Origin of the sequence: Sinorhizobium sp. RAC02 (genome assembly GCF_001713395.1) — a bacterium.
GTDB lineage: Bacteria > Pseudomonadota > Alphaproteobacteria > Rhizobiales > Rhizobiaceae > Shinella.
In genome coordinates this window covers 1,652,165-1,708,835 of sequence record NZ_CP016452.1, presented here as the reverse complement: position 1 = coordinate 1,708,835, position 56,671 = coordinate 1,652,165, and the positions used below count along the sequence as shown (strand labels likewise).

Genomic DNA, 56,671 nt, shown 5'->3' with positions numbered 1-56,671 from the left:
CGAGCGCAACACTGGCGGCTCCGTCGGCGTCATCATCGTCGGCATCCTGCTCATCGGCGCGCTCAACCTTCTCACCGACGCTGCGATCGGCCTGGCGATCAAACGCTGGATAGGGCGATGGCACGGCGCCTGACCGACAACAACCGAAATCACAAAGAGGGAGAACAAGCATGCGCATGTTTCTGAAATCGCTGATGCCCGCAGTCATGGCCGGCCTCTTCATGACGGCCAGCCCTTCACAAGCCCAGCAGGTGGAAACCGACACGCTGTCGATCAGCATCGGCCCCGATTTGCCGTTCCTCGTCCATATCGTCGCGAAGGAGAAGGGCTGGTTTGAGGAAGCCGGCTTCAAGACCGTCGAGTTCAAGACCTTCACGTCAGGCAATCTCGCCGGCGAGGCGTTGCTAGCCGACGAAATCCAGCTCTGGACGCCCGGCAACCTGCCGCCAGTGTCTATGGCGCACAACGGCATGCCCGTGGTGATCCTCGGCACGAATGCCGTCAGCCATGGGCTGGAAAAGATCGTGGTCCGGCAGGATGCCGGTGTCGAGACCCCGGAAGACCTCACTAAGGTGAAGCTCGGCCTGCTCGTCAGCTCGACCTCGGGCGCCTTGCTGGCCAATGTCGCCAAACACTATGGCCTCGATGCCACGAAGATCCAGACGGTGAACCTCGCGCCGCCGGAGGCGATGGCCGCAATGGCCAACAACGAAATCCAGGGCATCGTGTTCTGGGAGCCGTTCCCCTATCGCGCGGTGCATGAGCAGGGCGCCAGGATCGTGCATTCGGGCACCAAGAGCTTTTTTGCCAACAACAGCGGTGAGGACGTGGACGTTTCCAATAACCGCACCGTCTGGGTCGCCTCGCAGGACTGGGTGCGCGCCAACCCGTATGCCACGGCGGCGCTGGTGAAGGTGTTGACCAAGGCGCAGGCCTATGTCGCCGATCCGGCGAACAAGGATGAGGTTTTGAAGATTTTCTCCGATTTCCAGAAGCAACCGGTCGACATGAACGCGGCGTTGCTTTCGGACTACACGTTCACGCCGAATGTCGACAAATCCTACGTCGAGGACATGCTGGCCATCGCCGGCTACCTGAAGGCGACAAACCGCATCCAGGGCGATCCCAAGGACGTGCTCAGCTATACCTTTTCCGGCCCGCTGAAGGCGGCGAATGCCGCTGCCGTCGAGGTCGAGGGCCAGTGGGCGCCCTAACGTCATGAAAGCACCGGGCGCCTGTCACGGCAGGCGTTCGGCATATGTCACGCAAGCGGATTGATCATCATGTCTCCCTCGGCTGCCGATAGGATTGCCATCGCCGTCATCGGCGCGGGCTTCATCGTCGACTACCATATCAACGGTCTGCGCGCCGCAGGCGGGGCGAATGTCGCCGCACTCGTGGGCCGGCGGCCGAATGCCACAAGTGCAAGAGCGAAAATGCTCGGCATCGGCAGGGCGGAAACCGACTACCGCCGCGTGCTGGAGGACAGCGCGATTAACGCGGTGGTGATTGCCACCCCGGACGATACCCACGAGCGCATCGCGATCGACGCGCTCGATGCCGGCAAGCATGTCTTGCTGCAAAAGCCGATGGCGCTGAACAGCGCTCAGTGCCGCAGCATCCTTCAGGCGGATCAACAGGCCGGACGGCGCCTCACCGTCAGCTTTATGCACCGCTATTTCCCGGAAGTACGCTGGCTTCGCGAGCAGCTGCAATCCGGCGTACTCGGCACCGTCCATTCCGTGCGCATTCGAAACGCCACGCCGGGCGCGGACTGGAACGACTGGTTCTTTACGCCCGGCAATGTCTCGGGCGGCGTCGTCATGCAACTCGGCGTGCATGGTATTGATCTCGTTCAGCATCTACTCGGTCCGATCAGAACCGTTGCCGCCGATATGACGACCGCGCGGCCGGAACGGCAGCTTGCCGACGGGCGCACGGTTCGCACGGAACTCGAGGACAATGTGTTTGCCGCCTATCGCCTCGAGGGCGATGTGCGGGTGAGCCATGAGATGAGCTACACCGAGCTTGCCGGTTGCGATCGCTTCCGGCTGGAACTCTATGCGGAACGCGGCACGGTCTGGCTTCGGACGGAGCGCGGCACCGCGGCAATCCACGCCCCAGCAAGCGTCGGGAAGGCGGGTTGGGTGAATCCGGAGTTGCCGGAGGAAGCGCTTGGCGAGGCCCATCATCGCCATTGGCTTTCCATCATCCGGGGCGAGATGCCGTCGGATGATACGGCCGCAGCCGGTCTCAGTTCGGTCCGTGTGGCCGAAACCATTTATACAGCAGCGCTTTCCGGCATGAGAACGCCGGTCGGTGAGGAAGGGGAGAAGGCCGGATGCGCCTGAAGATCGCGATACTGGGCGTCGAACATTACCACGCCAATTTCTGGGCCGGCGCCTTTCTGCAGCGGCCGGAGGTCGAGATCGTCGGCGTCTGGGATCAGGCCGCGGACAAGGCGGCCGAATTTGCCGGTCGCCACGGCATCGAGGTACAGGACGACCTCCACCGCCTTATCCGCAAGAGCCACGCGGTTGCGATCTGCTCGACTACAAACGGGCACCTGATGCTGGTCGAAGCCGCCGCGGCTCTCGGCCGGCCGGTGCTCTGCGAAAAGCCGCTCGGGATCGACCGTGCCCAATGCGACGCCATCGCCGCAGTGGTGGCGCGCACGGGCATTCGCTTCATGCAGAGCTTTCCGAAGCGCTTCGACCCCGCCAATCATGAGATCGCGCGGCTTTTGCAGGAGAAGGCCCTTGGCCGGGTGACGCTCTGCCGGGTCCGACACGGCCATAGCCACGGCCTTACGGAGGCTTTCCGGTCCGCCTGGTTCGTCGATCCGGCGCGCTCCGGCGGCGGTACGCTGCTTGACGAGGGCGTGCATGCCGCCGATTTCCTGCGTTGGATGTTTGGCGAACCCGAGTCGGTTTTCGCCACGCTGTCCTCGGCGGCCCTGGGTCTCTCGGTCGAAGACACGGCCGTCGCCACCTTCCGCTATGCGGATGGCCTGATTGCCGAGGTGACGACGAGTTGGTGTTTTGCCGCAGCGGACACGTCGGTCGAAATCTACGGAACGGAAGGCTCGATCCTGCTCTCCGGCGTGGATATCGCCTCGCGCGCGACGCGCGAAGCGGATTTTCTGCGCGTGTTCCGACGCGGGGAGGGCGAGGGCTGGTCCGCTTCGGATGTCGTCCCATCCTTCAAGACGGGCGTTTTCCACGAGCACGTCGCCTGGGCTTTTGTCGACGCCCTGAAGAATGGCGGCACCATGCCGGTTACCATCGACGACGGCCGAAAAGCCTTCGCGATGATCGAAGCGGCCTATCGTTCGGCCGCCACGGGTCGCGTGCAGATGATCGGGGCATAAAATCCAGCGAAGGCGACCTCGATGCGAGGGCAGCACAGGCTGGCGCGCCCATGGACTGGGTGCGCATTTTTTCGTGTCAGGTTGTTGCCGGGGGGCGGACAGACTGCTCCTTTCCGGCATGGGATTCGAGTCCTGTGGCGGTATTCCGCCTCTCGCGGGCGATGGCCATACGGCGCACCAAGACGTAGAACACCGGCGTCAGCACGAGACCGAACAGGGTGACGCCGAGCATGCCGGCGAACACGGCAATACCCATGACATGCCGCATCTCGGCACCAGCCCCCGTTGCGATCATCAGCGGGACGACGCCGGCGATGAAAGCGAGGGAGGTCATGAGGATTGGCCGCAGGCGAAGCCGGGCTGCTTCGAGAACGGCGTTCAAAGGATCGACGCCTTCGTCTTCCTTCGCTCTGGCGAACTCCACGATGAGGATCGCGTTCTTGGCAGCCAAGCCGACGAGAACGACGAACCCGATCTGCGTGAAAATGTTGTTGTCGCCTCCAGTGAGCCACACGCCCGCGATAGACGAGAGCAGCGCCATCGGAGCGATCAGCAACACAGCGAACGGGAGTGACCAGCTGTTGTATTGCGCTGCGAGAATCAGAAAGGCGAGCAGCACAGACAGGGGGAAGACATACATGGCGGTGTTGCCGGCTTGCTTCTCCTGATAGGCGAGGTCCGTCCACTCGAAGGCCATGCCGGGTGGCAGCGTCTCCGATGCGATCCGTTCCATTGCTGCGGTCGCTTGCCCGAACGAATATCCGGGCGCGGGGCTGCCGCTGATATCGGCCGATGGAAAACCATTGTAGTGCATGACACGGTCCGGCCCCGAACCGTGCTTGATGGTCAGCAAGGCCGACAACGGGATCATTTCGCCCGCCGCGTTACGTACCTTCAGTCGGCCGATGTCCTCCGGCTGCATACGGAATGGCGCATCGGCCTGAACCATCACGCGGTAGGTGCGGCCGAACAGATTGAAGTCGTTTGCGTAGAGCGAGCCAAGGTTGACCTGCAGGGTTTCAAAAATCGTGTCCAGCGACACCCCTTGCGACTTGGCCTTCACCCGATCGATGTCCACCTGCACCTGCGGCGCATTCACCTGGAAGCTCGCGAGCATGCCAGCCAATTCCGGTGTTTGCATCGCCTTGCCCATGATCGCGCCCTGCGCCTGCGCGAGGGCCTCGAAGCCAAGCCCTGCCCGATCCTCGATCTGAATCTTAAAGCCGCCAGTCGAGCCAAGGCCCGGAACAGGAGGTGGTGGGAAGATGCCGGCAAAACCATCGGGTATCTGGCTGAATTTTCCCATCAGGCGGCTTGCAATCGCGAAAGCCGACAAGGAGGGGTCCTTGCGCTCGTCAAACGGCTTGAGCATCGTGAACATGACGGCGGCATTCGGAATATTGACCATGCCGTTTACCGAAAGCCCCGGAAACGCGACGACGCTTTCCACCCCAGGTTCGGCAAGCGCGATTTCCGACATTTTCTTGACAACCGCCTCGGTGCGGTCAAGCGAGGCGCCGGTCGGAAGCTGCGCGATGCCGACGAGGTAATACTTGTCCTGGGCCGGTACGAACCCGGTGGGCACCGTCTGGAAACCCATCCACGTCATGCCGACCAGGCCGGCATAGATCAACAAGACGAGCGTGCTGGACCTCACGGCACGGCGCACCGACCAGACATAGGCATTCGAAGCGCTGTCGAAGGCGCGATTGAACAGCCGGAAGAACCATCCGAACACGGTGTCGATGACGATCGTCAACCGGTCACGCTTTGCATCGGCATGATGTGGTTTCAGGAGCACGCCCGCGAGTGCTGGGGAAAGCGTCAGAGAGTTGATCGCCGACAGGATGGTCGAGATTGCGATCGTGAGGGCGAATTGCCTGTAGAACTCCCCTTGCAAGCCGGACAGGAAGGCGGAGGGAATGAACACCGCCGACAGCACCGACGTAATGGCAAGGATAGGCCCGGTCACTTCGTCCATGGCCTTGCGGGCGGCCTCTTTCGGCGTTTCGCCGAGCGCGATGTGACGTTCCGCGTTCTCGACGACCACGATGGCATCATCGACCACGATGCCGATCGAGAGCACGAGCCCGAAAAGCGACAGCGTGTTCAGTGAGAAGCCGAACAGGTACATGAGGGCGAATGTGCCGACCAACGATACAGGCACGGCAACGAGCGGAATGATCGAAGCACGCCAGGTCTGAAGGAAGAGCACGACCACCAGTACGACCAGCGCGATGGCTTCAAGCAGTGTCATGACCACGGCTTCGAGAGAGGCCTTGACGAAGACGGTAGGGTCGTAGGCGATGCGATGCTCTACTCCATCGGGAAAACCTTTCTGCAGGTCTTCCATGGTGTTGCGAATGGCGCTCGAAACATCGAGCGCGTTGGCACCGGGGCTCTGGATGATCTGGATCGCCACCGCCGGTTTGCCGTCAAGAAGGCTGCGCAGCGCGTAGGAATCCGCACCAAGTTCGATGCGGGCAACATCCCGCAGACGGGTGACCTGGCCCTCGGCACCCGTCTTGACGACGATGTCGCCGAACTGCTCCTCGTTCGAAAGCCGGCCGAGGGTGTTGACCGTGATTTGGAACGCCGCCGAAGCATCCGGCTGCTGGCCGACCGAGCCGGCGGCCACCTGCACGTTCTGCTCCCGGATTGTCGCCACCACGTCGGAGGCGGTCAGGCCGCGCGCCGCCACCTTGGCCGGGTCGAGCCAGATGCGCATCGAGTATTCGCCGGCACCCCAGACCAACACGTCACCCACACCCGGTAGGCGCGCAAGCTGGTCACGCAACTGCAAAGTGGCGAAATTCGAGAGGTAGAGAGGGTCGTAGCGATCGTCAGGTGAGACGAGATGCACGACCATCAGAATGTCGGGCGATGTCTTCTGCGTCACGACGCCGATGCGCTGCACGTCCTGTGGCAGGCGGGGGAGCGCGCGCGCGACGCGGTTCTGCACCTGGATCTGCGCCATGTCAGGATCGGTGCCCTGCTGAAAGGCCACCGTCAGCGTCATGCGCCCGTCGGTCGCGGCCTGAGAACTCATGTAGAGCATGTTCTCGACGCCGTTGATCGCCTGTTCAAGCGGTGCCGCGACCGTTTCGGCAATAACCTCGGGATTGGCGCCCGGATAACTTGCGGTGACCTGCACCGTTGGCGGGGTGACCTGGGGATATTCGCTCAACGGCAGCTTTAGGAGTGTCAGGCCACCGGCGATCAGCATCAGGACGGACAGAACGACCGCAAAGATCGGGCGGTCGACAAAAAAGCGCGGAATATTCATCGATGCGCCTCCTGCGTTTCAGCTGCGGGCCGGTCTCCATCGGCGGATTGGCCTGCCAGCATGGAAACCATCTGCGGCACGACCTGCATGCCGGGGCGGACGAGCCCCTTTACGATGATCCTCTCACCTGGATCGAGGCCGGCTGAGACCACGCGCAGACCATCGATCATCGGGCCGAGTTCGACCGGGCGGTATTCGGCCTTGTCCTCGGCTCCCAGAACCAGCACATAACGGCGTCCTTGATCGATACCGATCGCCTGATCGTCGATGAGCACGGTTTGAGCTGGATGGCCCGTAACGAGGTTCACGCGCGCAAAAAGGCCGGGCGCCAGTCGACCATCAGGGTTTTTGACAACGGCCCGCGCGGGGATCGTTCCCGTGCTTCGGTCAACGCGATTGCCGAGAAAATCGAATTCGCCAGTGTACGGGAAGCCGGCATCGGTCATCAGCCCCACCTGCACCGGCAACTTGTCGGCAGCCTTTCCACGTTCTATCGCGCGCACATCCGCGGCGAACGCGAGATAGGTGGCTTCGTCTATATCGAAATAGACATAGAGGGGATCGGTCGAGACGATCGTTGTGAGAAGTGTCGCGGCTCCGGCATTGCCCCCGGCGACAAGGTTGCCCTCGGAGACAAGAATCCGGTCGATGCGCCCACCAATCGGGGCTGTGACGCGTGTGAAGGAAAGATCGAGTTCGGCGGCCGCCACGGCCGTCTTCGCGATCTCAGCCTGTGCCTGCCGCTGACGGCGAGCAGTTTGCGCGTCGTCAAAGGTCTTGCGCGATACACTGCCATTGCGCGCCAGCATTTCGGCGCGGTTGAAATCGATCTCGGCCTGATCAAGCAGTGCCTTCGCCTGCTGCAACTGCGCCTTGGCGGCATCCAGGGCGACCTGGAAGGGCCTGGGGTCGATTTGGAACAGGAGCTTGCCTGGTTCTACGAGCCCTCCTTCGGGAACACTGACCGCGTCGATTGCACCTCCGACACGTGGGCGCAGTTCGACAAACCTGGTTGCTTCGAGATAACCTGTAAACTCCACCGGCAGCGCCACCTTGCGCGTGACGACCTCGGCGACGGGCACCTGTGGTCCGGGTGCTTCTTCCGGCTGGGCAGCGGCTTCTGACACGGCGGTCGACGATACCAGCGCGATAAGGCGGCTCGCATAGGGTTCCACTTCGTTGCGATAGACAAAAGTGCCACTGGCAACGGTGACGCCAGCCAACAGCAGGGCGGCGACTTTCTTGTTCATTCTCTTTCACCTTCATACGGGCCGTTCCAGGCTTTCAGGAGACGGCGGCGGTCAATTTTGATGAAGGTGAGGTTTCCAACGACGGGAAGGTCAAGGCCCTTATTTTCCGAAATGGCGCTCGGCACATCTGGCTCATCATTCGCAATTTTTAGTTGAGTAAATCCTCCAGTGTTGCACGTTTGGCTCATTGCTCCGGGCAGCAAGGCCGCAGGCTTCCATGTTCGAAAAGTACATTTCTGTCCAACAACCGCCTTGACCTTGCAACGGCTGGAAGCCGCACGCTGACGACAATGCTTCTCTACCCGGCCGCTCTCTGGGCGCCCGGCCGTGAGCAAAACCATTTCGGATTCAGAGAAAGTCGAGACCATGACGGAAACCAGCGCCCCGCACATTCTTATCTACACGACCCCGACCTGTCCGGACTGTCATGCGCTCAAGCGCTGGCTCTCCGAGCGGGGGCTAGCTTACGAGGAACGCGATCTCACCGATCCTCTGATCGCGGAGGAAGCAAAGGCGCGATCGGGTGTGCGAGTGGCGCCGATCACCATCGTCGGTTCGGAAATCTTCTACGGCACATTCCAGAGCCAGAAGCCGGGCCTGTCGAAGGCGCTCGGACAGACGCAAGGCATGTGAGGGATCGGACGTGACAGTCAAACGCATTGATATCCGGCAGGTTCGAGCCCGCCTTGAAGTCCAGAATGGGCAGACCATACTCGATACGGCACTCGCCGCCGGCATTCCCTACCCCCATGGCTGCAAGTCCGGGCGCTGCGGCTCCTGCAAGTCCCGGTTGATCGAGGGGGAGGTGGACCTGCTTCAGCATTCGCGCTTCGCCCTGACCGATGAAGAGAAAGCCGACGGTCTTATCCTGGCATGCCGGGCGTTGCCCCGGACGGATGCAGCCGTGGCCTGGCTAGGCAGCGAAGACGACACCATTCATCCGCTACAACGTATGGAAGGCGTCGTGACCTTCCTTGATGACCTCACCCACGACATCAAACTGCTTCGGATTGCACCGCAGGACGGAATTCCTTTGCAGTACACTGCAGGGCAGTATGCGCAGGTCGAGTTCAATGGCGTTCCGGCCCGCAGCTATTCAATGGCCAACATGTACGGCGACGGCGGTCTTGAATTCCATATTCGTCGTGTTCCGGGAGGGATTACCTCGGAGCATGTGCATGGCACATTGAAGGTCGGTGACAGGGCAAGACTCACGCTCCCTTTGGGCTCTTCCGGCCTGCGCCAGCGGCATTCCGGCCCGATCCTGTGCATTGCCGGCGGCTCCGGGCTGGCGCCGATCAAGTCCATCGTGGAAACTGCTCTCGCTTACGGGATGAAGCAGCAGATCCATGTCTACTTCGGCGTCCGCGCCGAGCGTGATCTCTATCTTGTTGAGCATTTCCAGGCTCTTACCAAGCGGCATTTCAATCTCACCTTCGTGCCCGTGCTGTCGCAGGCGCAGCCCACACAATATCGGAGCGGTGTCGTGACGCAGGCTGTGGCGGAGGATCTTTCCAGCCTTGCCGACTGGAAAGCCTATGTTGCCGGCCCACCGCCGATGGTGGAGGCGGCCATGGAAATGGCATTTGCGCGCGGATTGCGCAGGCAAGACATGCACGCCGACGTATTCTTTACCCCGGAGGATTTGCCGGCGCCGGCTGTCGAATGATGCTGCCGCCGGCGATGAGACCCCCTCGCTCGTCCGCTAATGACAAAGGCCCGCCGCGAACATCCTCGCGGCGGGCCTTTGTTTGGTGCGCTGATCCAGACTAGGCCTGGATGTCGATCGTGCCCATCATGCCGAGCTGTTCGTGCTCGAGGATGTGGCAGTGATACATGCGCGGTCCCGGCAGATCCTGGCGCAGCAATATTCGCACCGTCTCACCGGCCGTGATGTTCACGGTATCCTTCCACGCTCGATAGGATGGCATGGAGACCTTCCCATCCTTCTCATGCTCCGTGATCTGAAACTGCGTCCCGTGCACATGGAACGGATGGTCCATATCCGCCTCGTTGACGATTTCCCAAAGCTCGACTTGTCCGACTTTCGAGACTTCGTCTATCCGGTTCATGTCGAAGCTGGCACCGTTGATCAGGAACTTCATGTCCATGCTTTCGGACGACATGGGCATGCTGGAATGATCCATGCCGCTCATTGTCATGCTGCCATGGTCCATTCCGCCCATTGATTCCGTCAGCACGAACCGGCGCGTGACAGCCGGGTTCCCGAGATGTTCGATGGAGCGTAGCTTTGCGGGCAGGGGCGGCATTGCGGCCGTCGCCTCTTCTGATACGTTTGCCGTCAGCAGGATCATGCCGGCCTCGTTCGGTTTGCCCGGCCCCATCCATCCACGCTCGTAGTCGAGCGTCGTGAGCTTGGCTTCGCCCGGCTTGTCGAAGAAAACGATCAACTCAACGCGTTCGGCCGGCGTGAGCAACAGTTCGTTGACGGAGACGGGTGCCTCGATCAGGCCGCCGTCCGTTCCGATGACGGTCATGCTCGCATTCTCGAACGCGAGGCGCAGGAACCGCGCATTCGTCGCGTTGTAGAGGCGTAAGCGGCGTTTTTCGCCACGCGCAACAGTCATCGCCGGGTTCTTCTGCCCATTGACGAGCACGTGATCACCAACGCGACCGTTCATCAGATCGGCCATCGTGCTTTCCGGCATCGTCCCGTCGGCGGCGATCCTGAGGTCGGTGAGCATGAGGACCGTGTCGCCATAGTCCGGTGGGATGGGGTCGTCCTTCGGTTTGACCAGAAAGATACCGGCGAGCCCGCGATAGACCTGCTCGGCGGTCAGTCCATGGGGGTGGGGATGAAACCAGTAGGACGCTGCACTGCCTTCCGGCAGCTCGAACGCATAGATGCGCTCGTCGCCCGAGGCTACGGGGTCCGTTGGATTGCCATCCTGATCGGCCGGAACCGGCATGCCATGCCAATGGATCGTCGTGGGTTCGCCTGGAATCCTGTTCTCAAAGCTGATCTCGACCGTGTCGCCCTCATTTGCCTCGATCACGGGATTGGTGCCGTTGTAGAGAAGCACAGGCGTGTCGAGCCCTTCGGCGAACCTTACGAAACCTGGTTCTGCGGCCAGCTTTGCCTTGAATACGCCGGGCACGGCCGACTGGTTCGACAGGCGTGGCAACGCCCTGAGAGGCTGCCCTTCCGGCAAAACCGGGTTGGTGCCCGCCATGGGCATGTTGTGACCGCCGTGGCCGCTCGTGCCGCCCATATCGTGCTTCATCTGGGCTGTAGCAGGCCCGGCAGCGACGAGACCCGCAAGGCTCGCCAGAAAAGTCCGTCGATGCATTGATCGTCTTCCTCTCGGTCGCGTGAATTTCCTTGCCAAAGGCGGCCCTGAGAGCCGCCCTCCGATTGTTAGCGGCCGCGATCGGCGAGCCAGGTTTTCATCATGGCGATCTCGCTTTCCTGCGCCTTGATCACCTCTTCGGCGAGTTTGCGCACCTGCGGATCCTTGCCGTGCTCAAGCACGACTTTCGCCATGTCGATCGCACCCTGATGGTGCGGGATCATGCCGCGCATGAAGTCGATGTCGGCATCACCGGTGAACTCGACCATCATGTCCTTGTGCATGCGGTCATTGGCGCTGGCGAACGCCGCCGTCGAGGGAGTGTCAGGAACCGGCATCGTGTGGCCCGACATACTATGACCTTGCATCGGATTGTCCTTGTTCATCTGGCTCTGGGCGATTGCGAGGCCACCGCTAGTGGCGAGCGCACCTGCGATGAAGATCGGGGTGAGCTTGTGCATGATATCGCTCCAGCTCAGCCCGCGGTTGCCGGATAACCGGCCTCTTCGAGAACCTGTTGAACTGCGGCCAGGGTGGCGGTCGTCTCGATCTCGACGCTGCGTATGGCGGGGCTGGTCTCGATCTTCGCGTTGGGATCGACCGACTGGATTGCCTTGGTGACGGATTTGGCGCAGCCGCCGCAGGTCATGTTTTCGATTGTGAGCTTCATAAGAATTCTCCTTGGTTGGGTCTCAGGTACTCAAGCTGGAGCTTCCAACCATGGGAAGGTCAAGTGGTGCCGAAAGGAAAAGTTTGCTATTGACCTTCCCATGGTTGGAAGCCCCATCTTCTGTCCGAACCTGAATTTCGGAACGAGAAAAGGAGGCGGCTATGAATGCCCCCGTTCGCGCAACAGACTTAACCGGAACGATATCGCTCCCCATCGAGGGCATGACGTGCGCGTCCTGCGTCGGGCGTGTCGAAAGAGCCCTGAAGACCGTCCCGGGGGTCGAGACCGCATCGGTCAACCTGGCGACGGAGCGTGCGAGCATCACGACCAGATCGACGGTCGACCGCGCCAAGCTCATCGAGGCCATCGAAAATGCCGGCTATTCCGTGCCTGTGAAATCGGCAGGTTCGGCCGGCCCCACGGAGCTGTCGATTGACGGCATGACGTGCGCATCCTGCGTCGGCCGTGTCGAGCGTGCCCTGAAGGCGGTTCCCGGCGTAACGGGGGCGGTCGTCAATCTGGCGACGGAGCGCGCGACAGTCCACGGAGAGGCCGCGGTCGCGACCCTGATCGCGGTGATCGAGGACGCTGGTTATGAGGCAAAGCTGATCGGTGCGGCCGCCGCCGCCCATAGCGATGAAGACGAGAACGCCGAGCGAGCGGAGAAGAAGGACGCCGAGCGCCGTGAACTGGCCCGCGATTTCACCATCGCGGCGGTGCTCACCGCGCCTGTCTTTCTTCTGGAGATGGGATCGCACCTCATTCCGGGCGTGCATGGCCTCATCGAATCCACGATCGGCATGCAGTGGAACTGGTACATCCAGTTCGCACTGACAACGCTCGTCCTCTTCGTTCCGGGCATTCGCTTCTATGACAAGGGGCTGCCGGCGCTCTGGCGTCTTGCTCCCGACATGAACTCGCTTGTGGCCGTCGGTACGCTCGCAGCTTACGGCTATTCGCTGGTCGCGACCTTCGCCCCCGGTTTCCTGCCGCCCGGCACGATCAACGTTTACTATGAGGCCGCCGCAGTCATCGTCGCGCTCATTCTGCTCGGCCGCCTGCTCGAGGCCCGCGCCAAGGGTCGGACGTCCGAAGCGATCAAGCGCCTGGCAGGTCTTCAAGCCAAGACGGCGCGCGTGCGCAGGAACGGCAAGGCGGTCGACCTGCCGATCGGCTCGGTCGTTTCCGGCGATATCGTCGAAGTTCGTCCCGGTGAACGCCTGCCCGTTGATGGCGAGGTGGTGGAAGGCACAAGCTATGTCGACGAGTCGATGATTACCGGCGAGCCGATCCCGGTTTCCAAGGTGCTGGGTAGCGCGGTCGTCGGTGGTACGGTCAACCAGAAGGGCGCGTTCGCGTTCCGCGCTACGGCGGTCGGCGGCAATACGGTGCTTTCGCAGATCATCCGCATGGTCGAAGAGGCGCAGGGCTCCAAGCTGCCGATCCAGGCGCTGGTCGACAAGGTCACGATGTGGTTCGTACCGGCCGTCTTCGCCGTCGCGGCGCTGACCTTTGCGGCCTGGCTCACCTTCGGCCCGTCACCCGCGCTTACCTTTGCGCTGGTCAATGCCGTCGCTGTCCTGATCATCGCCTGCCCGTGCGCCATGGGTCTGGCGACGCCGACCTCCATCATGGTGGGCACCGGCCGCGGTGCGGAACTCGGCGTACTCTTCCGCAAGGGGGAAGCACTCCAGTTGCTGAAGGACGCCAAGGTCGTGGCGCTCGATAAGACGGGCACCCTGACCGAGGGCAAGCCGACCCTGACCGACCTGGAACTGGCCGCCGGCTTCAGCAGATCAGCAGTCCTTAGTCTTGTCGCCGCTGTCGAGGCCAAGTCGGAGCACCCGATTGCCAGTGCGATCGTGGAGGCGGCCGCCGGTGAAGGCATCGCGCTGCCGGTTGTGTCGGACTTTGAATCGGTGACGGGTTTCGGCGTCAAGGCCATGGTTGAAGGCAAGCGCGTTGAAATCGGCGCAGACCGCTACATGAACGAGCTCGGCCATGATGTCGCAACGTTCTCCAAGGTTGCCGCCCGTCTCGGTGACGAAGGCAAGTCGCCCCTCTATGCCGCGATCGACGGAAAGCTCGCGGCGATCATCGCGGTCGCCGATCCGATCAAGGCCGCCACGCCTGCGGCAATCAAGGCCCTGCACGATCTCGGCCTCAAGGTCGCAATGATTACCGGCGACAATGCCCGCACTGCCAAGGCCATAGCAGCCCGGCTGGGGATTGACGAAGTGGTGGGGGAAGTGTTGCCGGACGGCAAGGTCGATGCGGTTCGCCGCCTCAGGGCCAAGTACGGCAAGGTCGCCTTCGTCGGTGACGGCATCAACGACGCCCCGGCACTTGCGGAGGCGGATGTCGGTCTTGCCATCGGCACGGGTACGGATATCGCAATCGAGGCGGCGGACGTGGTCCTGATGTCGGGCAGCCTGCAGGGCGTGCCGAACGCGATCGCTCTGTCAAAGGCGACCATCGGCAATATCCGGCAGAACCTGTTCTGGGCGTTTGCCTACAACACGGCCCTCATCCCGGTCGCGACCGGCCTTCTCTATCCGGCCTACGGCATCTTGCTCTCGCCGGTCTTTGCCGCGGGCGCCATGGCTCTGTCCAGCGTCTTCGTGCTCGGCAATGCGCTGCGGTTGCGGACGATCAAGCTGGCGAACTGACAAATCGCTCAGCCGACCCGATATCCGGGTCGGCTGAGCGCCATTTTACGGAGAATATTGATGAACATTGGACAGGCATCAAAAGCCTCGGGCGTATCGGCCAAGATGATCCGCTACTACGAGCAGACCGGCCTCATTCCCGCCGCTGACCGAACGTCGTCCGGCTATCGCGACTATTCGAACACCGACGTCCACATGCTGCGCTTCATCCGCCGTGCGCGCGATCTCGGTTTTTCTGTGGCCGAGATCAGCGATCTTCTTGGCCTGTGGCGTGACGAGACCCGGCAGAGCGTCGAGGTCAAGCGTCTGGCGCAGGGCCACATCGATGAACTGCAAAAGAAGATCAAGGGCCTGCAGGACATGGCCCACACGCTGACGACGCTCGTCAACGCCTGCCACGGCGACCACCGCCCGCACTGCCCGATCCTGCAAAGCCTCGAAAGCGATCTCGAGAACGAGGACCTGGTTATCCAGCCCCGCTCCGGCGCGGTCGCACGACCGGTGCAATGACGCACCCGTCCGGGCGTCTCCGCGCGACAACAATCGCCATCTTGGTCGGCGCGCGCACCCCGGCGAACACCGGCGTCACGGCGCCTTCAGGGGACCCAGAGCACGCAGGTGCTTTCTCATCTCCTCGGCCGCGGCCGCGTTTTTTCCGTCGAACAGAAGTTCCAGAATGCGGACATGCTCGATGCAGCGGGCGCGGGCGAGTTCGCGGTCGACCTTCTGCTGATATTCGATGAGCCGGCGAAGCCGATCGACGCGGCGCAGGCTCTCGATGAAGAAGGCGTTGCGGCTGCATTCGGCAATGGCCTCGTGCATTTCGCTGTTGATCTCGAAAAGCCGGACGGCGGAGATTTCCAGGATCCCGCCGGCCACCAGATGGCGCTGCTGCTCAAGGTGCCGCTCGAGGACAGGCCTGTCCAGCATGAAGCCCGGCTCCAGGATAGCGGCGGGCTCGATCGCCTGGCGGAAGCTGTAGCTCTGCCGATAGGTCTCCATCGAGGTCAGGACCGGCAGGAACCGCCAGCCATGCCCGGGCAGGCGCTCGGCCCAGCCTTCTTCCGACATGCGCCGGAGCAGGGCCTGCAAGCGAGGGCGCGTGACGCCGTAGCGGCGCAGCAGTTCATTTTCGCTGATCCTGTCGGGGATCGCTCCGGCCAATCGGTCGCGGGCGATCGCCAGATATGTCTCCTCGCTGCCGTCGGAGCCCGACTCGCTTGCGGCAAAAGCCTCTGCCGCTCCGGGATCAGCGACCTCGAAACCGCCTCTTTCAGCCGGCGACAGCACGCCCGCGCGCTGCAACTCGCGGAGCGCCGTGCGGATCGGCGAGCGCGAGACGAGGAAGCGTTCGGCAAGGCTACGCTCTGTCAGTGCGTCGCCGGGTGCCAGCCGCTCTGCATGCACAAGCCTGGCGATCTGCTGGGCTAGGGTGCTGGCGATCTGGGTCATGTCCGCTCCTTCGTGGCTGCGGGTCTTCTCGCATTTTTTGCGTGGTTCGCCAAGCTGTGGTTTTTTGTGCTTGCATAGTGCCAGGATTCGGATTAGTGGGATTTTGTACTTTCAAAACACCATGTGTGTTGGCTCGATCGAGGAGGGTTACAAGTGCGCATATTGGCCCTGCCAGGTGACGGGATCGGCCCTGAAATCACCGCAGCGACCATTGAGGTTCTTGAGGCTGCCGACCGGCGGTATGGTCTTGGGCTGCGGATCGAAAGCGCAGATATCGGCCTGAAGGCGCTGGCGGAGCATGGCACGACCTTGCCGGACCCGATCATGCGGCGCATTCCGCAGGTCGAGGGTGTCATCCTCGGCCCGGTTTCGCATTACGAATATCCGCCGATTGAAAAGGGCGGAATCAATCCGTCCGGCGAACTGCGGACGAAGTTCAATCTCTATGCCAATGTCCGCCCCTGTCGTTCGCGCCCGGATCTGTCGATCCTGAAGAAGCCGATGGATCTCGTGATCGTGCGGGAAAACACCGAAGGGTTTTATTCCGACCGGAACATGTTTGCGGGCAGCGGCGAGTTCATGCCGGACCCGGACCTTGCTTTGTCCATGCGCAAGATTTCTGCGGCGGCCTGCCGACGGATAGCCGAGGCGGCGTTCCGGTTGGCGGCGACGCGGCGGCGCAAGGTGACGGCGGTCCACAAAGCCAATGTGCTAAAACTCTCGGATGGGCTTTTCCTGCGCGAAGTGCGCAAGGTGGCAACGGCCTTCCCGGATGTGGTTCTGGAGGAATTGATCGTCGATGCCGCGGCGGCGCTTCTGATACGCCAGCCCGACCGATTCGATGTCCTCGTCACAACCAACATGTTCGGCGATATCCTGTCGGACGAGGCGTCCGAACTGTCCGGCAGTCTTGGCCTCGGTGGTTCGCTCAACCAGGGCGACGACATCTGCGTGGCGCAGGCCCAGCATGGCTCCGCACCGGATATCGCCGGTTTGGACAAAGCGAATCCGACTTCGCTTATCCTCTCGGCGGCTATGCTGCTGGACTGGTTGGCCGAGCGTCACGCCGCTCCGCAATTCGCCAGTGCCGCCCGGGGGATCGAAGTCGCGGTGGAAGCTGCGCTGGCTGACCCGGCCAGCCGTACCGCAGACCTCGCCGGCCCGCTCGGAACCGCCGCGTTCGCAACCCGCATCGCGGGCGCGGTCGCACTCGGCGAGGGAGGCCCGCAATAATTGATTGAAACCGGATTGTCGTATATACGCGCTTAATACCATTCCGGGGTTGAAAATGAACGAACTTCATCGCTCGCTGGCGGACAAGATTGTCCGCCATATCAGGACATCGGCCATGGAACAGGGACAGCATCTGACGGAAGCCAGCCTCCAGACCCTGTTCGGCACCTCGCGTCCGCCGATCCGCTCGGCGCTCGGCCTGCTGGCCGATCAAGGCATCGTCGAGCGGGTTCCCAACAAGGGGTTCTATCTGCTCGATCCCCACCGCATCGCCGCCGATCCTTTGCCGGCCGCCGATGACACGTCGGATGAGGCGACCTACCTACGCATCGCCGACGACCGCCTGTCGCGCCGCTTGCCGGACAGGGTCAGCGAGACGGACCTGATGCGGCGCTACGGCGCGTCGCGGCTGGCCCTGCGACGCATCCTGACCCGCATTTCCGGCGAGGGCTGGATCGAGCGCAACGAGGGCAGGGGCTGGACATTCGCCGTGCTGATCGATTCCGTCGAGGCCTATCGCGAATGTTATGATCTACGCCAGGTGATCGAGGTGCACGGCATACGCTCGCCGGAATTCCGATCCGACCCGGTCGTGCTGGCAGACCTGCGCCGGCGGCAGGAAATCATTGCCGACGGGGGGTGGGAGCGCCTCAGCCAGATGGAACTGTTCGAGGCGAATTCGGCCTTTCACGAGGGGCTGGCGACGTTGTCCGGCAACAGGTTCCTGCTGACCACAGTGCAGAAACTCAACCAGCTTCGGCGTCTGATCGAATACCGGCAGACGCTGAACGCGGCGCAGGTGCGGGGCCAGAATGCCGAGCACCTTGCCATCCTGGATGCGCTGGATGCCAGCGATTTCGACAGGGCGGCCAGCTTGATGCAGGACCATCTTGGCAAGGCCAAGCTGCGCAAGGCCCGCGCTGAAATGTTTTCCGGTGGCTCCGCGAGCGAGCCAAACCAAGGAGGTGACACATGACACGCGTTCTCGTACCCGCAGGGGCGCTGGGATTGGGCTATGACCGCGAGGCGCTGGAGCGCGGCGTGGCCAACCGTCCCGATATCATCGCCATCGACGGCGGCTCGACGGATAGCGGCCCGTCCTATCTCGGGCGGGGCGTCTCGAAATATTCCCGCGCCTCGACCAAGGTGGAATGGCGCGAGTTGATGCAGGCGCGTGCGAAAGCCGGGGTGCCGCTGGTCATCGGCACGGCCGGCACCTGCGGCGCCGATGCGGCGGTGGACTGGCTGTTCGACATCACCCGCGAGATCGCCCTCGAAGAGGGCATGAAGGTCAAGGTCGCGACGCTGAAATCCGGCCAGCCGAAGGATCGGGTGAAGGCTGCGCTCGGCGGCGGTCGCCTGCACGCCTTGCCGGCAGCACCCGACATCTGCGAGGCCATCGTCGACGACTGCACCAACATCGTCGCGCTCGCGGGCATCGAGCAGGTCGCGGCCGCGCTTGCCACCGGGGCGGACATCGTGATCGCCGGGCGCACCACCGATACGGCGATCATCGCCGCCCTTCCGGTTGTGCGCGGCGATCATGCCGGGGCCGCCTGGCATGGCGCCAAGGTCGGCGAATGCGGTGCGCTGGCCACCACGCAGCCGAATTCCGGCGTGATCCAGATCGACTTCGACGCCACGGGCTTTACCATCGAGCCGATGGCCGCGGATGCCGCCGCCACGCCCTATACCGTTTCGGCTCATATGCTCTACGAAAACTCCGACCCGTTCATCCTGCACGAACCGGGCGGTCATCTCGACGTGACGCGGTCCGACTATGAAGCGCTCGATGGCCGCCGGGTGCGTGTCGAGGGCTCGAAATGGGTTCCGGGCCGCTACACGGTGAAGCTTGAGGGCGCGCGCGTCGTCGGCTACCAGACCGTCGGCCTCGCCGTCGTGCGCGAGCGTCGCTATGTCCAGCATGTCCGCGAATGGGCGGCGGATATGGAGGCGAAGGTGCGCGACAAGATCGTCGCCCGCATGAGCCTTTCTGCCGATACCTTCAACGTCGAGATCCGGCTGATCGGCATGGATGCGACGCTCGGCGCGCTGGAAAACCGCCGCGACGTGCCGGTCGAGGTGGGCATCCTGGGCATCCTGACCTGCCCGACCGCCGAACAGGCGGCCGAGGCCGGAAAAATCCTCAATCCCTATCTCCTGCACCATCCCCTGACCGAGGACGAGCCGATGCCGACCTTCGCCTTTCCCTTCTCGCCCGCTGAAATGCAGCGTGGCGCGCTCTACGAGTTCTGCCTTAACCATGTGATGGAGCTGGACGATCCGCTGTCGGCTTTCGTGCTCGAAACCCATGAGGTGGGACATGCCTGAACTGGGAAGCCTCGTCAGCAAGGTACGCTCCAAGAATGCCGGGCCGTTCTGGCTGACGGTCGACGTCTTCTGCGACGATCCGACGACCTATACGCGGGTGCGCGAGGGGTTGAAGGACGCCACCGTGGCACGGCTCTTCGGCGTCGAGCAGCAATTGCTCAAGCGCTTCGACATTCCCGCACTGAACGTAGTGAAATTCTCCGTGCCGCGCCCCGTCGTGCAGGGCACGCGGGCCGACCGCGACATGCACGGAGCCGGCTGGGCCTGCCTTCTGGAGGAGTTGCAGATCGATTGATTGTTCTGCCGCAAGCCTTGGTTTTGCGCTGCCCTCTGTCTGGTGCAGGGGGCGGTTTTTTTGTGGTTTCCTCATCGTCCAAGCCGACAACAAGGGTGTTGCGCAAAGGGCTGTATTGTCGTAAGTATCTCATTAAGACAACGGCAAGGAGGCCGGTGTCTGTGTTGCCGGATAGGCAGCATCAGGGCTTTCGGCCCGGACTTTTTGGGAGGAAATTATGATAAAAGCAGTTTTTGCCGCAGCATTGGCGTTTTCGCTTTCGGCCGCAGCGCCGGCCCTTGCCGACCCGGCAGTGGTCATGGCGCCGGGTGGCGCTGGCGGCGGTTATGACGCCATGGCGCGCCTGCCGTTCGAAGCCATGTCGAAGGAAGGCATCTTCGCCGACGGCGCGACCTACACCAACAAGGGCGGTGCTGGCGGCACGATCGGCCTTGCAGAATTCGTCGGTGCCAACCGCGGCAACGACAATGCCGTCATGTCGATGGGCGTCATCATGGTGGGGGGCATCCTGCTCAATTCCTCGCCTGTCACGCTGGACGACGTGACGCCGCTGGTGCGCCTCACCAACGATACGGGCGTTGTCGCAGTGGCGACAGACTCGCCGATCAAGACCGTGGACGATCTCGTCAAGGCGATGAAGGCGGACATCGGCGCGGTGTCGATCGGCGGCGGCTCGGCCGGCGGCGTGGACCATATCGTGATGGCGCTGATCGCCAAGGAAAGCGGCCTGGAACCGGCCAAGCTGAACTACATTCCCTATGACAGCGGCGCGGAAGTCGTCACTGCCCTCGGCGGCGGTGCCGTGACGGTTGCCGTGTCGGGCGTCTCGGAATTCAAGCCGATGGCCGATGCCGGCCGCATCCGCATCATTGCGGTCACGTCCGAGGGCCGTTTCGAAGGCATCGATGCGCCGAGCCTCAAGGAATCCGGCCTCAACGTCGTTGTCGGCAACTGGCGCGGCCTCGTCGGTGCACCGGACATGTCGGCAGACGGCCGCAAGGTGTGGCTGGACCGCTTCGCCAAGATGCATGACAGCGCTGCCTGGAAAGACATTCTTGCCAAGCAGGGCTGGGAAGATGCCTACCTTGCGGGCGACGATTTCGTCACGTTCCTCAATGACGAAAAGGTCCGTATCGGTGCAATCCTGAAAGAATCCGGCCTCGTCAAGTAACGCGCCGCGTGTCTGGAAAGGATGACTGACATGACGGAACGCCCCTATTGGATTGCGGCGGCAACGGTCGGCTGGGGAGCCGTCGTTCTCTGGAAGGCCGCGGAATTGCCCCAGTTCGACCAGTACGCCCATGTCGGCCCGGGCTTCATGCCCTCGGCCGTCGGGTTCGGTCTGGTCCTGCTGGGCTTGATGCTGGCGCTGCAGATCCGCCGGGGCGTTTCGTTCGAGGAGCAGAGCGCCGAGGATGTGAGCGAGGACCACCACGTCTCCTACAAGGCGCTTGGTCTCGTCGCTTTGGCCTGTGCCTTGCCGATGCTGACGATGAAGCCGCTTGGCTTCGTCGTCACCTGCACCGGCTGTTTCGTGCTGATCGCGGCGGCGTTCAAATCGCGCCGCTGGCACCTGGATATCGTTATCGGCCTCGGCTTTGCGCTGTTGTGCTGGTGGCTCTTCCGCAAGCTGGGTGTCCAGCTCGGCGGTCTTCTTCCGATGATGGGGGTGTAGAATGGACGCGATTACCGGCTTGATGAACGGTTTTTCCGTCGCGCTGCAGCCGCAGAACCTCCTATGGTGCTTCGTCGGCACGTTCCTCGGAACTGCCATCGGCGTGCTGCCCGGCATCGGACCGGCGCTAACCATCGCGCTGCTCCTGCCCGTCACCGTCTATATCGAACCGACGGCGGCCTTCATCATGTTCGCTGGCATTTTCTACGGCGCCATGTATGGCGGCTCAACCACCTCGATCCTGCTCAACACGCCGGGCGAGAGCGGATCGATGATGACCGCGCTCGAGGGCAACAAGATGGCCCGCAACGGCCGTGGCGCAGCTGCGCTCTGCACGGCGGCCATCGGCTCCTTCGTCGCCGGTACGATCGGCACGCTGGGCATTACCTTCCTCGCGCCGCCGATCGCCGAACTTGCCTTCATCTTCAAGCCGCAGGACTATTTCGCCCTGATGCTGCTCGCCTTCCTGTCGGTTTCGGTGGTGATGGGAACGTCCAAGGTGCGCGGCTTCATTGCGCTGTTCCTCGGCCTGTCGCTCGGCGTGGTCGGTATCGACAAGCAGACCGGCCTGCAGCGGTTGACCTTCGGCGTGCCGGACCTGATGGACGGCGTCGAGATGACGGTCGTGCTCGTCTCGCTGTTCGCCATTGGCGAGACGCTCTATGTCGCCAGCCGCTTCGGCATGCACAAGCCGAACCTCAATCCGCTGGCCGGCGGCATCTGGATGACCAAGGACGACTGGAAGCGCTCCTGGAAGCCATGGCTGCGCGGCACGCTTTTCGGCTTTCCGATCGGCGCGCTGCCGGCGGGCGGCGCGGAAATCCCGACCTTCCTGTCCTATACGGTCGAGCGCAACCTGACCAAGCACCCCGAAGAATTCGGCCATGGCGCCATCGAGGGTGTGGCCGGCCCGGAGGCTGCGAACAACGCCGCCGCCGCCGGGGTGCTGGTGCCGTTGCTGACGCTCGGCCTGCCGACCTCTGCCACCGCCGCCATCCTGCTCGCCGCCTTCCAGAACTACGGCCTACAGCCGGGGCCGATGCTGTTCATCAATTCGGCCGACCTCGTCTGGGGCCTCATCGCCTCGCTCTATGTCGGCAATCTGATGCTGCTCATCCTCAACCTGCCACTGGCGGGGCTGTGGGTGCGCCTCCTGTTCATCCCGCGCCCCTACCTTTATGCCGGCATCCTGATCTTCTCGCTGGTCGGCATCTGGGGTGTGTCGAATTCCTGGGTGGATCTTGCCATGATGTTCGGCGTCGGCCTGCTCGGCTACACGATGCGCGTCTACGATTTTCCGATCGCGCCCGTGCTGATCGGCCTCATCCTTGGGCCGATGGCGGAAGTGCAGATGCGCCGGGCGCTTGCCGTAGGGCAGGGGGATCCGATGGTCTTCGTCTCCACCCCGCTCTCGGCCGTGCTGGTCGCCGTCTCGGCGCTGATCCTGATCGTGCCGGCGATGCTGCACTGGCGGCGCACGCGTAAGATCAACATGCCCGACGAAACTGCCGGCGTCTGACGGCGCCATTCATCCATGCTGATACCTGACCGGCCGCACCCCCTGCGGCCGGGCGGGAAAACTCAACCCTCCGGGAGCCCGCCATGGCCGAAACGCTTTATTTCCAAGCCGAAGACCTGACCCGATATGCCGCCGCCATGTTCCTCTCGGTCGGCATGAGCCGCGCGGACGCGGACCTGATCGCCGGAGACCTCGTCAAGGCGAACCTACGCGGCGTCGACAGCCACGGGGTCAGCCGCATCCCGATGTATCTGGAGCGGTTGAAGCGCGGTCTCGTCAATCCGCGTCCCGACGTCAAGGTGACGAAGGTCGCGGGCGCCGTCGCCGCGGTCGATGGCGACAACGGCATGGGCTTCATCGCCTCCAACATTGCCATGAACGCTGCTTGCGACATCGCCGGCGAGATGGGCATCGGCCTTGCCGGCGTCAACCGCTCCACGCATTTCGGCATGGGGGCGTGTTATGCACTGCGCGCCATCGAGCGCGGTTTCATCTCGATGATCTTCACCAACTCCTCGCCCGCCATTCCGATGTGGGGCGGGCGCACGACATTCCTCGGCGCAAGTCCCATCGCCGCCGGCATTCCAGGCGGCAAACACCCGCCCTATGTGATGGACATGGCGATGACGGTGATCGCGCGCGGAAAAATCCGGCTGGCGGCGATGAAGGGTGATCCCATTGCCGAAGGGCTGGCGCTGGATGTCGACGGCAACCCCACCACAGACGCCGCCAAGGCCTTCGAGGGCGTCTGCCTGCCCTTCGGCGGCGTCAAGGGTTCTGTGCTGGCGACGCTGATGGACCTGATGTCCGGCGTGCTGACCGGCGCGAATTTCGGCGGAGACGTAAAAAGCCTCTACTTCGACCATTCCGAACCACAGAATGTCGGCCACCTGTTTTTCGCCATCAAACCCGACCTCTTCCTCTCGATGAGCGATTTTGCTGCACGCATGGATGAGTTCTACGAGCGCATCAAGGTTCTTCCGCGCGCGGCGGGTGTGGACGAAATCATGATGCCTGGCGAGCCGGAACAGCGCCGCGAGGACGAGCGCCGCCGCACCGGCATCCCGATCACAGACAATGTCGTCGCGGACCTTACCGCCGAAGGCGCCGGCGCCGGGGTCGCCTTCCCCGACGGTCGCACAGCGCCGTTCGGGACGGACTGATGAACCGCTTCTCCGCGCATATCGGCTATCTCTATACCGAACTGCCGCTCGCCGCGCGGCCGGCCGCGGCCGCGCGCGATGGCTTTACCGCGATCGAGCATCCCGAGCCCTGGAGCGTGCCCGCCGCCGATATGCGAGCCCGCCTTGCCGATCTCGGCCTTACCTTCTCGCAGGTCACCTCCGGCATGGGCGATGCGGCGAAGGGGGAAAAAGGTCTTGCCGCACTGCTGGGCCGCGAGGCGGAGTTCCGCGCCGGCTTCGACCGGGCGCTCGATTACGCGCAAGCCATCGGCTGCCCCTTCGTTCATCCCATGGCGGGCGTGCCGAAGGGCGGCGTCCTGGATGCCGGCGAGACCTATCGCTTCAATCTCTCCTGGGCTTTGAACCGGGCGGAGGGGAGCGGTGTGCGCGTTCTCGTCGAGGCGATCACCATTCCCGGCTACTACATGGGCAGCCTTTCCCTCGCGGCGGAACTGCAGGATCAGTTTCATGGCCGCTTCGACCTTCTTTTCGATACCTACCATGCCGCCACGCTTGGCGAGGATCCCGCCCTCTGGGCGACGCAGAATGCCCGCCGTATCGGCCATGTCCATATTGCCGACCACCCCGGCCGCCATGAGCCGGGAACCGGTACATTGCCCTTCGACCGCCTTCTCTCCGCCCTGACGGCGGCGGGTTATGCAGGCGCGGTCGGCTTTGAATATGTCCCGTCCGCCGCAACATCGACCAGCGCAGCGTTCCTGCCGGGCTGGAAGCGGCTCCTTTCCGAAAAGGTTCTTCCATGACCGCGATCACCTCCGTCAATCCCGCCACCGGACGCCCCATTTGCAGCTTTGAACTACAGGACGATCCCGCTATCGAAGCCGCTCTGGAAGCCGCGAGCCAGGCGCAACGCGCCTGGCGGCTGGTGCCGGTCGGCGAAAGAGTGGCCTTGCTCACCCGCATGGCGGCAGCACTACGCGCCGGCAAGGCGCGCTATGGCGAAATGATCGTGCGGGAAATGGGCAAGCCGCTCGCCGAGGCCGAGGCCGAAATCGAGAAATGCGCCTATAACTGCGATTTCTACGCCGAACATGCGCCGCTCTATCTCGCCGATGAGCCCGTACCCTCGAATGCCACGGAGAGTGTCGTTGCCTTCGAGCCGCTCGGCGTCGTGCTGGCGATCATGCCGTGGAACTATCCGTTCTGGCAGTATTTCCGTTTTGCCGCCCCGGCGCTCGCCGCCGGCAACGGTGCGATCCTCAAACATGCCAACAACGTGCCGGAATGCGCGCTCGCCGTGCAAGAGGTGATGGAGGTGGCAGGCGCCCCGGCGGGGTTGACGGCGACGCTCCTCATCGACACATCCAAGGTCGCCGGTCTCATCGTCGACGCGCGGATTGCGGCCGTCACGCTGACCGGCTCGACCGAGGTCGGCGCCATCGTCGCATCGCAGGCGGGCAAGGCACTGAAGAAGCAGGTGCTTGAACTCGGCGGCTCCGATCCGTTCATCGTGCTGGCCGATGCTGATCTGGAGGCTGCGGCGGAGACCGCCGTCAAGGCGCGCTATGTCAATGTCGGCCAGTCCTGCGTCAACGCCAAGCGCTTCATCGTTGAAGAGGCGGTCGCCGAACGCTTCACCGCGCTCTTCGTCGAGAAGGCTGCCGCGCTGAAAATCGGCGATCCGATGGAGCGGGACACGAAGATCGGCCCGATGGCCCGCGAAAACCTGCGCACCAGCCTGCACGAGCAGGTCGAGCGGTCGCTGGCCGAGGGCGCGGAGCTGAAGCTCGGCGGCCAGCCGATCGAGGGCGAGGGCTTCTATTATCCGCCCACCGTGCTCGACCACGTCAAGCCGGGCATGACTGCCTTCCGCGAGGAAACCTTTGGCCCGGTCGCCGCCATCATCCGGGCGAAGGATGCCGACGAGGCCGTGGCCATGGCCAATGACAGCGAATACGGCCTCGGCGCCGCGCTCTGGACGGGCGATACCGCCCGCGGCCGCACGCTCGCCTCCCGCATCGATGCAGGCGCCGTCTTCATCAACGGCATGACCGCCTCCGATCCGCGTTATCCTTTCGGTGGTATCAAGCGTTCCGGCTACGGACGCGAGCTCGGCGTCTACGGCATCCGCGAATTCGTCAACATCAAGACTGTCTGGATCGGTCCAGCCAAGTGAGGTCTCAAATGTCCGAACCTGCCATCCTGCGCCCGCACGAACTGAAGACCAATGATCGCGGTGGCGGTGCGCGCACCACGCCACTCGTCACCCGCCGTTGCGGCTCGACCAGCATGATCAACGGCATTACCGCCTTCGATCCGGGCGCCGCCATCGGTGTGCATTTCCACAATTGCGAGGAAAGCGTCATGGTGATCGAGGGGGAGGCCATCGCCGAGATCGATGGCGTGCAGCATCACCTCGGTACCAACGACACGACGTGGATCCCCGCCAACGTGCCGCACCGCTTCATCAACGCCTCTGACAAGCCGATGCGCATCTTCTGGACCTACGCCACGGTCGATGCCACCCGCACCATGGTCTCCACCGGCGAAAGCCGCTCCATCGACGCTGAACACGGCCACGCACCGAAATGAGGGAGGGTTCCATGTCCCCCGTCATCGAGGTCGCCGAGATCACGGTGAACGATCCGGCAGGCTTCGAGGCGGCCGTCGCGGCGGCGCGGCCCTATTTCCTGGCGGCGGAAGGTTGCCTTGATCTGGCGCTGCACCGGGTTGTCGAAACGCCGGATACCTATCGGCTTCTGGTGAAATGGCGCCGGATCGAGGATCACACGGTCACCTTCCGCGCCTCGGAAGGGTTCCAGAAATGGCGGGCGCTGGCCTCGCCCTATTTCGCCGGTCCGCCGGTGGTGACCCATTCGGCGGCAATAGGCTTGTGACGGGCGAGGCATGAAACACTCACTGCTCCTGCGACGCTGCATGACCGTCCTGATCTCGGCCGGTGGCGTTGCCATCTTCCTGTTGCTGGATCTGCCTTTGCCGTTCCTGTTCGGCCCGATGGTGGCGTCGCTGGTGGTCGCGTTATGTGGCGTTCCGCTTGCAGGCCTGGGGCAGGTTTCAATCGCGGCGCGTTCGGTGCTCGGCGTGGCGATCGGAACATCGGTCACGCCAGCACTTGTGGCCGAGCTACCCTCGATGCTGGCCTCGGTAGCGCTGGTTCCCCTCTATATCGTGGTGATCGGCCTGATCGGCGTGCCCTTCTTCCGGCGTGTCTGCGGCTTTGATCCGGTGACTGCCTTCTATGCCGCCATGCCGGGCGGGGCGGCCGACATGACGATTTTCGGGCAGGAGGCGGGGGCGAATGTCCGGCAATTGTCGCTGGTGCACGTCACGCGGCTGATGGTCATCATGGTCGTCGCACCGATCATCCTCGTCAACATCTACGGCGTCGGCCTCACCCATCCGATCGGCCCGCCGGCCTCCGACCTGCCGGTGTCGGAACTCGTGATCATGGCCGTCGCGGCCCTCGTCGGCTGGAAGGGCGGCGAGCGGATCGGTCTTTTCGGGGCGGCGATCCTCGGGCCTCTGCTCGTTTCGGCCGTCCTGTCGCTCGCCGGCATCCTGCATCTGCGCCCGCCGCGCGAGGCACTTCTGGCTGCCCAGTTCCTCATCGGCATGGGCATCGGCGTCAGCTATGTCGGCGTCACCATGCGGGAGTTGCGTGACACGGTCGCTGGCGGGGCCGCCTTCGTGGTGATCCTGGCGGCGCTTGCGGGCGCGGTAACGGAACTGGTGACGCTGACCGGCCTTGCCCCGCCCGTCGAAGGCTTCCTGTCCTTCATTCCCGGCGGTCAGGCGGAAATGTCGATGCTGGCGCTCGTTTCCGGCGCAGACCTTAGCTTCGTCGTCGTGCACCACTTGACCCGCATCCTCGTGGTCATCCTCGGTGCGCCGGTGCTCTTCCGCTTTCTGCGGCGGGCTCAACCGCCCGATTGATCGGGCCGCAGGCGCGCCAGCGCCGCGACGATTGCCCATCCAGCGACCTCCACGTCGTCGGCCGAGACATCAAGGTGGGTGACCATGCGGATGCGGTGCTGGCCTTCGACATTGACGCGGATCGCCTCGCCGGCAAGCGCTTCCGCCAGCGCGCTTGCCGAAACACCCGTCCCCAAGAGGTCGAGAAAGAGAATGTTGGTGACAGCGCCCCCCGGCTGCACTTGAAGTCCGGGCACCGCTGCGAGGATTGCCGCAAGGCGCCAGGCATTGTCATGATCCTCCGCAAGTCGCTCGACATTGTGATCCAGCGCATAGAGACCCGCAGCAGCAAGAATGCCGGACTGCCGCATCGCTCCGCCCAAACGGTGCTTCCAGACCAACGCCTCCTCGATAAATCCGGTGGATCCCGCCAGCACCGCTCCGACCGGGCATCCCAACCCTTTGGAAAGATCGATCCAGACGCTGTCGCAGGGTGCCGCGAAACGCGCCGCCGGCAGGCCCGTGGCCACCGCCGCATTCAGCAACCGTGCCCCATCCATGTGCAACGCGAGCCCATTTTCCAGCGCCAGCCCCTTCAACGCGCGTATCGCATCTTCCGACCAGATTCGGCCACCGCCCCGATTGGTGGTCTGCTCGATGGTGATGACCCGGCTGCGTGGCGAGCGGTGGCGCGGCGCCCGCAGGCGGCTTGCGACGTCCTCGGCCGTAAAGATGCCGGTGGCCGTGTCGAGCGGCCGAAACTGTGCGCCGGCAAGCACGGCGGCTCCCGCCCCCTCCGAGCCGAATACATGGGCGTTCTCCGCGCAGATGATCTCGTCCCCCGGTCGGCAGTGCACGATAAAGGCGATCTGGTTCGCCATGGTGCCGGAAGGCAGGAACAAGGCCTTTTGCTGCCCGAGAAGGTTGGCGACGCGCTCCTCCAGTGCCAGCGTCGTCGGATCCTCGCCCCGCTGCTCGTCACCCACCGGCGCGGCGCAGATGGCCAGGCGCATGGCCTCGGACGGCCGTGTCGCGGTGTCGGCGCTCAGGTCGATAAGGCGAGGGTGCTCTGGCATGGACATGTCCTTGAAACGTGCGGCTGGACTGTAGTTGCGAAAGACTACCGGCTTCTTACCCCGCACTGCAAACTCAACGGCGCAGACCGAGTTGCTTTCACCGCTTCGCTTGTGCGGCGCGCTTGTAAAACCTCGGCCACACCCGATTGGGCGGGGGTGTGGACTATCGGTGCGACGATGAAGAGGATTGATCATGAGGCCTTTTGTCATGCCCTCAGGCCGCATATCTTCCTCCGCGACAGACACGTCCCACGAGGAGACAATAATGCCACATGTGATACTCAAGATGGTCGAGGGGCGCACGGAAGAGCAGAAGAGGGCGCTCGCCGATGCGCTCACCAAGGCTGTAACAGAGTCGTTGGGCTGCAGCGAAGACCTCGTATCGGTCGCGATCGAGGACTTTAAGGATGAGGAATGGATGACGAAGGTCTTCGCACCGGACATTCAGCAGCGGTCGGATACGATCTACAAGATGCCCGACTACGGCCCCGGGGATTGACCGGACTTTGAGCCTAAGCGTGCAAGGTCCGGTTGGCCTCTCGCGACCGGGCATGATGTATCCATGGGTTCCGGTTAAAATCGCCGCTGGATTCTGACGCGCCTACCAGGGCCAAGCAAGTCAAAGCCGGCGGTGAGCAACAATATCGGATTTCCCCAAGGGGAGACGGATCAGGGCAAGCCCACTGGAAATGCGCAGGCCTGCGAAGAAGGAAGGCAGGGCGCTCGGAATACGCAGGCGCATCAGCGTCTGCAGCCGGGAAACCGTGCTTGCGCGGAAGAGGTTCGGCGAGCAGAGCGCCGGAGACCGAAATACTAGGCTGCCTTCCTTAATCCTCCCTCAAGCAGCGGCTGGCACAGTGGGAGCATGAGAATCACCACGATCACCAACTGGGCCTATGGCATCACCGTCGTTTTGACCGCCCTCTCCGGCGGGGCGTTCATCATGTCGTCACGCAGCGCCCTTCAGGAGCGCAGCGCGGTGGAGGAGCATCTCGTGCTCGACACGCTGGCCGAAGAACTGGCGCTGGGTGCCGAGGTCATGAGCGATGAAGCAAGGCTGTACGTCATGCGGGGGGAAGAGCGTCATCTGCAGGCGTTTCACGTAGAAGAAGGGAGGGAGCGGCGCCGAGAGGAGGCCGTAACCAAACTTGCCGCGCAGGCGCTTGTGCCGGCCGAGGCCGAAGCGCTGGCGGAGATCGTCAGCGGGGCAGAGGCGCTGGACAAAATCGAGGCGAGCGCAATCGAACGGTTCCAGAGCGGAGACAAGCTCGCAGCGCAGGACATTCTCTTCGGTGCGGAGCATGAGCGGGTTCAGAATGCACTTCTCCAAACGGTCGCCCATTTTCGCGATCTGACCGCGACGCGGGCGACGTCCGAGCTTGAAGCGGCACGCGCACGGAGCAACTGGTGGAGCCGTGTCGCCGAGATCATGCTTGCGGTTACGGGCGCACTGTTTGTTGCCGTGCTCTATTTCGTCTTGAGGCGAAGGGTGGCGATGCCGCTGCTGCGGATGGCGGGAACCGTGAACAGGCTGGCCAAACAGGACTATACCGTGGAAGTGCCGACCGAGCGCCGGGGTGACGAGATCGGAGAGATGAACGAGGCCATCGAAATCTTCCGGACGAACCTGATCGAGCGCGAGAGGCTCGATGCTGAGCGGCGGACGGATCAGCACAGGAAAGACCTGATTCTGCAGATGATGCACCGCGTACAGGCGTGTCAGAACCAGGAGGAAATGACCGACGTGGTGGTGCGCTTCGCCCCGCAGATATTTCCCGGTCTTGCCGGCGGCTTGTACGTTCTCAAGGAAGGCAACACGTTCCTGGTGCGCGCAGGCGCGTGGCTCGATCCCAAGCAGTCGGCGGTGCATTTTCCTGCTGCCGCATGCTGGGGCATGCGCCGTGGCCGTTCACATCACAGCAGCGTCAACGGCGCCGACGTTCCCTGCCAGCACCTCGACCATCCCGAAGCCGCGACCTTGTGCGTTCCGTTGACGGCGCAGGGCGACATGATCGGGCTGCTATATCTCGAAGAGCAGGGGGAGGAGATACTTGGATTGATGGGGCCGAGGCTCTATCTGGAACTGATCGCCGAGAATGTTGGCCTGGCGATCGCCAATCTTCAATTGCGGGAAAAGCTGACCACGCTCGCCGTGCATGACCCGCTCACCGGCCTTTTCAACCGCCGTTTCCTGGATGAACGGCTGCAGCAGCATATCAGGGAAGAGAGCGGGGAACCGCTCGTCTGCCTGATGATCGACATAGACTATTTCAAGCGTTTCAATGACCAGTTCGGACACGATGCCGGAGATCTGGTCATGCGGTTTGTCGGGCAAACGCTTCGGGAAGCCTGTGCCCCAGTCGGCAGCGCGTTTCGCTTCGGCGGTGAGGAATTCACTGTTCTCTTGCCCTCCCTCGGGGAGGAAGAAGGGGTAGCGCTTGCAGACACGTTGCGCGAGAAGGTCAGCAGCGCCGCCCTCTCCCATGCCGGTCAGATCCTCGGCACTGTTTCCGTTTCGGTTGGAGTGGCGGCCTTCCCGGCGGGCGGTTCAATCGAAACGCTGATAACACGAGCCGATGCCGCATTGCTTGAAGCCAAGGCGAACGGGCGTGACAGGACGATTGCTGCGAGCGGGATCAAAGGCAGCCGAAATTCCAGCGCAACCTTGTCTCGTCAGCCATGATCTGTGATCGGCCTTCGATGTTGGATCGTTGCGCGTGCGGTCTGGTAGCCATTTTGCAGTTGTTCATCGGATGGTAACATCTGACCCGGACTACCCTATGGCGCAGGGCAGATGAACGCCTGATGTTTCCGCCGCCGCGAGTTGGCTGATGACATTTGGCTCCTAATCGCCATATTTAAGTAGCTGTCAGATTGGAAACAGCATTTGCAACGGGAGTTACATCGGTGAGCGGACTGCAGAAGGGCGTGTTTTTGGGCTTCGTTGCAGCATTTCTGATGATGGCCGTGAGCCTTCCTCTCCGTGATGCCAATGCCGCAGATTGCCGGGCTGACCCCGCGCCGGAAGTCGATTGGAGCGCCTGCAGCAAGAAGAACCTGATGCTGAGCGGAAGCGATTTTGCCGGCGCGAATTTCCGTGATGCCGATCTGAGCTTCACCGACATGCGCGCTACGAATCTGACCGCGGCCGACCTGGAGAAGGCGACCCTGATCCGGGCCTGGTTCACCGATGCGCGTCTCGGCAAGGCGAATTTCGCAAGGGTCGAGGCCTATCGGGCGGGCTTTCAGAACGTCGTTGCGCAGGGAGCCTCGTTTGCATCCGCCGAGCTTCAGCGCGCCACGTTCAATGGTGCCGATCTGCGTTACGCAAGTTTCGAGAAGGCGGACCTCAGCCGCGCGACCTTTGCCGAGGCGGTCCTTTCGGGCGCGACCTTTGCCTATGCGAACCTGTCGCGCGCCGATCTCAGCAAGGCAAGCGTGAAGGGAACGCTCGGCTTCGAAAGGGCGTTCATGCTATTGACCCGGATCGAGGGGCTGGATTTGTCCGGCGCTGCCGGTCTCGACCAGTCCCAGGTCGATATTGCCTGTGGCGACGCCAAGACCAAGCTTCCGAAAGGTCTTACCGCGCCGGCATCCTGGCCCTGCCCACGGGACTGAGACGTCTCTTCTTCCTCCGCACACGTCTGGCTCAAGAGGTCGGCCTGCATTCGCTGGCGGCGCTGAGCCGCGCCGGCCTTTCCTTGTGCTCCTGCTTTTGGGATCCCTGGCAAGCAAGCCGGCTAGGGGCCATACCCTCTGCGCTGAACCACGTTGTAGATGGTTCGAGTGCCTTCAATACCACCGGAATATCTTGGCGTAGCCGGGTTCTGTTCAGACCTGAGTTTGATTGGGCATTCGTTGCTTGTTTGATGCAGGTCAACGACCGTCCTGCATGAACGCTCCAATGGTCCAGCAACGATTTGCTGGAACGCCCTGGAATGAAACTCCTCCGTCTTGTCCTTCTGCTTTGCGTCAGCCTTTGCGTTGCGGTCTCGGCCAGCGCGGCTACGGTGTTGCAGGAGTATTTGCCCGGGGCAACGGCCTCGGAACTCGTGCCGGGCGCGGAGCGCTTCGGCCCGGTGCGTGACGATCTGGCGGTGGCCCCGGTGTTGAAGGGCGGCCAGACGGTCGCCTGGGTCTTTATCACTTCAGATTTTGTGGGAACGACCGGCTATTCCGGCAAGCCGATCCATACGCTCGTGGCGGTGGACAAGGATGCGAGGATCGTCAGCGTCCGGTTGGTGAAACACTCCGAGCCCATCGTTCTCATCGGCATTCCAGATGCGAAGATCAAGGCGCTGGTTGCCGGTTATGCTGGCCTCGACCTCGTCGCTGAGGCGAAGTCCGGCGGCACGGCGCATGAGGTGGATATCATCTCCGGCGCGACGGTGACGGTGATGGTAATCGACGACTCCATCGTTCGTTCGGGGCTGAAGGTCGCGCGTGCGCTCGGCCTTGGCGGACTGGCCCCGGACGTGGAAAATGCCGGCCCGCGTTTCGAGATCGACCCCGCTGCGGCCTCGCCGCAGGACTGGGCCGAGGCCGAGGGCGATGGAACGTTGCGCCGGCTGTCGCTCGATGTGGCGCAGGTCAATGCTGCCTTCGCCGAACATCCCGACGAGCGAGCGCGCGAGCGCGCGATTGGGCAAGCGCCGCAAACCACCTTCATCGAGATGCAGACGGCGCTGGTCTCTGTTCCCGCCATCGGCGAGGCGCTGCTCGGCTCGGCGGAGGTGTCCAACCTTGAGGGATGGCTGGGCGAAGGCGAGAATGCCGTCGCGGTGATGGCGCGCGGGCTCTACTCCTTCAAAGGCTCGGGTTATGTGCGTGGCGGCATTTTCGACCGCATCGTGCTTATCCAGGATGATGTTTCTGTCCGCTTCCGTGATCGTGACCATCGTCGTCTTGGCGCCATTGCGCTTGCCGGCGCGCCGGAATTCAACGAGATGGACCTGTTCCGCATTCCCGCTGGCCTCGGCTTCGATCCGACAAAACCTTTCCGCATCCAACTCCTGGCGCAACGCGAGGTCGGGCCGATCGAGAAGGTCTTTCATACATTCGATCTCGCTTACCAGCTGCCACAAAAATATCTGCGCGCCGTTGAGCCGCCGGCAAAGGACGTCGCCGCTGTCGCAGATCGTGACGAGGGAACCGCGCAGGCGGAGCTGTGGAAACGCATCTGGAGCGACTCGACGCTGAAGATCGTCGTGCTGGGCGTCATGCTCGTGGTGCTGACCGGGGTGTTCTTCTTCCAGACCTATGCGGTTCGGAACGCGCGCGGCTTCTATATTTTCCGCATGGGCTTCCTGGTGGTGACGCTGGTCTTCCTCGGCTGGTACGCCAACGCACAGCTTTCAGTCGTCAACCTGATGGCGCTGTTCGGCAGTCTCGTGAACGGCTTCAGCTGGCAAGCCTTCCTGCTGGACCCGCTGACCTTCATCCTGTGGTTCTCCCTGGCCGCCGCGCTGCTGTTCTGGGGGCGGGGCGCCTATTGCGGCTGGCTGTGCCCCTTTGGCGCCCTGCAGGAACTTACCAACCAGATCGCGCGCAAGCTGCATGTTCCACAGTGGACGCTGCCCTGGGGCCTGCACGAGCGGCTGTGGCCGATCAAATACATGATCTTCCTTGGGCTTTTCGGGGTGTCGCTGGTCAGCGTCGAGCAGGCCGAACATCTGGCCGAAATCGAGCCTTTCAAGACCGCGATCATCCTGAAATTCATCCGCGCCTGGCCGTTCGTGGCCTATGCCGTCGCACTGCTGGTCGCCGGGCTCTTCGTCGAGCGGTTCTACTGCCGCTACCTCTGCCCGCTGGGTGCGGCGTTGGCGATCCCCGCGCGCATGCGCATGTTCGACTGGCTCAAGCGCTACCATGAATGCGGAAACCCCTGCCAGAGCTGCTCCAACCAGTGTCCGGTGCAGGCCATTCATCGGACCGGCGAGATCAACCCGAACGAATGCATCAACTGCCTGCACTGCCAGGTGCTCTACCAGTCCGAAACGATCTGCCCCGTCGTGATGAAGAAGATGAAGTCACGGGCAAAGCTCGCGGCGAGTCCCGGCGGTATCCCGGTCCACCAGACCGCAGCCAAAGTTTAATTGAAGTCAGGTTTATAAACAGGAGTCCGATCATGGAATCGAAGGAAAACAAGGGATTGAGCCGCCGAGCGCTGTTCAGTGCCACGGCAGGAAGCGCCGTGCTGGCCGGGGCGATGGGTCCTGCCGCACTGGGCTTGGGCGCTGCGGGGCTGGCGACGCCGGCGCGCGCCGCCACCGGGGCTGACGGGTCGGTCGCACCCGGCAAGCTGGATGACTATTACGGCTTCTGGTCTTCGGGGCAGACCGGTGAGATGCGCATTCTCGGCATCCCCTCCATGCGCGAACTGATGCGGGTGCCGGTGTTCAACCGCTGCTCGGCCACCGGCTGGGGTCAGACCAATGAATCGCTCCGCGTTCACCAGCGCTCGATGACGGAAAAGACCAGGAAGCAGCTTGCTGCCAACGGCAAGCAGATCCATGACAATGGCGACCTTCACCATGTCCACATGTCCTTCACCGAGGGCAAGTATGACGGTCGCTACCTGTTCATGAACGACAAGGCCAACACCCGTGTGGCGCGGGTGCGCTGCGACGTGATGAAGACCGATGCCATCCTGGAAATTCCAAACGCCAAGGGCATCCACGGCATGCGTCCGCAGAAATGGCCGCGGTCGAACTACGTGTTCTGCAACGGTGAGGACGAAGCGCCGCTGGTCAATGACGGTTCGACCATGACGGATGTCTCGACCTATGTGAACATCTTCACGGCTGTCGATGCGGACAAGTGGGATGTGGCCTGGCAGGTGAAGGTGTCGGGCAACCTCGACAATTGCGACGCCGACTACGAAGGCAAATGGGCATTTTCGACCAGCTACAACTCCGAAATGGGCATGACCCTGGAGGAGATGACCAAGTCCGAGATGGACCACATCGTCGTCTTCAACCTCGCCGAGATCGAGAAGGCCATCGCGGCCGGCCAGTACGAGGAGATCAACGGCGTCAAGGTGGTGGACGGGCGCAAGGAGGCCAAGTCCCTCTTCACCCGCTACATTCCGATCGCCAACAATCCCCATGGCTGCAACATGGCGCCGGACAAGAAGCACCTCTGCGTTGCCGGCAAGCTGTCGCCCACCGTCACTGTGCTGGACGTGACGAAGTTCGATGCCCTGTTCTACGACAATGCCGAGCCTCGCAGCGCCGTGGTGGCAGAGCCTGAACTGGGCCTCGGTCCGCTTCATACCGCCTTCGACGGACGCGGCAACGCCTATACTTCGCTCTTCCTCGACAGCCAGGTGGTGAAGTGGAACATCGACGAGGCGATCCGCGCCTATGCCGGCGAGAAGATCAACCCGATCAAGGACAAGCTGGACGTTCAATACCAGCCGGGCCACCTGAAGACGGTCATGGGCGAGACGCTGGATGCGTCCAACGACTGGCTGGTGTGCCTGTGCAAGTTCTCCAAGGACCGCTTCCTGAACGTCGGCCCGCTGAAGCCGGAAAACGACCAGCTAATCGACATCTCCGGCGACAAGATGGTGCTGATGCATGATGGCCCGACCTTCGCCGAGCCGCATGATGCGATTGCCGTCGCCCCCTCGATCCTGTCGAACATCCGCTCCGTCTGGGACCGCAACGATCCGTTGTGGGCCGAAACGCGCAAGCAGGCCGAGGCCGATGGCGTCAATATCGACGAATGGACCGATGCCGTGATCCGCGACGGCAACAAGGTCCGCGTCTACCTGACCTCGGTCGCGCCCAGTTTCAGCCAGGAAAGCTTCACGGTGAAGGAAGGCGACGAGATCACGGTGATCGTCACCAATCTCGATGAGATCGACGACCTGACCCACGGTTTCACCATGGGCAACCATGGCGTGGCGATGGAGGTCGGCCCGCAGCAGACGAGTTCCGTCACCTTCGTCGCCGCCAATCCCGGCGTCTACTGGTACTATTGCCAGTGGTTCTGCCACGCCCTGCACATGGAAATGCGCGGTCGCATGTTCGTGGAACCGAAGGGCGCCTGACCGATGATGCGTCTGCCCGTTCTCCTGATCGGCCTTCTTCTCGCGTCGCCGCTTGCGGCGGCGGAGCGCGCCGTTGTGCCGGGAACGGGCAGCCTAGCGGCTGCCATCGCCGGGGCTGCCCCCGGCGATGTGCTGAAACTGACCGACGGGGCCTATCGCGGACCCGTCACCGTCGACCGTCCGCTCACCATTCTCGGACCCCGCGGGGCGGTGGTGGACGGAGAGGGCCATGGCAGCGTGATGACGATTTCCGCGCCGGATGTGACGTTGACGGGTTTTACAGTTACCGGGTCGGGGCGGGTGAACCAGGATCTCGATTCAGGCGTTAAAATCCTTCAGGGCGCCGACCGCGTCCATATCGAAAAGCTGCTTGTCACGGGCAATATGCATGGCATCGACGTGCATGGCGGCCGAAACGCCACTGTCCTGCAAAACGAGATCGTCGGAACAAACAGCCCGCGCATGAACGAGCGCGGCAACGGCATCTATGTCTGGAACAGTCCCGGCACGCGGCTTGAGGGCAATTTGATCCGTTACGGCCGCGACGGTATCTTCTCCAACGCCAGCGCCGACAGTGTCTATCGCGGCAACATCATGCGCGACCTGCGCTTTGCCGTGCATTTCATGTACACCCGAAATACCGAGGTTTCCGGCAATGTCTCGGTTGGAAACCATCTCGGTTTCGCCATCATGTTCTCCAACCGGGCGAAGATCCTGAACAATCTCAGCCTTGGCGACCGTGAACACGGGCTGATGCTGAACTATGCCAACAATGCCGACGTCACCGGCAACCTGGTGCGGGGCGGCACGAAGAAATGTTTCTTCATCTATAACGCCCACAAGAACCTCATCTGGGACAACCGTTTCGAGAATTGCGGTATCGGCATTCACTTCACCGCCGGCTCGGAGAAGAACGTGCTGACCGGCAATGCCTTCATCGCCAACCGCGAGCAGGTGAAATATGTCGGCACCCGCAACATAGAATGGAGCCATGAGGGCCGGGGCAATTTCTGGTCCGACCATCCGGCCTTCGACCTCAATGCCGATGGCATCGCCGACAGTTTCTACCGCCCCAACGACCTGATGGACCAGATCCTCTGGTCGCAACCGGCGGCGAGCCTGCTGATCGGCTCGCCCGCCGTGCAACTCGTACGCTGGAGCCAGCGGGACTTTCCCGCAACGCTGCCCGGAGGCGTGCGCGACAGCGCGCCGCTGATGCGCCCCCTGACCATATCCGTCCCGCCCGAAATCCTTGGCTACGAAGCCGAGGCCGCCGGTCGCTGGGCCGAAGGAAATTATGATGACACCGACCCTGACAATCTCTCGGCTCACTAAGCGGTTTCAGACCGTCGAGGCGCTGAAGCAGGTTTCGCTGACGCTGGAGCCGGGAAAACGCGCAGCGCTGCTCGGCCATAACGGCGCAGGCAAATCGACGATGATGAAGATCGTCCTCGGCCTCATTCCCTTCGATGGCGGCGAGGTGTCGGTTTGCGGCGCGCCTCCGGGCTCGGCGTCCGCGCGGGCGCAGGTTGCCTATTTGCCGGAAAACGTCGCCTTCCATCCCGCCCTCACAGGGGAAGAGCAGCTGCGCCACTATCTGGCCCTGCGCGGCGAAAACCCGCGCCAGGCCATGGAACTCCTGTCCCGTGTGGGGCTGACCCACGCCGCTCGGCGTCGGATCGGCACCTATTCCAAGGGCATGCGCCAGCGTGTGGGCCTCGCTCAGACGCTGATCGGCCGCCCGCGCCTGCTGGTGCTGGACGAGCCGACCTCGGGCCTCGACCCGGTTTCGCGACGCGATTTTTACGATCTGCTCGACGGCCTTTCCGCCGAGGGAACGGCGATCCTCCTCTCCTCCCACGTACTGACCGAGGTGGAGGCCCGCACCGACCGCATCCTCATTCTTTCCGGTGGGGACCTGGTGGCGGAAGGCACGCTTGCGGATTTGCGCACCCGGGCCGCACTGCCGGTCGCCTTCTCGGTTCGCCCCACGCCCGGCCATGCGGCATCGCTGGCGGCAGCTTTTCCCGAAGGCGGGCTAGGGGACGACGGTCTTTTGCGCCTTTCCTGTTCGCAGGCGGAAAAACTGCCGCTCCTCGCCCGTATTGCAGCGCTTGGGGAAGAGATTGCCGATCTCGATGTGATCCCGCCCAGCCTTGAGGACATCTACAGCCATTTCAGCCGGAGGGACGGGCAATGAACCGCATCCTCGCCACCGCGATGAGCGAATTCCGCATCGCCTTCCGCAATCGCTGGGTCTCCATCGCCACCGGCATGATGGTGCTGTTCGCGCTGGTTCTGGCCGCTGCCGGCTCCGCCCCGACGGGCGATGTCGGCGTGGACCGGCTCTCGGTGACGGTTGCGTCCCTGACCTCGCTTGCGGTCTATCTCGTGCCGCTCCTGGCATTGCTGATGAGTTTCGACGCGGTGGCGGGCGAGGTGGAGCGCGGCACGCTGCCGCTTCTGCTCACCTATCCCGTTTCGCGCCTGCAGATCCTGCTCGGAAAACTGTTGGCGCATCTGGCGATCCTCGGCCTTGCTGTGACGCTCGGCTATGGCGCGGCAGCACTGGTGGCCATCTGGTCCGATACCGGCGCGATCGCGGGGCTTGGCTCGCTGTGGCGGTTGATCTGGTCTTCGGTCTTGCTGGGGGCAACCTTCCTCGGTGCGGGCTATGCGCTCTCCGCGCTGGCGCGGCGACCCTCCGGGGCGGCAGGGCTGGCCATCGCCCTTTGGCTGGTGGCCGTGGTGCTCTACGACCTCGCGTTGCTGGCGCTGATCGTCACGGACGGGGGCGGGGCTTTCACGACGCAGGCCTTGCCCGTGGCGCTGCTCGCCAATCCGGCCGACGCCTTCCGCGTCTTCAATCTTTCGGCAGCGGAAGCTGTCGCCGTTGCCGGCGGCATCGGCGGGGCGGCGGGCGCAATCCCCCTGTGGCAATCGGCAGCCTCGCTCCTTCTCTGGCCGCTTGCCGCCATCGCGCTTGCCGTCGCGGCCTTCCGGAAGGTGACGCCATGAGAATTCGCCTTCGCCCCGTGCTGCTTGTGGCAATGCTCGCGCTGCTGTCCGCCTGCAAGGAAGACGTGGCCCACAATACCACGCCACAGGACATGACACCCGAGACCCTCGGCCACCATTGCCAGATGAACCTTCTGGAGCATCCCGGCCCCAAGGCCCAGGTCTTCCTCGAAGGCAATCCCGCGCCGCTGTTCTTCAGCCAGGTGCGCGACGCCATCGCCTATATGCGCGGGCCCGAGCAGGTCGCGCCGATCCTCGCCGTCTATGTCAATGACATGGGAACCGCGGGGGCAACGTGGGATCGGCCTGGCGACGGCAACTGGATTGCCGCCGACCTGGCCTTCTATGTCGTCGGTTCCGCCCGACGAGGAGGCATGGGCGCACCCGAGACCGTGCCCTTTTTCAATCGGGAGGGGGCTGCGGCCTTTGCCCAAGCCGAGGGCGGCCATGTGTTGGCGCTTAGCGACATTACCGATGCCATGGTCCTGACCCCGGTGGAAACCGACACGGACGATGGACCTGACGACGATGACTATCTCGGCCGTCTGCGCGCCCTGCCCAATCCAGCCGGAGGTTGACCCATGATGCTGACAAGACGCCGCCTGATCGCCATTTCCGCCGTTATGGCTGCTCTACCCGCTACTACTACCCGCGCCAGGGCGGGAGCCGCCCGGCACTGGACCGGTCAGGCTCTCGGCGCGCGCGCCTCGATCAGGCTCGACCACCCCGAGGCCGAAGCCATCACGGCCCGCGTCATGGCCGAGATCGACAGGTTGGAAAACATTCTCAGCCTCTACCGGCCGCAAAGCGCGCTTTCGCGGCTGAACCGCGAGGGTCATCTCGACGCCCCGCCCTTTGAACTGCTTGAATGCCTGTCACTTGCCGGCGCCGTGCAGCGGGCGAGCGGTGGGCGGTTCGATCCGACCGTGCAGCCGCTCTGGGCGCTCTGGGCAGAGTCCGCCGCAAATAGCGTTCGACCCGATGCGCGGGCCATCGATGAGGCGCGGCGCAAGACCGGCTGGGAAAAGGTGAAACTCGATGCCGCGGCGATCACCCTACAGCCAGGCATGGCGCTGACGCTGAACGGGATCGGTCAGGGCTATGTCGCCGACCGGGTTGCCGTGCTTCTGGAGGCTGAGGGCCTGACCGACATCCTGATCGACACCGGTGAGTTGCGTGCTCTCGGGGGACGGCCGGAGGGCGGCGAATGGCCCGTACGGCTGGAAACCGTAGAGCATCTGACATTGCGCCAGCGCGCACTGGCAACCTCCGCCCCTCTGGGCACGACCTTCGATCAGGCCGGAAGAGACGGGCATATCCTCGATCCTGCGACCGGAATGCCCGCGAGCGCGACATGGCGCTCGATCACGGTCTCTGCCCCTTCCGCCGCCATAGCCGACGCACTGGCAACAGCCGCGTGCCTGATGCCCGACGCAGGATCGATCGTCGCAATGATCGGACGTTTTGAAGGAGCGCGGCTGGATGCCAGGGCATAGCCTAACCTACGTCATCAAAACAAGGCGAGTGCTATAACCTATTATTCTCACTCTGGCCCATCTTCGCCATGTCACCTCAAGGTGATCACTTGACGACCGTAGCCCGCGGTAGCATGCGTTCCGTGACAGGGCACTCTTCTTGGATCTTGGTCCAGGACGAGACGTTGAGTTTCATCTCGCAGCGCGCGAGATAGGAACCGCCATCGACCTTCAGGCAGGACGTCTGGCCGAGCTCGAACATGACGCCGCGATTTCGGCATTTGCAATTGTGGGCATCCGCCAAGGTGGGGATCACGGCTATTGCCAGACCAAGTATGAGCACTCCAATATGCATGGCTGATGCTCCGAACGATGCGACTTCAGTCTACACCTGGCGGACGGCATCGTCAAAGTGGCCGCCCGCAGCCCAGGTGGCGCGCGCGTTGCGTAAGGGCCTGCGCGTTCTTCACGGCAAGGTCCTCTTGTATCAAGCCTGGCTCATTTCAGTCACGCTATCCACCAATCGCTAAACCGCAAATGGCGTGGCATAGCCGGTCAGCGTCGCCACGGCCATCAATGATGAGGGTGCGCTGGGCTTTGGAGCGGTGAGCGGCAAGCCAACCGTGATGGGCTTGCCGCGGCAAGCCTTACATCAGCATCAGCTTGTCGTTCAGCGCCATCCAGCCGGCGGGCTCCTTGATCAGGGCCGCGGTGTCATGTTTGCCGAAGATGCGGGTGAAGCTGCGCTTGGTGAAGATCTCGTGGAACATCGCCGAAGCGGGGCCGACGGGGCCGCCGGTGGCGCCGAACGCGCCGGCAATCACGGTTTCCTGGTAGGCACGCCAGTGAACCTCCATTGCCGTGCGGGCGACGAGCTTGCTCAGCGTCACCTTGATGCCGAGCTTGGCGACGGTGGTTGCGATGTTCGTTGCAAGGCCGACGGCGGGGATTGGAATGGCGGCACCGGCCAGACCCACGCCACGAACGCCGATCTTGGCGACTTTCGCCTTGAGCATCGCATCGACCCAGCGGGTGATCGTCTCGCTCTTCTTGAACCCCTTGCCGGCTGCCTTGATGCCGATCAGATGCGCGGCGGTCGTGCCAACGGCGCTTCCCTCACGCAGGATGCTGCCGACATCGACGGCCGTTACGCCGGAAGCCAGCCCGCCCGCAAGGCTGACCGCGCTTCCGCCCAATCCCTTGAACGTGCGTCCGGTGAAATATTTCCGGGTCTTGGGCGACAGCCCGTCATGGCCATTCGCCAGAAAGGCCGGGTTCGGGATGACCTTCTCGTCGGCCTCCTCGGCCCCGTAGGCCTCGCGAAGGAAGTGGATGACGGAAACAAGGTTCGAGGCCGTATCGTCGATACCCCGCACCAATCTGCGGCGAAGAGCGCGAGTGTCTTTGTGACGCGCCGCAAGGAGGCAAGGCTGACGCGTTCGTCGATGCCGTGGATGTTTTCGGCAATGGGGCCGTAGACCAGCGAGGGGATGTTGCCGTGCACCGAGAACACGGCGGCATCGAGATAGCAGGCCATGACATAGGCGTTCAAATCCTCGCCCGCATGGGTGGTGGCATGGGCGCTGCGCAGGCTCGCCTCGGCGGCGGTGTCTTCAGGCAGTTCGTAGCCGGCATGCATCACGCCGGCCCAGGTGAGCGTCACATGCTGCCCGCCGGCAAAGACGGGGTCCTCGGCCTGCACCCGCTCCACGAAGGCCTCGAATTCGGCCGCGCGGGTTTTCGGGCTCTCGCCGGGGTAGAAGCCGATCCGGCCTTCGGCGATGCAGTCGCTGGGGATCGAGGCGATCCAGTCGCCGCCGGCGATGGTGCCGATCGTCAGCGCAACGGGATTTGCAAGGTCCTTGAACCAGCGCTTGTCTTGCCGCTCTGCGATCCATTGCTGCTCCAGGGTCCTGAGGTGACCAATCAGGCGGATCATGAGGTCGATAGCGCTCTGGCCGGATTCCGGCTCGCGCGGATGGGCCGGGCGGCCCTTCGTTTCCAGCCTGAATTTCAGCACGCCGGCATTGGCGCGCACGAGCTGCTCGTCGGTCGGCTCGGGGCTGACGATCGCGTCGGCGGTAAAACCAAGGGCAAACGCCGTTGCAGCACCGTTACCGGTGATTTCCTCTTCCACGACCGACTGTATCTGAACATCACCGCGCAGCGACAGGCCGGCTGCGGCGATCGCGTCGAGCGCGAAGATCGAGGCGACGAGGCCGGCTTTCATGTCGCCGGCTCCACGGCCGTAAAGCCAGTCGCCATCGCGAACGGGTTCGAAGGGTGGGGAGGTCCAGCGCTGGCTGCTTCCGGCAGGAACGATATCGATATGGGAATTGAAGGCGAGGGACCGTCCGCCGCCGCTCCCTGCGGGTTTGCTGCCGACGACGTTCCAACTCGCGTCGTAATCCACCGTGGCAGGTGAAAAGGCCGGGTGCTGGCCGATTTTCGAGGCGTCGGTGCGGAAACGGCTGACGGTGAAACCGCGCTGCTTCAGCGCTGCCTCGATGAAGTCCTGGGCCGCCGATTCCTCGTTGCGCAAGGACTTGAACCGCACCAGGGTTTCGAGAAAACGGACCTGATCGTCGAAATGCAGATCGACGGCGTGGAGGATACGGTCGTTCGCGGATGTCATGGCAATCTTGAGCTTGGAGTTCAATGGAGGGCGGGACAGCCTAGCCGCTGCCCCGCCCATTTCAAGCCGGTTCAGCCGAGAATGGACTTTACGGCATCGGCCGCAGCCTTCACGACGATATCCGCTTCCTCCCGCGTCAGGCACAGCGGCGGCGCAAAGCCCAGGATATCGCCCTGCGGCATGGCACGGCCGATCACGCCGCGTTCCAGAAGGGAGGCGGAAACCTGTGGGCCGATCTTTTTCGACGGATCGAAGAAGACGCGGTCGTCCTTGTCCTCGACGAATTCAATCGCCGCCATCAGGCCATCGCCACGCACTTCGCCGACATGCTTGTGATCGCCGACGGCGTTTGCCAGTTCCGCGCGGAAGTAAGCGCCGGTAGAGCCGGCGTTTTCGACGAGGCCGAGTTCGTCGATGAGTTCCAGATTGGCAACGCCGGCAGCAGCGCAGATCGGGTGCGAGGAGTAGGTCCAGCCATGGCCGATGGCGCCGAGTTCATCCGAGCCCTTGACCAGGACTTCCCACATCTTGTCCGAGACGATGGTGCCGGAGAGCGGCGCGTAGGCCGAGGTGAGGCCCTTGGCGATGGTGATGAGGGCCGGCTTCATGCCGTAGTGGTCGGAGCCGAACATCGTGCCGAGACGGCCAAAGCCGGTGACGACCTCGTCGGCGACGAGCAGGATGTCGTATTTGTCGAGCACGGCCTGGATTTTCTGCCAATAACCCTTCGGCGGCGGCACGATGCCGCCGGTGCCGAGGATCGGCTCGCCGATGAAGGCGGCAACCGTGTCCGGACCTTCGGCGAGGATCATCTCCTCCAGCTTGTCGGCGCAGTATTGCGAGAACTGTTCCTCGTCCATGGAGCGATTCGGCCGGCGGAAGAAGTAGGGCGCCTCGGTGTGTAGGATCGGCGCACGCGGCAGGTCGAAGGCATTGTGGAAGAGGGCAAGGCCGGTCAGCGAGCCGGTCATGACGCCGGAGCCGTGATAACCGCGCCAACGCGAGATGATCTTCTTCTTCTCCGGCCGGCCGAGAATGTTGTTGTAGTACCAGATCAGCTTGATGTTGGTCTCGTTGGCATCCGAGCCGGAAAGACCGAAATAGACGCGGCTCATGCCCTCTGGCGCGCGGTCGATGATCATCTTGGACAGTGTGATCGAGGCTTCCGTGCCGTGGCCGACATAGGCGTGATAATAGGCGAGGTTTTTAGCCTGCTCGGCGATCGCATCGGCGATCTTCTGGCGACCATAGCCGACATTCACGCAATAGAGGCCGGCGAAGGCATCGAGGCTCGTCTTGCCGTTGGTGTCGGTAATATAGACCCCTTCGCCGCCGCCTATGACGCGCGTCGGCGTTTCGCCGCGCGCGTGCATGCCCATATGGGTGGAGGGGTGGAAGAAGTGGTCGCGGTCCCAGGCGGTGAGTTCGTTGCGTCTGTCGGACATGGTCTTTCCTTTCATGTGTTCCTTGGCGCCGGGATCAGGCGGCCGTGTCGATGCAGAGATATTTGAGTTCGGTAAAGGCCTCCATGCCGTGGCGTGAACCCTCGCGGCCGAGGCCCGACTGTTTCCAGCCGCCAAAGGGGATCGGCCCGCCGGTGATCTTGACGCGGTTGACCGCCACCATGCCGTATTCCAGCGCGCGGGCAAGGCGCATCTGGCGGGCGCCGTTTTCGGTGACCACATAGGCGACGAGACCGTATTCGGTGTCATTGGCACGCTTGACGACCTCTACCTCGCTGTCGAAAACAGTGACGGCAGCGACCGGGCCGAAGGTTTCTTCGCGCATGATCAGCGTATCGTCGGAGACATCCGTCAGCAGTGTCGGCTCATAGAACAGTGGACCCGCCTTGTGACGTTTGCCGCCGGTCAGCAGCGTCGCGCCGTGCTTCAGAGCGTCGGCGACCTGTTCCTCAACCTTGGCAATCGCCCGCTCGTGCATCAGCGGGCCGATCTCGACATCCGCTTCAAGTCCGCCGCCGACTTTCAGGGCCTTGATGCGCGCCTTGAAGGCTTTTGTGAAGGCGGCAAGCACGGGGCGCTCAACATAGATACGGTTGGCGGCGAGGCAGTCCTGGCCGGAGGTGGCGAACTTGGCGTTGATCGCAATGTCGGCGGCCTTGTCGATATCGGCATCGGCAAAAACGATCAGCGGCGCGTGGCCGCCGAGTTCCATCACCAGCCGCTTCATGGTGGGCGCACACTGGCCGGCAATCAGCTTGCCGATCTCCGTTGAGCCAGTGAAGCTCATCGCCCGGATGCGTGCATCGGCGTTCATGCGGCCGACGATGGTTGCGGCGTCGCCCGTCACCACGTTGAAGACGCCGGCCGGGATGCCGGCCCGCTCGCCGAGTTCGGCCAGCGCCAGTGCCGAGAGCGGCGTTTCGCTGGAGGGATGCGCGACCACCGTGCAGCCGGCTGCAAGCGCCGCCGCAGCCTTGCGGGTGATCATGGCGCAGGGGAAGTTCCACGGCGTGACGATGCCGACGACGCCGAGCGCCTCGCGGCGCACGATCATCTCGGCGCCGGGCAGGTGACTGGTCACGCTTTCGGCGTTAAGGCGTTTGCCCTCCTCGGCATACCACTCGATGAAGGAGGCGGCATAGTCGATCTCGCCGCGGGATTCGGCGAGTGGTTTGCCCTGTTCGAGCGTCATCAGCAGCGCGAGGTCTTCGCGCGCTTCGAGGATCAGCCCGTGCCATTTGCGAAGGATGGTTGCGCGCTGTTGCGGCAGCAGATCCCGCCAGTCCGGAAAGGCAGTGGCGGCGGCAGAAACGGCGTCCGTCGTCTGCTCCGCATCGAGGGATGCGACCCAGGCGAGCGGTGCGCCGGAGGCAGGGTCGGTCACGCTAAAACTGTTGCCGTCGCGGCCGGCCACCCAGCGGCCGCCGACATAGGAAAGTTCGCGCAACAGGTGCGGGTCGGCGAGGCGGGCAAGCGCGTCGTGGAATGTCGTCCGGGCAAATACGGCAGTCATGGCGGCCTCCTCTGGCTGGGTGCGAAGGAGTCTGCCAGAGGCCGGGCGGCAGATTGTCTATTGCCGGGGCGAGACGCAGAGACTTTGGCCAAATCGGCGGCCGTCCGTAGACAATCTCTCTACGAAAGCCTCATTCGGAGGCGGGAAGCAGCGTCGTTAGCGGCAGGACGGTTTCCTCCTTCACCGTCTTGGTGACGATGTAGGTGAAGTAACGATCGATGCCGAGTTCGCGGTCGAGCAGGCTGTCGACGAGGCGCTGGTAGGCGTCGATATCCGCCGCCATGATCTTCAGGATATAATCGACGCCGCCGCCGACCGACCAGCAGGCGACGATCTCCGGCGTCGTCGCCACCGCCCGTTCGAAACGGTCGAAATCCGCCTGGCGATGGTTGGCGAGCGTCACCTCCATCATGACGCTGGCGACGGGCGCCACGCGGCGCACGGCGACGCGCGCATGATAGCCCGAAATGATGCCTGCCTTCTCCAGCTTGCGCAGACGCAGCCAGCAGGGGGTGGGGGAAAGGCCTGCCTTCTCCGCCAGCGCCAGCTTGGTGATGCGCCCGTTCTCCTGGATTGCCTCCAGGATGCGCAGGTCAATGGCGTCGAGTTTCATGCGGTCGCCCTCCGGGCGGGTATCATGTCAAAGCTGAGAAAAAGACAATGGAAAGGCATTTTGGCGTTGTCAATTGAACTGAATTTGAGCACTGTTGAAATCATGACAAGTTGGCGTCCCGATATATCCCAATTGCGCCGGCCGGCCTATCTCTCTCTTGCCGAGCAGATCGCCCGCGCCATCCAGGAAGGGCTGCTGCCGAACGGTACACGCCTTCTGCCACACCGCAAGCTCGCCGACGACCTGAAACTCTCCGTGCAGACCGTCAGCCGCGCCTATGACGAGTTGATCCGCCGTGGCCTCATCTCCGGCGAGGTCGGCCGCGGCTCCTTCGTACAGACCCGGCCGAAGGAACCGGAGCCGCCCTACCTGCCGGAGCGGCTTGGCGAACTGGTCGATCTGTCGATCCTGAAGCCCGTCTGCGAGCAGCTTCATCTGGAGCGCATGCGCGAGGCCTTCGGCTGGCTTGCGGAAAACCTGCCGTCGAGTTCGGCGCTTTCCTTCCGGCCGAACATGGTGTTCCCGCGTCACCGCGCCGTAGCCGCCGAATGGCTGGCCCGCTGCGGCCTCGAGATTTCACCGCTCAACATCAACCTCACCAATGGCGCGACCTCGGGCATGACGGTGGCCTTGATGAGTGTGGCGCCGCCCGGCGCGACCGTCGCGACGGAAGCAATCAGCCACCACACGCTAGTGCCGCTGTCCACCTATCTGGGCCTTCATCTCGAAGGCCTGCCGATCGATCACGACGGCATGATCCCGGAGGCGCTGGACGACGCCTGCCGCAAAGGCGTGATCCGGGCGGTTTTTCTGCAGCCTTCCGTTATCAACCCCACGGCTACGCTGATGAGTGCCGAACGCCGCCAGGCGCTTGTGGATGTTGCACGACGCCACGACATCGCGATCATCGAAAACGATATTCTGGGGCCGCTGGTCGAGGGCCGGCCTCCGCCGCTTGCGGCCTATGCGCCAGAGCGCACGCTCTACATCACCAGTTTCACCAAGATCACCGTGCCGGGCCTGCGCATCGGCTACCTTACGGCCCCCGACCGCTATATCGCCGCCGTCGCCAATCGCCACCTCGTCTCCAACTGGATGGCGACGCCGTCGATTGCCGAGATCGCCACCCGCTGGGTCAGCGACGGTACGGCGATGGAGCTGGTCAACTGGCAGCGCCGGGCGCTTGGCGTTCGCCATGCCATTGCCGAAGAGGCCTTTGCCGGTCTGCCCTATCATTCCCATCCGCAGAGCCTGCATGTCTGGCTGCCGCTGCCGGAGGGGCACACCGAGGAAGGGTTCGTTTCCCAGGCCCGCCTGCGTGGCGTGGCGATTGCCCCCGGATCCTCCTTCCGCACCTGCGATCAGCACTGGCACCCGGCCGTTCGCATCTCGCTGGGCTCAACGACCGAGCAGGAACTTCGCACCGGCCTCGGCATTCTGGCTTCACTGGCCAGCGGAAATCCGGAAGCCTTGCTGCTCGCGATTTGAGGCAATTGCCCGTCGAATAGGCGTTGAAACAATAATTGTCATGAGATTATTATTCGGATTGACATGATTTGTATCGCCGCGCATCGTTAGGCCATCACTTGTCCCGACAGGGAGAGACATGCATGGCCGCACCCATCATCCGCATCGATAACATCACCAAGCGCTACGGTCCCTTGACCGTGCTCGACGGGTTGTCGATGGAGGTGCTGCCGGGCGAGAAGCTTGCGCTTATCGGCCCTTCCGGCTCCGGCAAGACGACGATCCTGCGCATTCTGATGACGCTGGAGACGATCAGCGGCGGACATATCGAGGTCGAGGGCGACCAGCTCTACCATATGCCGAAGAACGGCAGCCTCGTGCCGGCGGATGACCGCCACCTGCACCGGATGCGCGAGAAGATCGGCATGGTCTTCCAGCACTTCAATCTCTTTCCGCACAAATGCGTTCTAGACAATGTCACGCTCGCGCCGATGCTTACCAAGGGCGTCGCGCGGGCCGCGGCGGAGAAGCGGGCGATGGAGCTTCTCGACATGGTGGGCCTCGCGGATAAGGCGAAGAGCATGCCCGCGCAATTGTCCGGCGGACAGAAGCAGCGTGTTGCCATCGCCCGCGCCCTCGCGCTCTCGCCGAAGATCATGCTGTTCGACGAAGTCACCTCGGCGCTCGACCCGGAACTGGTCGAGGAGGTGTTGAACGTCATGCGCAAGCTCGCCGCCGAGACCGACATGACGATGCTGCTCGTCACGCACGAGATGGGTTTTGCCCACGATTTTGCCGACCGCATTCTTTTCTTCGACCGCGGCAAGATCGTCGAGGAAGGCAAGCCGGACGAGATTTTCCGCAATCCCAGGCAGGAGCGCACGCAGACATTCCTGCGCAAGATCATCGCGGCAGGGCACCGCGTCTGAGGGCCAAGGCACCTCAAGAGAATTGCTCCAAGCAACAACCAGAGGAGTTAGGAACAATGAAGACCAGACATTTTTGGACCATGGCCGCGGGCGCCAGCGCGCTGATGGCAATCGTCGCCGCCACGCCGGCTTCGGCGGATGATGGCAAGCTTGCAGAGTTGAAGGAGCAGGGTTTCGCCCGCGTGGCCATCGCCAACGAGCCGCCCTTCACGGCGGTTGCTGCTGACGGCAAGGTTTCCGGCGCGGCACCGGATGTTGCGCGCGAAGTCTTCAAGCGCCTCGGCGTTGCCGACATCGTGGCGTCGATTTCGGAATATGGCGCAATGATCCCGGGCCTCCAGGCCGGCCGCCACGACGTCATCACCGCCGGCCTCTTCATGAAGCCGGAGCGTTGCGCCGCCGTCGCCTATTCTCAGCCGATCCTTTGCGACGCCGAAGCCTTCGCATTGAAGAAGGGCAACCCGCTCAAGCTGAAGAGCTACAAGGACATCGCCGACAATCCAGACGCCAAGATCGGCGCGCCGGGCGGCGGCACGGAAGAGAAGCTGGCGCTCGAAGCCGGCGTGCCGCGCGACCGCGTCATCGTGGTGCCGGATGGCCAGAGCGGCCTGAAGATGCTGCAGGACGGGCGCATCGACGTCTATTCGCTGCCGGTGCTCTCGATCAACGATCTCGTCTCCAAGGCGAACGATCCGAATGTCGAGGTCGTGGCCCCGGTTGAGGGCGCGCCGGTCTATTGCGACGGTGCGGCCTTCCGGAAGGGCGAAGAGGCACTTCGCGACGCCTTCGACGTCGAGTTGGCCAAGCTGAAGGAATCCGGCGAGTTCGCCAAGCTCATCGAGCCCTACGGCTTCTCAGCCGCAGCCGCGATGTCGACGAACCGCGATAAACTCTGCGCGGCGCAGTAAACATCGGGCTAGCAAATAGCCCCCTCATCCGCCTGCCGGCACCTTCTCCCCGCCGGGGAGAAGGGACTTGTGGCAACCGGTTTCCTCCAGCCCGACTGTTAAGCAGTCCGGTGCGGCAACCCCTTCTCCCCGGCGGGGCGAAGGGGCCGGCAGGCGGATGAGGGGGATACTTCGGTGAGAGATATCTCAATGAACGGAACGCAACGAAGATGACCGACTGGTCCGGCTATATAGGGCTGATCCTGCAAGGCGCGCTGGTGACGCTTCAGCTCACCGTCATGGGCTCGGTGCTTGCCGTCATCATGGCGTTCCTTGCTGGGCTCGGCCGCGTCAGTCGCTTCATGGCGGTGCGCGTGCTCGCCACCACCTATATCGAGTTCTTCCGCGGCACCTCGATCTTCGTCCAGTTGTTCTGGGTCTATTTCGTGCTGCCCTTTGCCGGTGTCACGCTCTCGCCGCTCCAGGCCGGTGTGCTGGCGCTTGGCTTGAACGTCGGCGCCTACGGCGCGGAGGTCGTGCGCGGCGCTGTCAAGGCGATCGGCCGCGAACAGCGCGAGGCCTGCATAGCCCTCAACCTGACGCGCGGCCAGGCCATGCGCCATATCATCCTGCCGCAGGCCCTGCCGCTGATGCTGCCGACCTTCTGCAACAATGCGATCGAGCTTCTGAAGGGTACGGCCGTCGTCTCGCTGATCTCGCTTACAGACATGACATTTCAGGCGCAGGTTGTGCGCGCGCAGACCGGCAGCACGCTGATCCCCTTCGCGACGATCCTCGTGCTCTATTTCCTGATGGCGCTGGCGATTTCCACCAGCATGCGTTGGCTGGAACGGCGCGTCACCCGCGGCCTTGATGGCGTGAGGACCTGACGATGGAATGGGACTGGAAATTCGTCTGGGAAATCATGCCGACCCTCCTCGAAGGGTTGAAGATCACCATTCTCGCGACCGTGCTTGGCGCGACGGTCGCTGCGGTCATCGGCCTCGTCTTTGCGATCCTGCGCATGACCGCACCAAAGCCGATCGCCAAGGTCACCGGCTTCATCGTCGAGTTCATTCGCGGCACGCCGCTGCTCGTGCAGCTTTATTTCATCTTCTTCGTGCTGCCGGATATCGGCATCCGCCTGCCGGCGCTGCTCGCCGGTGTCATCGGCCTTGGCCTGCACTACGGTACCTATGCGGCGGAAGTCTACCGCGCCGGCATCGAGAACGTGCCGCGCGGCCAGTGGGAGGCGGCGAAGGCGACGAACCTCTCCAGCCGGCAGACCTGGATCCACGTTATCCTGCCGCAGGCGATCCCGCCGATGATCCCGGCGCTCGCCAACTATCTGATCGCCATGTTCAAGGAGACGCCGCTGCTCTCCGCCATCACGGTGCTCGAACTGATGAACCAGGCGAAAAGCGTCGCCAACAGCAGCTACCGCTATATCGAGCCGATGACGATGGTGGGTGTCTTCTTCCTGATCATGAGCCTGATCTCCGTCGTCTTCCTGCGCTGGCTGGAAGAGCGCTATGCCCGTGTGGAGGAACGCTGATGCACACACTTGATCTCACGCTCGCCTCTCGTGCGCCAAAACTCGACGATCGCCCGCTGGCCAAACGCGTCGGCCTGATCATTCTCGCGACCGATCACACGACGGAGGTGGATTTCCAGCGCATGGTAGGAAGCGACCGCATCGGCGTCTATGCGACCCGCATCCCCTATGCCAATCCGGTGACGCCGGAGAACCTGCGCGCCATGCAGCCGTCGCTGACGGCGGGTGCGGCCCTCATCCTGCCGGATGAACCGCTCGACGTGGTGATGTATTCCTGCACCTCCGCCTCGGTCGTCATCGGCGATGCGCAGGTGAAGGCGGCGGTGAGGGCTGCCAAGCCGACAGCCACCGTCGTCACGCCCACCGCGGCCGCTGCTTCCGGCCTGAAGGCGTTCAGCGCCAGGCGTATTTCCGTGCTCACGCCCTATACGCTCGAAACTAGCCGGCCGATGGCCGATTATTTCCTGGCGCTCGGCTTCGACATCGCCCGCTTCACCTGCCTGGGTCTCTCCGATGACCGCGAGATGGCGCGTATTTCCCCCGTCGAAATCGTCGCCTTTGCAAAGGAGGCAACGGCACCCGATAGCGACGCGCTCTTCATTTCGTGCACGGCCGTGCGCGCGGCCGGCGTCGCGGCCGAGATCGAGGCTGCCATCGGCAAGCCGGTGGTTACCAGCAACCTGGCCACGGCCTGGGCCTGCCTGCGCCTTTGTGGTGATGAAGCCGCACGGCCGGAGCTTGGCCGGCTCATGACACTCTCCTATTCGGGTCGGTAAGTCATGGCACATGAAAACCATCCCGTGACATTGGCGGATATCGAGCAGGCTTCCCGGCGCATCGAGGGGCGCATCCTGCGCACGCCCTTTGTCCTTTCGGTTTCGCTCACCGAGCGCTGCGGCGTGCCGGTCGGCCTAAAGCTGGAGCACCACCAGACGACCGGCAGCTTCAAGTTGCGCGGCGCAACGAACGCCGTGCTTTCGCTTTCGCCGGAAGCGCGGGCGAGAGGTGTCGTCGCCGCCTCGACGGGCAATCATGGTCGTGCACTTTCCTATGCCGCCAAGGCGGAAGGTTCGAGCGCGACGATCTGCATGTCCCGGCTCGTGCCGGAGAACAAGATTGCGGAAATCCATGGGCTCGGCGCGACTGTGCGCATCATCGGCAAATCGCAGGACGAGGCGCAGGTCGAGGTAGAACGGCTGGTTGCTGAAGACGGTCTCGTCATGGTGCCGCCTTTCGATAACCCCGCCGTGGTGGCGGGGCAGGGCACGTTGGGGCTGGAGATCATCGAGGCCATGCCCGATGCAGCAGTCGTGCTGGTGCCGCTTTCCGGCGGCGGGCTGGCTGCGGGTGTCGCCGCGGCGGTGAAGGGCCGGTCGGCGAAGACGCGCGTGATCGGCCTCACCATGGATCGCGGTGCGGCGATGAAAGCGAGCCTTGACGCGGGGCGGCCGGTGCAGGTGGATGAAGTGGCGAGCCTTGCGGATTCACTCGGCGGCGGCATCGGCCTCGACAATGCCGTGACCTTTACGATGTGCCGGGACTTACTCGACGACGTGATCCTGCTTTCGGAGGCCGAAATCGCCGCCGGCATGCGACATGCCTATGCCGAGGAGCGCGAGGTGGTTGAAGGCGCGGGGGCGGTCGGTATCGCGGCGCTGCTCTCCGGGCGGCTCGGCAGACTGGACGGCCCGGTGGCTGTCATTCTCTCCGGCCGCAATGTGGACATGGGCCTGCACCAGCGGGTCATCAATGGCAAGGCCGATCCGTTTGCGGAGGACGCGGCGTGACGAAGATGAAGATGAAGATACTCACCGAAGCGGAATTGCGCCGCATCGTTCCACTCGACATCGAGGCGATTGCCTGCGTGGAAGACGCCTTCCACGCACTCGCCACCAAAGCCGTCGTCATGCCGCCGATCCTGCGGCTTGACATGCCCGAGCAGCGTGCCGAGGTGGATGTGAAGACGGCCTATGTGCCGGGTCTCGACGGTTTTGCCATCAAGATCAGCCCCGGCTTCTTCGACAATCCGAAGATCGGCCTGCCGAGCACCAACGGACTGATGGTGTTGTTCTCGACCAGGACCGGCCTCGTGCAGGCCGTGCTGCTCGACAACGGGTATCTGACCGATGTGCGTACCGCCGCCGCCGGCGCGGTCGCCGCCCGATACCTTTCACGGCCGGATGCTGGGGTCGCCGCCATTTTCGGTGCCGGCATGCAGGGAAAGCTGCAACTCGAAGCCTTGAGCCTTGTCCGACCGATCCGTGAGGCGCGCATCTGGGCGCGGGACTTGGCAAAGGCAGAGGCGGCGGCTGCGGACCTGACGCTGAAACTTGGCTTCCCTGTGCGGGTGGAAACCGATGGCCGATCAGCGGTCGATGGCGCCAATATCGTTGTCACCACTACGCCCTCCGAAACGCCGATCCTCCAGGCCGAATGGCTGCAGCCCGGCCAGCACGTCACGGCGATGGGCTCGGATGCCGAACACAAGAACGAGATCGCGCCGGCCATCATCACCGGCGCCGGCCTCTACGTCGCCGACAGTCTCAGGCAGACGCGTCGGCTCGGCGAACTGCACCACGCCATCGAGGCTGGACTGGTGACGGAGGGCACCCTTTTTCCCGAACTCGGCGAGATCATCGCCGGGCGCAAACCGGGCCGCACCGGCCCCGAGCAGATCACCGTGGCGGATCTTACCGGCACGGGCATTCAGGACACGGCCATCGCAACCCTTGCTGCCGCTCGCGCCGCCGCAACGGATGCCGGCACGACCTTCGAGAGTTGAGACCGGCTTTTCGCCGGGTACAGAGGAAACACCGATGAAACAAGCGAACCTGAAGTTCTCACTTCCGGAATATCAAGCGCGTCTTGAAAAGACGCGAAAGGCGATGGAAGCCAAGGGCATCGACGTGCTGATCGCAAGCGACCCGTCGAACATGAACTGGTTGACGGGCTATGACGGCTGGTCCTTCTACGTGCACCAATGCGTCGTCGTGCCGCCGACGGGCGAGCCGATCTGGTACGGCCGAGGACAGGATGCCAGCGGCGCGAAATTCACCGCCTATCTGAAACACGAAAACATCATCGGCTATCCGGATCACTACGTGCAGTCCACAGAGCGGCACCCGATGGATTATCTCTCGGCCAAGCTTGCCGAGCGCGGTCTCGACAGGCTGACGATCGGCGTCGAGATGGACAATTACTGGTTTTCCGCCGCGGCCTTCGCCTCCTTGCAGAAACACCTGCCGAATGCCCGCTTCGTCGACGCCACGGCCCTGGTCAACTGGCAGCGTGCGGTCAAGAGCGAGACGGAAATCAAATACATGCGCAATGCCGCACGCATCGTCGAAAAGATGCACCAGCGCATCTTCGACACGATCGAAGTCGGCATGCGCAAGTGCGATCTCGTCGCGGAAATTTATGACGCCGGCACGCGCGGCGTGGACGGCATCGGCGGCGACTACCCGGCGATCGTGCCGCTGCTTCCCTCGGGAGTAGAGGCGTCCGCGCCGCATCTCACCTGGGACGATCGGCCGATGAAATCCGGCGAGGGCACCTTCTTCGAGATCGCCGGCTGCTACAACCGCTACCATGTGCCGCTTTCACGCACGGTCTTCCTCGGCAAGCCGACGCAGGCATTTCTCGACGCGGAAAAGGCTACGCTTGAGGGCATGGAGGCGGGGCTGGAAAAGGCGCGGCCCGGCAATACCTGCGAGGACATCGCCAATGCCTTCTTCGCCGTGCTCAAGAAATACGGCATCGTGAAGGACAACCGCACGGGCTACGGCGTCGGCGTCTCCTATCCGCCGGACTGGGGCGAGCGCACGATGAGCCTGCGCCCCGGCGAC

At 63.3% G+C, this 56,671-nt stretch carries 54 protein-coding genes and 1 pseudogene (2 of these 55 cut by a window edge); 40 read left to right on the top strand and 15 right to left on the bottom strand.

Translation table 11 applies throughout. From position 1 onward, the window contains the following. The 4 genes from BSY16_RS28950 to BSY16_RS28935 all read left to right on the top strand — a co-directional run. A protein-coding gene (locus BSY16_RS28950; protein WP_083243166.1) for an ABC transporter permease crosses the window boundary here: on the top strand, positions 1–133 show its final stretch. The gene continues 647 nt to the left of window position 1, outside the view; 133 of the gene's 780 nt are visible here — the last part of the coding sequence; the start codon falls outside the window, past its left edge; its stop codon occupies positions 131–133. A gap of 37 nt (positions 134–170) precedes the next feature. After that, on the top strand, positions 171–1,214 hold the full coding sequence (locus tag BSY16_RS28945) for an ABC transporter substrate-binding protein (protein ID WP_069063205.1): 1,044 nt from the start codon (positions 171–173) through the stop codon (positions 1,212–1,214). Between the two features lie 69 nt (positions 1,215–1,283). Further along, positions 1,284–2,351, top strand: coding sequence for a Gfo/Idh/MocA family protein (locus BSY16_RS28940; RefSeq protein ID WP_150130173.1), 1,068 nt, complete (start codon positions 1,284–1,286; stop codon positions 2,349–2,351). Next, positions 2,342–3,370, top strand: a complete 1,029-nt coding sequence (locus tag BSY16_RS28935) for a Gfo/Idh/MocA family protein (RefSeq protein ID WP_069063203.1) — start codon at positions 2,342–2,344, stop codon at positions 3,368–3,370. Before BSY16_RS28940 ends, BSY16_RS28935 begins: the two co-directional genes overlap by 10 nt. 76 nt (positions 3,371–3,446) lie before the next feature. Here BSY16_RS28935 and BSY16_RS28930 read toward each other — a convergent pair whose 3' ends face one another. The 3 genes from BSY16_RS28930 to BSY16_RS32200 are packed head-to-tail and all read right to left on the bottom strand — an operon-like array spanning position 3,447 to position 8,274. Beyond that, positions 3,447–6,656 carry an efflux RND transporter permease subunit gene (locus BSY16_RS28930; RefSeq protein WP_069063202.1) on the bottom strand — a complete coding sequence of 1,070 codons (3,210 nt, stop codon included), beginning with the start codon at positions 6,654–6,656 and terminating at the stop codon, positions 3,447–3,449. After that, positions 6,653–7,906 (bottom strand): efflux RND transporter periplasmic adaptor subunit, encoded by a 1,254-nt coding sequence (locus BSY16_RS28925; RefSeq protein WP_069063201.1) that lies wholly within the window; start codon positions 7,904–7,906, stop codon positions 6,653–6,655. The genes BSY16_RS28930 and BSY16_RS28925 overlap by 4 nt, the downstream gene beginning before the upstream one ends. Beyond that, positions 7,903–8,274: a hypothetical protein gene (locus BSY16_RS32200; protein ID WP_150130172.1), complete on the bottom strand. Its 372-nt coding sequence runs from the start codon at positions 8,272–8,274 to the stop codon at positions 7,903–7,905. The genes BSY16_RS28925 and BSY16_RS32200 overlap by 4 nt, the downstream gene beginning before the upstream one ends. On the opposite strand from BSY16_RS32200, the gene BSY16_RS28920 reads away from it, so the two are divergent. Beyond that, positions 8,273–8,539 carry a glutaredoxin family protein gene (locus tag BSY16_RS28920; RefSeq protein ID WP_069063200.1) on the top strand — a complete coding sequence of 89 codons (267 nt, stop codon included), beginning with the start codon at positions 8,273–8,275 and terminating at the stop codon, positions 8,537–8,539. The genes BSY16_RS32200 and BSY16_RS28920 overlap by 2 nt on opposite strands. Before the next feature lie 10 nt (positions 8,540–8,549). After that, the gene (locus BSY16_RS28915; RefSeq protein ID WP_069063199.1) at positions 8,550–9,575 is read left to right on the top strand and encodes a 2Fe-2S iron-sulfur cluster-binding protein; all 1,026 of its coding nucleotides are present in this window, start codon (positions 8,550–8,552) and stop codon (positions 9,573–9,575) included. Positions 9,576–9,675: 100 nt separating this feature from the next. On the opposite strand, the gene BSY16_RS28910 is transcribed toward BSY16_RS28915, so the two are convergent. The 3 genes from BSY16_RS28910 to BSY16_RS28900 form a co-directional block, all read right to left on the bottom strand. After that, the gene (locus BSY16_RS28910) at positions 9,676–11,217 is read right to left on the bottom strand and encodes a multicopper oxidase family protein (protein WP_069063198.1); all 1,542 of its coding nucleotides are present in this window, start codon (positions 11,215–11,217) and stop codon (positions 9,676–9,678) included. A gap of 68 nt (positions 11,218–11,285) precedes the next feature. Next, complete coding sequence (gene copM, locus BSY16_RS28905) at positions 11,286–11,678, bottom strand: CopM family metallochaperone (protein WP_069063197.1); 393 nt, start codon at positions 11,676–11,678, stop codon at positions 11,286–11,288. A 14-nt stretch (positions 11,679–11,692) separates the two neighbouring features. After that, on the bottom strand, positions 11,693–11,887 hold the full coding sequence (locus BSY16_RS28900) for a heavy-metal-associated domain-containing protein (RefSeq protein ID WP_069063196.1): 195 nt from the start codon (positions 11,885–11,887) through the stop codon (positions 11,693–11,695). Positions 11,888–12,048: 161 nt separating this feature from the next. Between BSY16_RS28900 and BSY16_RS28895 the strand changes: the two genes are divergently transcribed. Together BSY16_RS28895 and cueR are read left to right on the top strand one after the other, a co-directional pair. Then, entirely contained in the window at positions 12,049–14,556 is a 2,508-nt protein-coding gene (locus tag BSY16_RS28895) for a heavy metal translocating P-type ATPase (protein WP_083243165.1), read from the top strand. A 60-nt stretch (positions 14,557–14,616) separates the two neighbouring features. After that, positions 14,617–15,066 carry a Cu(I)-responsive transcriptional regulator gene (cueR, locus tag BSY16_RS28890; RefSeq protein WP_069063194.1) on the top strand — a complete coding sequence of 150 codons (450 nt, stop codon included), beginning with the start codon at positions 14,617–14,619 and terminating at the stop codon, positions 15,064–15,066. A 75-nt stretch (positions 15,067–15,141) separates the two neighbouring features. On the opposite strand, the gene BSY16_RS28885 is transcribed toward cueR, so the two are convergent. Then, complete coding sequence (locus tag BSY16_RS28885) at positions 15,142–16,008, bottom strand: GntR family transcriptional regulator (RefSeq protein ID WP_069063193.1); 867 nt, start codon at positions 16,006–16,008, stop codon at positions 15,142–15,144. Positions 16,009–16,161: 153 nt separating this feature from the next. Between BSY16_RS28885 and BSY16_RS28880 the strand changes: the two genes are divergently transcribed. From BSY16_RS28880 to BSY16_RS28820, 13 genes are all read left to right on the top strand, one after another. Beyond that, a complete protein-coding gene (locus BSY16_RS28880) occupies positions 16,162–17,241 on the top strand; it encodes an isocitrate/isopropylmalate dehydrogenase family protein (protein ID WP_069063192.1) in 1,080 nt (359 codons plus the stop codon). A 55-nt stretch (positions 17,242–17,296) separates the two neighbouring features. Beyond that, positions 17,297–18,217, top strand: coding sequence for a GntR family transcriptional regulator (locus BSY16_RS28875; protein WP_069063191.1), 921 nt, complete (start codon positions 17,297–17,299; stop codon positions 18,215–18,217). Continuing rightward, on the top strand, positions 18,214–19,572 hold the full coding sequence (locus tag BSY16_RS28870; RefSeq protein ID WP_069063190.1) for an acyclic terpene utilization AtuA family protein: 1,359 nt from the start codon (positions 18,214–18,216) through the stop codon (positions 19,570–19,572). Before BSY16_RS28875 ends, BSY16_RS28870 begins: the two co-directional genes overlap by 4 nt. Next, the gene (locus tag BSY16_RS28865) at positions 19,565–19,867 is read left to right on the top strand and encodes a DUF4387 family protein (protein WP_069063189.1); all 303 of its coding nucleotides are present in this window, start codon (positions 19,565–19,567) and stop codon (positions 19,865–19,867) included. The genes BSY16_RS28870 and BSY16_RS28865 overlap by 8 nt, the downstream gene beginning before the upstream one ends. A 217-nt stretch (positions 19,868–20,084) precedes the next feature. After that, complete coding sequence (locus tag BSY16_RS28860) at positions 20,085–21,038, top strand: tripartite tricarboxylate transporter substrate binding protein (RefSeq protein ID WP_069063188.1); 954 nt, start codon at positions 20,085–20,087, stop codon at positions 21,036–21,038. Between the two features lie 30 nt (positions 21,039–21,068). After that, positions 21,069–21,542, top strand: coding sequence for a tripartite tricarboxylate transporter TctB family protein (locus tag BSY16_RS28855; protein WP_171902494.1), 474 nt, complete (start codon positions 21,069–21,071; stop codon positions 21,540–21,542). A gap of 1 nt (position 21,543) precedes the next feature. Continuing rightward, positions 21,544–23,061 (top strand): tripartite tricarboxylate transporter permease, encoded by a 1,518-nt coding sequence (locus BSY16_RS28850; RefSeq protein WP_069063186.1) that lies wholly within the window; start codon positions 21,544–21,546, stop codon positions 23,059–23,061. An 83-nt stretch (positions 23,062–23,144) separates the two neighbouring features. Then, entirely contained in the window at positions 23,145–24,224 is a 1,080-nt protein-coding gene (locus tag BSY16_RS28845; RefSeq protein ID WP_069063185.1) for an Ldh family oxidoreductase, read from the top strand. Continuing rightward, positions 24,224–25,009: a hydroxypyruvate isomerase family protein gene (locus BSY16_RS28840; protein ID WP_069063184.1), complete on the top strand. Its 786-nt coding sequence runs from the start codon at positions 24,224–24,226 to the stop codon at positions 25,007–25,009. Before BSY16_RS28845 ends, BSY16_RS28840 begins: the two co-directional genes overlap by 1 nt. Further along, positions 25,006–26,382 carry an NAD-dependent succinate-semialdehyde dehydrogenase gene (locus tag BSY16_RS28835; RefSeq protein ID WP_069063183.1) on the top strand — a complete coding sequence of 459 codons (1,377 nt, stop codon included), beginning with the start codon at positions 25,006–25,008 and terminating at the stop codon, positions 26,380–26,382. Before BSY16_RS28840 ends, BSY16_RS28835 begins: the two co-directional genes overlap by 4 nt. A gap of 8 nt (positions 26,383–26,390) precedes the next feature. Further along, on the top strand, positions 26,391–26,798 hold the full coding sequence (locus BSY16_RS28830; RefSeq protein WP_069063182.1) for a cupin domain-containing protein: 408 nt from the start codon (positions 26,391–26,393) through the stop codon (positions 26,796–26,798). Between the two features lie 11 nt (positions 26,799–26,809). Then, positions 26,810–27,103 (top strand): antibiotic biosynthesis monooxygenase family protein, encoded by a 294-nt coding sequence (locus BSY16_RS28825; RefSeq protein ID WP_069063181.1) that lies wholly within the window; start codon positions 26,810–26,812, stop codon positions 27,101–27,103. A gap of 10 nt (positions 27,104–27,113) precedes the next feature. Next, positions 27,114–28,160: an AbrB family transcriptional regulator gene (locus BSY16_RS28820; protein WP_069063180.1), complete on the top strand. Its 1,047-nt coding sequence runs from the start codon at positions 27,114–27,116 to the stop codon at positions 28,158–28,160. Here the strand turns inward: BSY16_RS28820 and BSY16_RS28815 are convergent. Continuing rightward, positions 28,145–29,215 (bottom strand): threonine aldolase family protein, encoded by a 1,071-nt coding sequence (locus tag BSY16_RS28815; RefSeq protein ID WP_171902493.1) that lies wholly within the window; start codon positions 29,213–29,215, stop codon positions 28,145–28,147. The two genes, BSY16_RS28820 and BSY16_RS28815, sit on opposite strands and share 16 nt — an antisense overlap. Positions 29,216–29,480: 265 nt before the next feature. Between BSY16_RS28815 and BSY16_RS28810 the strand changes: the two genes are divergently transcribed. Continuing rightward, on the top strand, positions 29,481–29,714 hold the full coding sequence (locus tag BSY16_RS28810; RefSeq protein WP_069063773.1) for a tautomerase family protein: 234 nt from the start codon (positions 29,481–29,483) through the stop codon (positions 29,712–29,714). Between the two features lie 168 nt (positions 29,715–29,882). Here BSY16_RS28810 and BSY16_RS32995 read toward each other — a convergent pair. Continuing rightward, positions 29,883–29,999, bottom strand: a pseudogene (locus BSY16_RS32995) (ABC transporter permease); the annotation flags it as partial. Positions 30,000–30,080: 81 nt separating this feature from the next. Here BSY16_RS32995 and BSY16_RS28805 point away from each other — a divergent pair. The 9 genes from BSY16_RS28805 (at position 30,081) to BSY16_RS28765 (ending at position 41,785) form a co-directional block, all read left to right on the top strand. Continuing rightward, on the top strand, positions 30,081–31,898 hold the full coding sequence (locus BSY16_RS28805; protein WP_069063178.1) for a diguanylate cyclase: 1,818 nt from the start codon (positions 30,081–30,083) through the stop codon (positions 31,896–31,898). A gap of 275 nt (positions 31,899–32,173) precedes the next feature. Then, positions 32,174–32,833 (top strand): pentapeptide repeat-containing protein, encoded by a 660-nt coding sequence (locus BSY16_RS28800; RefSeq protein ID WP_286157366.1) that lies wholly within the window; start codon positions 32,174–32,176, stop codon positions 32,831–32,833. Between the two features lie 320 nt (positions 32,834–33,153). Next, on the top strand, positions 33,154–35,310 hold the full coding sequence (locus BSY16_RS28795; protein WP_069063177.1) for a NosR/NirI family protein: 2,157 nt from the start codon (positions 33,154–33,156) through the stop codon (positions 35,308–35,310). A 32-nt stretch (positions 35,311–35,342) separates the two neighbouring features. Then, the gene (gene nosZ, locus BSY16_RS28790) at positions 35,343–37,271 is read left to right on the top strand and encodes a TAT-dependent nitrous-oxide reductase (RefSeq protein ID WP_069063176.1); all 1,929 of its coding nucleotides are present in this window, start codon (positions 35,343–35,345) and stop codon (positions 37,269–37,271) included. Between the two features lie 3 nt (positions 37,272–37,274). Beyond that, complete coding sequence (locus BSY16_RS28785; protein ID WP_069063175.1) at positions 37,275–38,606, top strand: nitrous oxide reductase family maturation protein NosD; 1,332 nt, start codon at positions 37,275–37,277, stop codon at positions 38,604–38,606. After that, positions 38,572–39,471, top strand: coding sequence for an ABC transporter ATP-binding protein (locus tag BSY16_RS28780; RefSeq protein WP_069063174.1), 900 nt, complete (start codon positions 38,572–38,574; stop codon positions 39,469–39,471). Before BSY16_RS28785 ends, BSY16_RS28780 begins: the two co-directional genes overlap by 35 nt. Next, positions 39,468–40,289 (top strand): ABC transporter permease, encoded by an 822-nt coding sequence (locus BSY16_RS28775; RefSeq protein ID WP_069063173.1) that lies wholly within the window; start codon positions 39,468–39,470, stop codon positions 40,287–40,289. Before BSY16_RS28780 ends, BSY16_RS28775 begins: the two co-directional genes overlap by 4 nt. Further along, positions 40,286–40,867 (top strand): nitrous oxide reductase accessory protein NosL, encoded by a 582-nt coding sequence (locus BSY16_RS28770; RefSeq protein WP_069063172.1) that lies wholly within the window; start codon positions 40,286–40,288, stop codon positions 40,865–40,867. Before BSY16_RS28775 ends, BSY16_RS28770 begins: the two co-directional genes overlap by 4 nt. Before the next feature lie 3 nt (positions 40,868–40,870). After that, entirely contained in the window at positions 40,871–41,785 is a 915-nt protein-coding gene (locus tag BSY16_RS28765; RefSeq protein WP_069063171.1) for an FAD:protein FMN transferase, read from the top strand. Between the two features lie 85 nt (positions 41,786–41,870). Here BSY16_RS28765 and BSY16_RS28760 read toward each other — a convergent pair whose 3' ends face one another. The 6 genes from BSY16_RS28760 to BSY16_RS28735 all read right to left on the bottom strand — a co-directional run bounded on the left by BSY16_RS28760 (position 41,871) and on the right by BSY16_RS28735 (position 47,988). After that, entirely contained in the window at positions 41,871–42,119 is a 249-nt protein-coding gene (locus BSY16_RS28760) for a hypothetical protein (protein ID WP_069063170.1), read from the bottom strand. A 292-nt stretch (positions 42,120–42,411) separates the two neighbouring features. Beyond that, complete coding sequence (locus BSY16_RS28755) at positions 42,412–42,960, bottom strand: hypothetical protein (RefSeq protein WP_069063169.1); 549 nt, start codon at positions 42,958–42,960, stop codon at positions 42,412–42,414. Continuing rightward, positions 42,912–44,399 carry an ArgE/DapE family deacylase gene (locus BSY16_RS28750; RefSeq protein WP_083243246.1) on the bottom strand — a complete coding sequence of 496 codons (1,488 nt, stop codon included), beginning with the start codon at positions 44,397–44,399 and terminating at the stop codon, positions 42,912–42,914. The genes BSY16_RS28755 and BSY16_RS28750 overlap by 49 nt, the downstream gene beginning before the upstream one ends. 71 nt (positions 44,400–44,470) lie before the next feature. Then, positions 44,471–45,844, bottom strand: coding sequence for an aspartate aminotransferase family protein (locus BSY16_RS28745; RefSeq protein WP_069063771.1), 1,374 nt, complete (start codon positions 45,842–45,844; stop codon positions 44,471–44,473). Between the two features lie 34 nt (positions 45,845–45,878). Further along, the gene (locus BSY16_RS28740) at positions 45,879–47,375 is read right to left on the bottom strand and encodes an NAD-dependent succinate-semialdehyde dehydrogenase (protein ID WP_069063167.1); all 1,497 of its coding nucleotides are present in this window, start codon (positions 47,373–47,375) and stop codon (positions 45,879–45,881) included. Between the two features lie 130 nt (positions 47,376–47,505). Further along, positions 47,506–47,988, bottom strand: a complete 483-nt coding sequence (locus BSY16_RS28735; RefSeq protein ID WP_069063166.1) for an Lrp/AsnC family transcriptional regulator — start codon at positions 47,986–47,988, stop codon at positions 47,506–47,508. 102 nt (positions 47,989–48,090) lie between these two features. Here BSY16_RS28735 and ehuR point away from each other — a divergent pair, with 102 nt between their 5' ends. The 9 genes from ehuR to doeA form a co-directional block, all read left to right on the top strand. Then, positions 48,091–49,476: a MocR-like ectoine utilization transcription factor EhuR gene (gene ehuR / locus BSY16_RS28730; protein WP_083243164.1), complete on the top strand. Its 1,386-nt coding sequence runs from the start codon at positions 48,091–48,093 to the stop codon at positions 49,474–49,476. Positions 49,477–49,598: 122 nt separating this feature from the next. Further along, positions 49,599–50,384: an ectoine/hydroxyectoine ABC transporter ATP-binding protein EhuA gene (gene ehuA / locus BSY16_RS28725; RefSeq protein WP_069063164.1), complete on the top strand. Its 786-nt coding sequence runs from the start codon at positions 49,599–49,601 to the stop codon at positions 50,382–50,384. A gap of 56 nt (positions 50,385–50,440) precedes the next feature. Next, positions 50,441–51,292 carry an ectoine/hydroxyectoine ABC transporter substrate-binding protein EhuB gene (ehuB, locus tag BSY16_RS28720; protein WP_069063163.1) on the top strand — a complete coding sequence of 284 codons (852 nt, stop codon included), beginning with the start codon at positions 50,441–50,443 and terminating at the stop codon, positions 51,290–51,292. A 209-nt stretch (positions 51,293–51,501) separates the two neighbouring features. After that, on the top strand, positions 51,502–52,161 hold the full coding sequence (gene ehuC, locus BSY16_RS28715) for an ectoine/hydroxyectoine ABC transporter permease subunit EhuC (RefSeq protein WP_069063162.1): 660 nt from the start codon (positions 51,502–51,504) through the stop codon (positions 52,159–52,161). A 2-nt stretch (positions 52,162–52,163) separates the two neighbouring features. After that, on the top strand, positions 52,164–52,826 hold the full coding sequence (gene ehuD, locus BSY16_RS28710) for an ectoine/hydroxyectoine ABC transporter permease subunit EhuD (protein WP_069063161.1): 663 nt from the start codon (positions 52,164–52,166) through the stop codon (positions 52,824–52,826). After that, positions 52,826–53,602, top strand: coding sequence for an ectoine utilization protein EutA (gene eutA, locus BSY16_RS28705; protein WP_069063160.1), 777 nt, complete (start codon positions 52,826–52,828; stop codon positions 53,600–53,602). The genes ehuD and eutA overlap by 1 nt, the downstream gene beginning before the upstream one ends. 3 nt (positions 53,603–53,605) lie before the next feature. Continuing rightward, a complete protein-coding gene (gene eutB / locus BSY16_RS28700; RefSeq protein WP_069063159.1) occupies positions 53,606–54,613 on the top strand; it encodes a hydroxyectoine utilization dehydratase EutB in 1,008 nt (335 codons plus the stop codon). 5 nt (positions 54,614–54,618) lie between these two features. Next, positions 54,619–55,608 carry an ectoine utilization protein EutC gene (gene eutC / locus BSY16_RS28695; RefSeq protein WP_069063770.1) on the top strand — a complete coding sequence of 330 codons (990 nt, stop codon included), beginning with the start codon at positions 54,619–54,621 and terminating at the stop codon, positions 55,606–55,608. Between the two features lie 34 nt (positions 55,609–55,642). Continuing rightward, positions 55,643–56,671 carry the 5' portion of an ectoine hydrolase DoeA gene (doeA, locus tag BSY16_RS28690; RefSeq protein WP_069063158.1) on the top strand. 153 nt of this gene lie beyond the right edge of the window, so only the first 1,029 of its 1,182 coding nucleotides appear in the window; its start codon is at positions 55,643–55,645; its stop codon lies beyond the right edge, outside the window.

Coding starts and splice junctions, on each gene's coding strand:
- BSY16_RS28920 (WP_069063200.1), top strand. CDS start 8,273: ATGACGGAAACCAGCGCCCCGCACATTCTTATCTACACGACCCCGACC.
- BSY16_RS28805 (WP_069063178.1), top strand. CDS start 30,081: ATGAGAATCACCACGATCACCAACTGGGCCTATGGCATCACCGTCGTT.
- BSY16_RS28850 (WP_069063186.1), top strand. CDS start 21,544: ATGGACGCGATTACCGGCTTGATGAACGGTTTTTCCGTCGCGCTGCAG.
- BSY16_RS32200 (WP_150130172.1), bottom strand. CDS start 8,274: ATGGTCTCGACTTTCTCTGAATCCGAAATGGTTTTGCTCACGGCCGGG.
- BSY16_RS28900 (WP_069063196.1), bottom strand. CDS start 11,887: ATGAAGCTCACAATCGAAAACATGACCTGCGGCGGCTGCGCCAAATCC.
- BSY16_RS28835 (WP_069063183.1), top strand. CDS start 25,006: ATGACCGCGATCACCTCCGTCAATCCCGCCACCGGACGCCCCATTTGC.
- ehuC (WP_069063162.1), top strand. CDS start 51,502: ATGACCGACTGGTCCGGCTATATAGGGCTGATCCTGCAAGGCGCGCTG.
- nosZ (WP_069063176.1), top strand. CDS start 35,343: ATGGAATCGAAGGAAAACAAGGGATTGAGCCGCCGAGCGCTGTTCAGT.
- BSY16_RS28840 (WP_069063184.1), top strand. CDS start 24,224: ATGAACCGCTTCTCCGCGCATATCGGCTATCTCTATACCGAACTGCCG.
- eutB (WP_069063159.1), top strand. CDS start 53,606: ATGGCACATGAAAACCATCCCGTGACATTGGCGGATATCGAGCAGGCT.
- BSY16_RS28930 (WP_069063202.1), bottom strand. CDS start 6,656: ATGAATATTCCGCGCTTTTTTGTCGACCGCCCGATCTTTGCGGTCGTT.
- BSY16_RS28940 (WP_150130173.1), top strand. CDS start 1,284: ATGTCTCCCTCGGCTGCCGATAGGATTGCCATCGCCGTCATCGGCGCG.
- BSY16_RS28745 (WP_069063771.1), bottom strand. CDS start 45,844: ATGTCCGACAGACGCAACGAACTCACCGCCTGGGACCGCGACCACTTC.
- BSY16_RS28775 (WP_069063173.1), top strand. CDS start 39,468: ATGAACCGCATCCTCGCCACCGCGATGAGCGAATTCCGCATCGCCTTC.
- BSY16_RS28860 (WP_069063188.1), top strand. CDS start 20,085: ATGATAAAAGCAGTTTTTGCCGCAGCATTGGCGTTTTCGCTTTCGGCC.
- BSY16_RS28780 (WP_069063174.1), top strand. CDS start 38,572: ATGACACCGACCCTGACAATCTCTCGGCTCACTAAGCGGTTTCAGACC.
- BSY16_RS28865 (WP_069063189.1), top strand. CDS start 19,565: ATGCCTGAACTGGGAAGCCTCGTCAGCAAGGTACGCTCCAAGAATGCC.
- BSY16_RS28845 (WP_069063185.1), top strand. CDS start 23,145: ATGGCCGAAACGCTTTATTTCCAAGCCGAAGACCTGACCCGATATGCC.
- BSY16_RS28810 (WP_069063773.1), top strand. CDS start 29,481: ATGCCACATGTGATACTCAAGATGGTCGAGGGGCGCACGGAAGAGCAG.
- BSY16_RS28800 (WP_286157366.1), top strand. CDS start 32,174: ATGATGGCCGTGAGCCTTCCTCTCCGTGATGCCAATGCCGCAGATTGC.
- BSY16_RS28885 (WP_069063193.1), bottom strand. CDS start 16,008: ATGACCCAGATCGCCAGCACCCTAGCCCAGCAGATCGCCAGGCTTGTG.
- ehuA (WP_069063164.1), top strand. CDS start 49,599: ATGGCCGCACCCATCATCCGCATCGATAACATCACCAAGCGCTACGGT.
- BSY16_RS28875 (WP_069063191.1), top strand. CDS start 17,297: ATGAACGAACTTCATCGCTCGCTGGCGGACAAGATTGTCCGCCATATC.
- eutA (WP_069063160.1), top strand. CDS start 52,826: ATGCACACACTTGATCTCACGCTCGCCTCTCGTGCGCCAAAACTCGAC.
- BSY16_RS28830 (WP_069063182.1), top strand. CDS start 26,391: ATGTCCGAACCTGCCATCCTGCGCCCGCACGAACTGAAGACCAATGAT.
- ehuD (WP_069063161.1), top strand. CDS start 52,164: ATGGAATGGGACTGGAAATTCGTCTGGGAAATCATGCCGACCCTCCTC.
- BSY16_RS28825 (WP_069063181.1), top strand. CDS start 26,810: ATGTCCCCCGTCATCGAGGTCGCCGAGATCACGGTGAACGATCCGGCA.
- BSY16_RS28820 (WP_069063180.1), top strand. CDS start 27,114: ATGAAACACTCACTGCTCCTGCGACGCTGCATGACCGTCCTGATCTCG.
- BSY16_RS28795 (WP_069063177.1), top strand. CDS start 33,154: ATGAAACTCCTCCGTCTTGTCCTTCTGCTTTGCGTCAGCCTTTGCGTT.
- BSY16_RS28765 (WP_069063171.1), top strand. CDS start 40,871: ATGATGCTGACAAGACGCCGCCTGATCGCCATTTCCGCCGTTATGGCT.
- ehuB (WP_069063163.1), top strand. CDS start 50,441: ATGAAGACCAGACATTTTTGGACCATGGCCGCGGGCGCCAGCGCGCTG.
- BSY16_RS28910 (WP_069063198.1), bottom strand. CDS start 11,217: ATGCATCGACGGACTTTTCTGGCGAGCCTTGCGGGTCTCGTCGCTGCC.
- BSY16_RS28735 (WP_069063166.1), bottom strand. CDS start 47,988: ATGAAACTCGACGCCATTGACCTGCGCATCCTGGAGGCAATCCAGGAG.
- BSY16_RS28740 (WP_069063167.1), bottom strand. CDS start 47,375: ATGACTGCCGTATTTGCCCGGACGACATTCCACGACGCGCTTGCCCGC.
- cueR (WP_069063194.1), top strand. CDS start 14,617: ATGAACATTGGACAGGCATCAAAAGCCTCGGGCGTATCGGCCAAGATG.
- BSY16_RS28870 (WP_069063190.1), top strand. CDS start 18,214: ATGACACGCGTTCTCGTACCCGCAGGGGCGCTGGGATTGGGCTATGAC.
- BSY16_RS28935 (WP_069063203.1), top strand. CDS start 2,342: ATGCGCCTGAAGATCGCGATACTGGGCGTCGAACATTACCACGCCAAT.
- BSY16_RS28750 (WP_083243246.1), bottom strand. CDS start 44,399: ATGACATCCGCGAACGACCGTATCCTCCACGCCGTCGATCTGCATTTC.
- ehuR (WP_083243164.1), top strand. CDS start 48,091: ATGACAAGTTGGCGTCCCGATATATCCCAATTGCGCCGGCCGGCCTAT.
- BSY16_RS28945 (WP_069063205.1), top strand. CDS start 171: ATGCGCATGTTTCTGAAATCGCTGATGCCCGCAGTCATGGCCGGCCTC.
- BSY16_RS28895 (WP_083243165.1), top strand. CDS start 12,049: ATGAATGCCCCCGTTCGCGCAACAGACTTAACCGGAACGATATCGCTC.
- BSY16_RS28760 (WP_069063170.1), bottom strand. CDS start 42,119: ATGCATATTGGAGTGCTCATACTTGGTCTGGCAATAGCCGTGATCCCC.
- BSY16_RS28785 (WP_069063175.1), top strand. CDS start 37,275: ATGATGCGTCTGCCCGTTCTCCTGATCGGCCTTCTTCTCGCGTCGCCG.
- BSY16_RS28925 (WP_069063201.1), bottom strand. CDS start 7,906: ATGAACAAGAAAGTCGCCGCCCTGCTGTTGGCTGGCGTCACCGTTGCC.
- BSY16_RS28815 (WP_171902493.1), bottom strand. CDS start 29,215: ATGCCAGAGCACCCTCGCCTTATCGACCTGAGCGCCGACACCGCGACA.
- eutC (WP_069063770.1), top strand. CDS start 54,619: ATGAAGATGAAGATACTCACCGAAGCGGAATTGCGCCGCATCGTTCCA.
- copM (WP_069063197.1), bottom strand. CDS start 11,678: ATGCACAAGCTCACCCCGATCTTCATCGCAGGTGCGCTCGCCACTAGC.
- BSY16_RS28770 (WP_069063172.1), top strand. CDS start 40,286: ATGAGAATTCGCCTTCGCCCCGTGCTGCTTGTGGCAATGCTCGCGCTG.
- BSY16_RS28855 (WP_171902494.1), top strand. CDS start 21,069: ATGACGGAACGCCCCTATTGGATTGCGGCGGCAACGGTCGGCTGGGGA.